Below are 57671 nucleotides of genomic sequence, written 5' to 3'. Positions count from 1 at the left end.
CTTTTTTGCTTGCATCTTTGTTAACACAAGAAAATAATGAAAGCACTGCCAGTAGCATTAAAATGTTTCTCATAAACTGGATGTATTAATTTGGTTATTACTTGTTTTAAATTTTATCCTCTTCCTGCCATTTTGATCAGCTTATGTGCGAGGTCTTTCCCTAAGTAACCATCAATTATAGCGTGTACGATATATAAAATCGGGGTCATTAAAATGGCCACAACAAATTTATAGGTATACCCTACTAAACCAATGGCAAAAACCTGTTGCCAGCTGTAATGGTATTGGGGATTTATATAAAATGCGATAAAAATGACCACAAAACTATCAATAAATTGAGAGACCAAAGTAGAACCTGTAGCGCGTAACCAAAGTGCCCGCTCCCCTGTTAATTTTTTGATCTTATGGAATATCAATACATCAACCATTTGCCCGATAATAAAGGCCGTAATCGATCCTACAATGATCCACATCCCTTGCCCGAATATCCCCGCAAATGCATTATTCATATTGAGGTCTTCCCCATTTATATTTTGATGCACCCAAAAATCGGCGGCATTTAAATGCATCGATCCCCAAACAACAAAAAAGGCAAATGCAATTAATATGGCGGTAAGGATAGACAAGAATCTAACTTGTTTAACACCAAAATATTCATTTATAATATCCGTCATGATGAAAATAATCGGCCAGGTTAATACTCCTGCCGACATTACAAACGACAGATTTGGAACTCCGAATAAGTTTATATCGAACTTTTTAAAGCCTAGCGTTTCTTCAACACTGAACAATTTAACTCCAATAAACTCTGATAATATAGCGTTTGCTACAAAAAAGCTACCCAGAATGAGTAGTAAACGGCTTTCTTTTGTCTTAAAAGTCATAGACTATAAATCTATAAATAAATAGCAGATTTAGCATAGCAATCATCACATTTTTAACACAGATAACACAAAGATTACGCAGCCACTCGCTTTAATCGTTCAATAATAAAATATGATTTTTACAATCGTTCGACGGTAAAAATAGGTTAACAAATTAAATCTCCCAATCTTTGCGCCATCAAAATGTGGTAATCTTCATGGCTAAAAAACGACACTTCTATCTCATACTCATTTTAGGTTCATTGGCAGCGCTTGGCCCTTTCTCTATCGACATGTACCTGCCTGGTTTTGTTGATATTGCAAAGGATTTAAGAAGTAATGAATCAACGGTAGCCCTATCACTATCAAGCTTTTTTATCGGGATTTCTGCCGGTCAGTTACTATATGGTCCACTGTTAGATAAATTTGGGAGAAAGAAACCGTTATATTTTGGTTTAGCGCTTTATATCCTAGCCTCTTTTCTTTGTTTGGCTGTAACTGATGTTAACCAACTAATTGTTTTACGTTTTGTGCAGGCCATTGGAAGTTGTGCCACTGCTGTAGCCTCTGTTGCCATGGTACGGGATCTGTTTTCGGTAGAAGAAAGCCCGAAAGTATTTGCTTCCTTAATGCTGGTGATCGCGGTTTCGCCTATGCTTGCCCCAACCGCGGGTGGCTACTTAATTTCGGCCCTGGGTTGGAAATATGTGTTTGTATTTTTAGGATTGATGGCCGTTTTAATGCTCCTGGCTACAATTTTCAAGCTACCGGAGAGTTATAAACCCGATCCGAATTACTCTTTAAAACCAAAGCCAATTTTAACCAATTTCTTTACCGTTTTAAAAGAGCCTCAATTTTATACCTACGCACTGATTAGTTCAATTACCTTTTCAGGTTTATTTGCCTATGTATCTTCGTCGCCACAGGTATTCATGAAGATTTATGAGGTAAGTAAAACAGGCTACGGCTGGATTTTCGCACTGCTTTCTGTATCATTTATTGGATCGAGTCAAATAAATAGCTTGATACTAAAATGGTTTACCAGCAAAAACATTGTAACCTATGCACTTATTGCACAATGTATTTTCAGTTTAATCTTTTTGGTTTTCGCCTTAAATAACTGGTTAAATTTATATTCTACCATAGGCTTTATCGCCTTATTTTTGGCCTGTTTAGGTTTAATTAACCCAAATGCAGCTGCCTTGTCACTTGCCCCATTTACCAAAAATGCGGGTAGTGCATCGGCCTTAATGGGTGCCTTACAAATGGGATTAGGCGCGCTGGCCTCGGTAATGGTAAGTTTATTTAGCGAACACTCGGTTGTACCTATGCCTTTGGTAATGACAGCAGCTGCGTTTATTGCATTATGCTGTTTGTTAATCGGCAGGAGGTTTATTACTACTGAAGTGGAAGCATCGACTGATGCTGCTGTTGTAGCGCACTAATATTTTACCACAAAGACACTAAGAACACAAAGACATAATCTCAATGCCCTCAGTGTGTTTGTGGCTAACTTATGGTACAAATAACTTGTAAATCAAATAGCAAACAATTGTACCCACTGCTGCGATGATGAAGCCGCTTAATCGTTTCTTTTTGATAAAACAGATTAAGATAATTCCTGAGATAGACACCAACGTCATCAGCACTGCTGAAATATCGATAATCCACGACCAAGTCTTACCAGAATCTCTTCCTTTGTGCAAGTCATTAATCACAGCCACAGCGCCAAACCTGGTTGTGGTTAATTCATATTTACCCGTTTCGCGGTCTATAAAAGAATCGGCAAGGTAGCCAGGACCATTAAAGGTTAAACTCAATTCTCTGTCATCTATCCGAAAATCGCTCAATGCACCTTTAACCTCATGTTTACCCCTAAAAAACTCAACAATTTGTAACTTATTGATCTTATTCGTATCAGGTTGGTTTACCCATTTTAAGTTTACTGACCCAGAATCTTTAGTAACCACTTCTTTACCGGAAGTAAACCAATCTGCATGATTTAAGGTTAAACCCGATACTGCAAAGAATAGCAGAATCGTAAAACTCACCATCGATAAATAAATGTGCAGCCAGCGTGATAAACCAGCTAGACGCTTTTTACCCTTACCTTTTCCATTATCTTTTTTAACCTGCCTTTTTCCCAGGCCGCTAGGCGCAGCTGTTATCTTATTTTTTTGCGGTTCCGATTTTTCTGTAGTCAAGAGATGCTGATGTTAGTTCTGTATTTGGTGTTAATTCTACTTTTTGTGCTGAGCCCGTAAATTTCATTTCCTTAGCAATTACCTGGTAAGTTCCATGCTCGCGGGCAACTTCAATAAAAACAGTGTAAGTACCTGCTTTTACCAATTTCCCACTGTCGTCTTTTCCGTCCCATGATAAGCTATATTTACCAGGACCACGTGTTGCAGAACTCGTTGAGCTCAATTTTCCTTCTGCTCCTTTTTTAAATTCATCGCCATTGGTACGGTTCCAGGATTTTAAATCTGGTAGCCAACGTGGTTTATTATACCAAATGGCCAGATTACGTACAGGCGTTTTAGCTGCATCTACAATCCATACTGCCACAAAAGGGCGACGGACACGTTTACCATCTGTAGATTCTATATTGGCAATTTCTAAGTTTACCACCAACTCATACTTAGTATTCCAAAGTTTATCAGCTTTGCTTGCTTTTTCTAAAACAGTAGCTGGCTTATTTAAAGCAAGCTCATAATTAGCCCATTCTTTACTTCTAATTTCTTTACCATCTTTAGTGACCAACAAATATGCGATATCATTTCTTTTTGCAGTTAATACTTCAATCTCAACCAGGGAAAGTACATTAAAAGAAGTAGCCAAAGCACCTGCTTCACTCGCATCAGGGCCAATAACCGTTGCACTGATTATTTCTGAAGCTGGCTTTCCAGTGCGTGGATCAATAATATGTGAATACCATTTGCCGTTTACATTAAAACCTCTGCGGTAATTACCGCTGGTTGCCACGGCCATATTCGACACTTTGATTGTTGTTAGCGCGGCATCGTTTTCAGCATCAGCTTTAGGGTTTGCTATTTCGATAGCTTCTGGCTGGTTTCCTTTAATTACCATATCGCCACCAATATTCACAACCACTTTTTCAATTCCCGGGCTCTGAAGCGCTTTCTCAGCAGCTTTATTAATGATATAACTTTTTGCAAAAGAATTTAATGCCAATGGTGCATCATTTAAACGTGTAACCGTTTTATCCTGTTCATTTAAGATGTAATGTTTTTGCTGAACCAAAACAACTGCGTGCTGTAATGCTTCAGCGGATGGTAGACGATCTTCGGCAGCTGCCTTTTTCCAAACATCACCTATTACTTTAGCTGATGCATCAAGAGCACCATTCGTTAACACTTTATAATTTTCAAACTGCTTTAAAACCTCAAATAATTCTGACGAAACTTTGGTAGTTTGTTTACCATTGTTCATCCATTTACTAAACTCACTGTTAGCTTTATAAGCGCTTAAAATATTATCCAGCCTATCTATTTCGTTTAATGCACGCGCTTCGGCTAAATCTGCGTCGGCCTGACTACTAGTTTTAAATTTTAATTCCAGCGATGTGCCCAAGACATTTTCGTAATTGGAAACAAATGTTCTTAAAGTTTTTTTAGGGCCAACAAATGCAGATGCACTTATTACCAGTAAAATGGCAGCGGTTAAGTGTTTAAACTTCATATTTAATGGATAATTGAGATTTTAGTTGCAAAGAAAGGGGTTTATCTGGAATAATTTTAAATAAGCAAAAATATATTTAAAATAATACAAAATTCCCTGGTCTAAAATTCGTTCATAACTGTCCTTACTGTGTTGCTTATTGACATTAATTAATGCGGGAGTTTAATGATGCTGAAAATCATGCACAACTGCAATCGCCCGGCCAAGTAGCAGGGGCTTTTGATATGGGTTTTTACGGTTTAAGCTTTTTTTTCCTATTTTCGCTTATAAGATGCTTAATATACAATCTAAACTACCTGGCGTAAGTACCACCATTTTTTCGGTGATGAGTAAACTTGCAGCAGAACACAATGCCATTAATCTTTCTCAGGGATTTCCAGACTATGCCTGCGACCCAAAATTAGTTGAATTGGTGAATAAAGCCATGCAAGATGGTTTTAATCAATATGCACCAATGCCTGGTTCTACTTTTTTAAAAGAAACCATTGCAGAGAAAGTAGAAAAACTATATAACATAAAATATAATCCTGAAACAGAAATTACGGTTACAGCAGGTGGAACGCAAGCTATTTTTACAGCATTGGCCACCATTATCAATGCAGGTGATGAAGTTATCATTTTCGAGCCAGCTTACGATAGCTATGCACCTACCATTAAACTTTTAGGAGGCCTGGTTAAAACCTACGAGCTTGCCCCGCCGAGTTATGCAATTGACTGGGATATGGTTAAGAAATTATTTACAGCCAAAACCAGAATGATCATCTTAAATACACCACAAAACCCAACGGGTAGTATTTTATCTTCAGATGATATGAAATCGCTTATTAAACTGATTACAGGCACCGATGTTTTAATCTTGAGCGACGAAGTTTATGAACATTTAATTTATGATGAACAAAAACATCAAAGTGTAATGCTTTATCCTGAATTAAAGCAAAGAAGTTTCATTGTAGCCTCGTTTGGTAAGCTCTTACATGCTACTGGCTGGAAACTGGGTTATTGTTTAGCGCCAGAGAAATTAACCAAAGAATTTAGAAAGGTACACCAATTTAATGTTTTCAGCGTTAATAGTCCCATGCAGCAAGCTATTGCCGATTATATTAAAGAACCAAAAAATTATACTGAAATAGGCACATTCTTTCAACAGAAAAGAGATTATTTTAGAGGCCTTTTGGCCGAAAGCCGTTTTAAGCTTTTACCTTGCAACGGTTCGTATTTTCAATGCGCAAGCTACAGCAGTATCAGCGATGAAAAAGACACCGATTTTAGCATGAGGCTGATAAAGGAATTTGGTGTAGCCACCATTCCGGTTTCTGCATTTTACCAAAAAGCTACCGATCATAAAATTATCAGGTTCTGCTTTGCTAAAGAAAACGCTACACTTGCCTTAGCGGCAGAGAAATTAAAAAACGTTTAACCAGACTAAACCTACATAAAATGGAAGCACCTGTTTACACTCAAATAGAAAATCTGAAAGTAACTGTCTTTCAGGCCTATCTTTTTTGGGAAAACATTGAGAAAAACCTTTTGAATCTGGCACTTAGATTATCGATGGGTGTAAGGGAGAAAACTGATATTATCATTTTACCCGAAATGTTTAACACAGGTTTTAGTATGAATTCTGAAGCCTTAGCCGAAGAAATGGGTGGAAAAACAATGCAGTGGATGGAAAAAATGGCACATCAGTACAATTGCGTAGTTACAGGAAGCATCATTATAAAAGAAAACAATCAATATTTTAACCGTTTGATCTGGATGGAACCAGATGGCAAAAACCAGCATTACGATAAACGCCATCTGTTTGGCATGGGGGATGAAGATCACCATTTTAGTCCAGGTAAAGAAAAACTCATTGTCGAACTCAAAGGATGGAAAATCAGATTGGCCATTTGTTACGATTTGCGCTTTCCGGTTTGGTTACGTAATGTAGATCAGGAATATGATATCTTACTCTTAGTTGCCAACTGGCCTGATAAACGATCTGCACATTGGAAGGCATTAATTCCGGCCAGGGCAATAGAAAATCAAAGTTATGTGATTGCTGTAAACCGTGTTGGGCATGATGGAAACCAGATTTATCACAGCGGATTATCAATGTGCCTTGATCCATATGGCAATACCGTTTATTATAAACCTGAAGACGAAGATTTATATACATTCAGTATCAACTACGAAGAACTGGTTAAAGTAAGAAGGCAATTTCCGTTTTTAAAGGATGCAGATAGATTCACTATCAATTAAACAATGACTAATATTTAGAATATTCAAATCACAAAGACCAAACGGGATTAATCTATTTAAAAACTCAAAAAAAACAATCAACCAGTTAACCAATTTCAACACTTAACCATCAAAATGTTTAACCGCCGCAAATTTATAAAAGCATCTGCCCTATCGGCCGGATTGCTGGCCATTGATAAAAGTAGTATCGCAAATGTAATTCCGCATGAAGAAACAAAAGCAAAAAAATTCCCGATTGTAATTTCTACCTGGGATTTTGGGATTGCAGCAAATGCTGATGCATGGAAGGTTTTATCAACGGGTGGACGTGCCTTAGATGCTGTAGAACAAGGCGTTTGGGTGCCGGAAGCTGATGAGAACAACCAATCTGTTGGATATGGTGGTTTACCTGACCGCGATGGCCACGTTACCCTCGATGCCTGCATTATGGACGAACTCGGTAACTGTGGCGCTGTTTTAGCACTCGAACATATTAAGCATCCTATCTCAGTAGCACGTAAAGTGATGGAAAAAACGCCACACGTAATGTTGGCTGGCGATGGTGCTTTGCAATTTGCATTAGAGCAGGGTTTTAAAAAGGAAAACTTGCTTACCCCTGCCAGTGAAAAGGCATGGAAAGAGTGGTTAAAAACAGCTCAATATGCGCCTGTAATGAATGTCGAAAATAAACTCTACCAGAAAGCTGCCCCGCAAAAACTCCCTGGAAACCAATACAACCACGATACTATCGGTATGCTCGCCATTGATGCTAAGGGAAACATTTCTGGCGCATGTACAACGAGTGGTATGGCCTATAAATTACATGGAAGGATTGGCGATAGTCCGATTATTGGGGCCGGTCTTTATGTTGACAATGAAGTTGGTGGTGCAACCTCAACTGGCGTAGGTGAAGAGGTAGTGAGAAACGTTGGATCTTTTTTGGTGGTAGAATTAATGCGCCAGGGTTATGCCCCCGAAGCCGCCTGCAAAGAAGCGGTAATGCGCATCATTAAAAAGAAGCCCGAAACAGCCAAAAACATACAGGTAGGATTTTTAGCCATCAACAAAAAAGGCGAGTATGGTGCCTATGCCATTCAGAAGGGTTTTAGTTATGCCGTTTGCAATGCAGAAAAACAAGACCTTTTAATCAATGGCAAAAGCTATTATTAATATGTTGAATTTTCCCAAACGATTAACAAAAATGAAACGGTAAATGGGATTATTATCTAAAATTTTCGGAAAGAAAAATGTTGCCGAGCGCGAGGGTGAGCCAGATATGGTTTATGTGCCGAGCGAAGATGAACGCATGAACTGGGCGATCGAAAAAGCCAATTTAACTCTTTGGTATTTTGAAGAAAGTTTAAAAAACAAACAACCTTACCAAAACTATTTTTCTATTAAAGTACTCATTACTGATGGTGATGAAGGCGAACATATTTGGTTAACAGATCCACATTTTGACGATGAAGGGAACTTATTTGGTACCGTTGGAAACGAACCAGTAAATATTCATTCCGTAAAATTTAATCAAAAAATCGGCATAAAGCGCGATTTAATCTCTGATTGGATGATTATTGAAAACGGCAGGTTAATTGGCGGTTATACCATACGGGCCATTAGGGATGGCGTTGCAGAAAAAGAGAAAGCAGCATTTGACAACAGCATAGGTTTATATATTGATGAGGGCGTTGATCATTTTAAAGCCAATCTCGAAACACCGGAAGGTGCGATTCTGGCGATTGAAAAAGCCTACAACAATAAAGATATTGACGCTGCCATTGCCTGTAAAGATTTTTTTGAAGAAGCTAAATCCTTACTTTCTGTGATGAAAATGGAGATTGATCAGGATATCATCAACGAAACTGCCGAAGTGCTTAAACTATCTTTCATCAACAATATAGAAGAACATGGTTTTCCTGATTTTTCTACTATCCAAAATGCTTTTCCAGAACGTAAAAAAGTTGACGAAACCCATTGGGTAATTACAGAGGTATGCTGGTATCCAGATGGAGGAAAATCAGTGCAGTTGCTTAACACCTACAGATCGCCAAAGGGATGGGTGGTTTTAGGACCAGCAGGACCACAGGAATAATATAAATTAACTAAATTAAGTATAATGAGTGAAGTGGCAATTGGTTGCTTAGAAGTTTGCGCTAATTCTTATCAATCGGCATTGGCTGCGCAAAATGGCGGAGCAAAGAGAGTGGAGCTTTGTGATAACCTGGCAGAAGGTGGTACTACACCAAGTTATGCACAAATTGCCCTGGCTAAGAAAAACCTATCCATCGAAGTTTGGCCAATTATCCGTCCGCGCGGAGGCGATTTTCTATATTCCGAAATCGAGTTAGAGTTAATGAAAGAAGATATAAAAATCTGCAGATCATTAAATTGTGAAGGTATAGTTACCGGAATACTTAAATCTGATGGCACTATCGACAAAGAAAGGTGCGCTGAACTAATTGAACTGGCCAAACCTATGGAGGTGGCTTTCCACAGGGCATTTGATATGAGTAACGATATGGATCAGGCATTGCAAGATTTAATCGCGCTCAACATAAAAAGGGTGCTTACCTCTGGAGGTGCTTCTTCTGCGATTCTGGGAGCAGAAAAACTAGCACAGCTTGTAAAAAAAGCCAATGGCCGGATTACCATCATGCCTGGTGCAGGTATAAATGAAAACAATATCAAAAACCTTATTAATCAAACCGGTGCCACGCAATTTCATGCTTCAGCAAAGGAATTTGTGCCAAGTAAAATGGAATTCAGAAATACGGAAACCAAAATGGGCAGTATTGAGGACGAATATCGATACGAACTCACCGCCGAAATAAAAGTTAAGGCTTTAGTTGATTGTATAAACAATGCTATAAATAATTAATTCTAATTGTCATTTCGACCACAGTGTTCCAAAGGAACTCCTTCGGAGGAGAAATCTTTGAACTACACAGAAACGTAAAATAGTCCTCTTTTGCAACGAGGATTAGTGAAATGCGCATTTGTAATGCGAAAAGACAGTTTAAATGCGATAAAATCGCCCTTCCCCTCATAGCAAAGAAGGATGATAGGCAAAAAAAAAATTCATAGTTAGCTTCGTAGGAAAGGATTGGGCACATTTTAGGCAAGCCTCTGTTCCATAAACCCGGTAAAAGCGGCAGCCTCCGATCCTTTATCGGAGCTATAGCAAATAACGGGACTGCTGTTCCCGAAGCATTACTGAGCGCTCATTTTCTAAAAAAACCTAATCGTAAAATACGTATGTTATATTTTTATTCTTATTCGCATTATACTATAAATTGTTAAAATCATTTTTAGCATCCAATACTTTGAACTGCGCTTACTTTTTATTATCCATTTTATCTAGTTGCTCCTATTTCAGTATGTAAACCCAGGGACAAAAACTGTATACATTCAATTAATATTCAAGTAATTAGTTATATTTAATCAAACCAATAAACTAATTATCATGAAAAAATTATCATCCCTGATTATGGCTACCTTACTTTTTGCAGCATGTGAAAATAAGGAAGCTAAAACTACTGATATGGCAGTAGCTGCAGACAGTACAAAGTATCCGTATACCATTAAACAGGTACAAAACTGGGAAATGAACCCCGATACCAAAAATGCAGTAACTGCAATGACACTTATTAAAACATTCGAAAATCTAGATACAGCCCGTATGAGCAAGGTGCTTGCAGACAGTGTGGCCTTAGATCTGGATGGTTACAAATTTAAAGGGACAAAATCTCAGCTCATGAAAGAATTACAGGGCGAATTCGACAAAATGAAAGGTTTTAAAATCGACATGCAAGACATGGAATCTGTAGTGAACAAAGATAAAAGCGAAGAATGGGTAAGCCTATGGTACAGCCAGGTTTCAACAACAAAAGAAGGTAAAACCGATACAGTGGCTTTATTTAACGATATTCAATTGAAAAATGGAAAGGTGGTGAGATTATCTGAATATGTTCAGCACCCAATGAAGAGATAGCTAAAAAAAGAAGCTGTATTATAAATATAGATTGTCATCCTGAGCCTGTCGAAGGACTACATTAAATAACCTTGGCAGCGTTTTTCGGCAAGCTCTCCGTAGGAGTCGTTTGGACAACATGACAAAACCTAAAGAGAAATTAGTTTTATGATACAGCCTATTTTTATCTATAGTTTCTTAATCTCCACTTCCTGGAACATAGTGCAAGCCTGGTGTAAGGTAATGAAGCAAAATAACCCTCGAATAGCGGTAATTAATTGGAGATAACAGTAAAACACCCGTTAAGATTAAACTTACATAATACCACAGGTTTTCATAAACTAAAGGCAAGCCTAAAACATAAGATGCTACTCCAATGGTAATAATTTCTGCAACATTCATGGCGTAACTTACAAACATCGCTACGTAGAAAAATCCTGGTTCACGCTCAAATTTTAAGTTGCAATGCGGACAGGTAATATTTGTTTTTTGTAATCTGAAAGAATAAGCACTTCCAGTAAAGATATCTCCTTTGCGGCAGCGTGGGCATTTACATTGTAAAAACGCTTGAAATTTAGATAACTCAGCCATAATCTTCTAATTTGATAGTACAAAGGTAAGGCTAAAATTAAAAACTAATTTATGATCTACGTCATGTTTGAGGGATAATTTATAGCACAAAAATCAATATAAATGACGTAAATAATTGATTATGTTTTTGGCCTACAGCTCATGCTTTCCTCGGCTCATCGGCTGAAAATTTATTCATTTGTATTATAGTTTTCAACTGCATTCATGAGGGCTTCGCCGTTTTCTTTAGCAGTTAGTGGGTTGGATGTCTCGGTGGAGCCCGAAAAATTTGTTAGGCCGGATTTAAGTAGAACGGTGATACGGTGCTATGGCCTAGTCGGACCGATATAAGAAATTTACATAAAACAATCATACATAAGTGATTACAAAATAACATAAATGACAGGCATTAGTATATTGGTTCACTGGTCATTTGTTTATTAGTTCCCAATAAAATGCTAAACCTTTACTATTTTCCCTTTAATGATTTTAATCAGGCCTTTTTCGGCTAGTATTTTAGTCCCACGAATAACTGTTTCTACCCTTAAACCGGTCATATCGGCTAATTCTTGCCGCGTTACCTTTAAATTTTCACCTAAAGCAATATCGTTAAGAAGGTAATTGATAATTGTTAACAATCGATGCTCAGCCTTTTCGCTCGCCAATTCTTCCAGCATCATCGATTTATAGAAAAGGCGGTTACTTAAAGTACGGATAAGGTCCGTGCTAAAATCGGGTTCGTTTTTGATCAAAGCAAAGAAATCTTCTTTATTTACAGCAATAATCTGCGAATCTTTATTAGTGATGGTAAAAGCTAAATAAGGTCTGTCGGTTAATAATGCAGGTTCGCCAAAATACTGGCCCGTTTTAAAAACCCCTTGAATAAATTCCTTTCCTTCATCGCTAACGGTAACCATTCTTACCTCGCCCAATTTGATAAAATACACATAGCGCGGCTGCATGCCGGGCTCGTAAATAACCGAATCTTTCGGGTAGCTTTTGAGTTTTAAACCTTTATCAATCAATTTTTGGAAGTTCATCATTGCTTATAGTAGTTTAATCTGCTCAAACAGTCGTCATTCCCGCGCAGACGGGGATCTTAAAGCCTGTTGCATTGCGATTATTCATAAGTTTCCCTTGTAATGACAAGAATTATGAAAACTACCCTAAGGTTTCTTTCATTAAACGGGTGTAAAACTCTTTCAGTGTAATACCCATTGCTGCTACCTGTTGTGGGATAAAACTGGTTGCTGTTTGCCCAGGAATGGTATTGATTTCGATAAAATAAAATTTACCCGTCCCTTCTTCCAAGAAATAATCAACGCGTACCACTCCTCTGCAATTTAGTTTCTTATATACATCCTTTACCACCTGTTGTACACGACTCACCTCTTCTTCATTCATTCTGCCTGGTGTAATTTCTTCAGTTGCGCCTGGAGTATATTTTGCTTCGAAATCAAAAAATTCATTTACTGGAATCACTTCTGTGGTTGGCAAAACAATAATTTTTCCTTCAGCTCCAAAAATGCCAATCGAAAACTCTCTACCACTAACAAACTCCTCTATTAAAATCTGATCATCTTCTTTAAAAGCCTTTTCTAAAGCGCTTTCCAGATCATCGGCATGTTTTACCTTACTCATGCCAATGCTGCTGCCCCCACTATTTGGTTTAACAAAATAAGGCAATCTTAAATCTTGCTTAATTTGATTTAGATTATAGTTGCCACCTTTAAATATCTGAACTGATTTTGCGGTGTATAGGTTATCAATGCCCTCTACAACTGCTTTGGTATAACCTTTATTCATCGTAATTGACGAAGTTAGTGCATCGCAGGCGGTGTAACGGATACCCAACATATCGAAATAGCCCTGTAATTTTCCATCCTCGCCAGGAGAACCATGTATGGCAATAAAAACACCGTCGAACTTAATTTTTCTTCCTTCAAGCGTTAAGGAAAAATCATTTTTATCAATTTCGATTTTAACAGAATCTGCAGGCTCATAAAACCAGCCCTTTTCGTTCACCATAATCTTATACACATCATATAAATCAGGGTCGATATTTTGAGCAATAGTGGCTGCGCTTTTCACCGAAACAACCCATTCGCCTGTGGTACCGCCTGTTAACAATGCTATCGTTTTCTTCATGTTAAAAATCCTTTTATAAATAGAAATTGAATATAAATATATCCTCAAAAATATAAATATCTTTGTGCTTTAGTAATATTGAAGGAGAGAATTTATTGAATGGTTGAATGAGGAAATGGATTCTATAATTCAATCAATCATTAAAATAGTTACATTTGAGCTTGTACGCATAACCCAAATTAAGATTCATGTCTAAATTTATAGATTATTTAAAAACCAAATCGTTTAGAAACAATATTTTAGCTGCAATAGTAACCGTTATTGTGCTTCTATTGGTCGCTTTTTTTAGTTTAAGATATTACACCAAACACGGACAAGGCCTAAATGTACCTATGGTAAAAGGCTTATCTTTTGAGCAGGCAGTTAAGAAACTCGAAGATGCCGGATTAAAATATGAAGTAGATTCTGTTTTTATTATGGATCAACCTGCAGGAATTGTAATTGATCAGGATCCTGATCCCAATACTTTTGTTAAAGATAACCGGACCATTTACTTAACCATTAATGCAGGTAAAATACCGAATACAAAATTCCCTGATATAGCGTTTAAGACCTTAAGAGAAGCACAGGCTATAATAGAGAGTTCGAGATTAAAACTCGGAGATACCACCTATAAGCCAGATGTAAGCCGCGATGTGGTTTTAGAAGCTTCTTTCGGCGGTCAGCCAATAGCTGCCGGGCAGATTGTACCTGTTGGCTCGAGGATTAACCTGGTATTGGGCGATGGTCGCGGAAACGAAGAAGTAGATATTCCACAACTAACGGGATTAACCATGGATGAAGCTAAATTTAGTTTGAGGGGCTCGAACTTAACTTTAGGTACCATTATTTACGATGGCCCTATTACCGATAGTGCTGCTGCTATTATTATTAAACAAGACCCTATGCTGGTTGATTCGTTAACCAAAGTGGCTATAGGTACAAAGATTAACATTACCCTATCTAACAAACAACAATAAACACGTATCATATTTACAGATGACTGAAGTAGAAAAAAAGAACATGAGTACAGGCAAAAAAGTGGCAATAGTGATTGCGCTTGTTGTTATTTTAATTGCCGGTTACTTTGCATTAAATATTTACAGGCTTTACTTTGCCCCTAACGTTACCGAAAATCAAAAATATTTATATATCAAAACCGGAAGCAGCTACGATGATTTGATCGCAGAGATTAAAAAGAAAGATCTGGTAAAAAGTATCTCTTCTTTTACTGCAGCTGCCGGAAAAATGAATTTACCTGCGAGTGTTAAACCCGGACGTTACCGTTTAACCAAGGGCATGACTAACCGCACTTTAATTAACTTAATTAAAGCTGGAAATCAAGATCCGGTTAAATTGAAATTCCATAACATCCGCAAGAAAGAAAACTTTGCTGCATATTTGGCCAGCAACCTGGAAGCCGATTCGTTAAGCTTTATCAATGTATTGGATTCTACTGCATTAATTAGCAAATATGGTTTTAATCAGGATAATGTGTATGCCATGTTTATCCCGAATACTTACGAAATGTACTGGAATATTTCGCCGGTTGATTTCTTTGAGCGCATGCACAAGGAATATGATAAATTCTGGACAGCCGACCGCAAGCAAAAAGCAGCAAGTTTAAACCTTACTCCTACACAGATATATACCCTGGCTTCTATTGTTGATGCAGAGGCGCTTTACGACAAAGAAATGCCCATTATAGCAGGTTTGTATTTAAACCGTTTAAATAAAGGCATATTGTTACAGGCCGATCCAACGGTGATTTTTGCAAACAACGATTTTACGGTTAAAAGAGTAACCGGAAAATTATTACAGGTACAATCGCTTTACAACACTTATAAATACGCTGGTTTGCCTCCAGGGCCGATTATGATGCCAAGCATTAATGCGATTGATGCTGTACTAAACCACGACAATAACAGTTACATTTACATGTGTGCCAAAGAAGATTTTTCTGGCTATCATAATTTTGCTGAAAATAAAGCGCAGCACGAAATCAATGCCAAGAAATACCGTGAGGCTTTAAACAAAAGAAACATATTTAAATAATGTATAGCCACAGTACAAAAATCAGGGTCCGGTATGGCGAAACTGATCAGATGGGCTATATGTATTATGGTAATTATGCACAGTATTACGAAGTAGGCCGGGTAGAAATGTTACGCAGTTTAGGTATGAGCTATAGCTCGATGGAAGCTGATGGAATTATGATGCCTGTTTTAGAATTAAAGTGCAAATATATTAAACCCGCCCTTTACGATCAGGAAATTACGGTAAAAACAATCATCAAAACTTTACCGGGCATCAGGATCTTTTTCGAGTACGAGTTGTACAACGAAAAAGAAGAGCTGATCAACATTGGCGCAACTACGCTGGTTTTTGTCGATATGAAGAAAAATAAACCGACAAACCCACCCGAAAATTTTATGGAAAAACTATCGGTATTTTTTAATTAACAAATACAATGGAATGGTTACATAGGCAATTATTACATCTTAAACTATATTCTAGATTTATCGAATGGACGAAGGGCTGTGTTTTGCCTGGTTTTAGCCCACTTCCATTGTACACTGTAGCTACATTTTTCTTTCGTGAAATTGGCAAAGATGCTTTGGTAAACAAGTCATCATCTTTAGCTTATAGTTTCATGCTGGCTATCTTTCCTGGCATTATCTTCTTATTTACGTTAATTCCTTTTATTCCAATAAAAGGCTTCCAGGATCAACTGTTAAATTTAATACAGCTTGTACTGCCACACAACGCTTTTGATGCCTTTGAAACCACATTGAAAGACATTATTAAAAACCAGAACAGGGGCTTATTATCTTTCGGTTTTTTATCGGCCATATTTTTTGCCACCAATGGGGTTAAAAACTTAATGAAGGCTTTTAATAAATCATCATTGATTATCGAAACCAGGGGCTGGTTAAAACAACGCTTAATTGCACTGGTATTAACTACGATTATTTGTTTTTCCATTATCATCTGCATCAGCGCCATGACTCTGGGAGAAGTTTTACTGAATAAGATCACAAACGAACTCCACATTAAAGGTAGTTTCCTAGCCTTTGCGGTACAGTTTACCCAGTGGGCACTACTGGCTATTTTATATTTTTTAACGGTATCTATCTTATATCGATACGGGCCAGCACATTCTAAAAAATGGCGTTTTTTTAGTGCAGGTTCCTGGTTGGCTACCATTTTAGCTTTCCTTACCATTTGGGGCTTTTCTTTTTACATTAACCATTTTGCGTCATATAACAAAGTGTACGGCTCTATCGGAACATTAATTGTAGTGATGATCTGGCTTTACCTCAATTCTTTGATTTTATTGATCGGTTTTGAACTAAATGCCAGCGTTGACGTAAGCAAAAGAAGCGTGAAGATTATCCGTCCTACCTTTAATTTGTTCAAAAAATCAGAGCCAATTGAAGAAAATATACAGAAGAAATAATTTTTTCTCCCTCTGTGTTAAGTAATTATCAAGTTTATATAAAAAAAAAGCATTCATAGTTTGCAGATTTAACCGGAGTTCGTACTTTTGCCTCCGGAAAGCTGGCAGAGTGGTCGAATGCGGCAGTCTTGAAAACTGTTGACTGTAACAGGTCCGGGGGTTCGAATCCCTCGCTTTCCGCCGAAAAATCAAAGCCTGAAATCGTAAGATTTCAGGCTTTTTTCGTTTATCAAAACATCCACCCCATTTTAACAATATCAGCTACCGCAATTAACCCCTAATTAAGTCGCATTAACCCCCACTTGCTTTAACTTTTTACTACCATCTTTGTTAAGACAGTGGAGCAGCAACCAATAAAAACGGGCGAACCGAAAAGCCAGATGAGTAGGATCAGAAAAAATCTATTTTATGTCTAACAACCAAGTTTCATTACACAGAGTAATTAAGGCATCTCCTGAAAAGTTATATCGTGCATTCATCGAGCCTGTAGCGCTTGCTTCCTGGATGCCACCTTACGGTTATCTGGGTACGGTACACCAAATGGATGTTAAAGTGGGTGGTACTTTTAAAATGTCATTCCAGAATTTCACTACGGGCAATAGCAATTCCTTCGGTGGTGAGTACCTGGAGGTTAAGCCGAATGAGCTGCTGAAGTTCACAGATAAATTTGATGATCCTAACATGCCAGGAACCATCGTAAATACGATCAGATTAAAAAAGACTTCAGTAGGTACAGAACTGGAAATTTTACAGGAAAACATACCAGCAGCCATACCTGCCGAAATGTGTTACCTGGGTTGGCAGGAATCGTTAGAAAAACTGATTAAATTGGTAGAGCCAGAAATACCTGAGGGTTAACTGGTTTTTATTTGGCAGCTTAGAAAATGGGGCGCCATTGCGGGGAGGAACAAAAGCCTATCCCGACTTTCGGGGAGCAACCTTTCCTGGTGCGATAAGATTGCTTCATCCGATAAAAAATCGGCCTCGCAATGACGATCCATCTATACCGATCATCTCATCTCCTTTTTTAAGAGGCATAGATATGCTTATATTACACCAAGTTAACCTTCGATAAATCAGCACCTAAACCTTTGAGTGAAGCATAAGTGAGTTTATCCATTGTTGCCCCATCAAAGCAAATGGTTTTAATGGCCCGGTAATATTTATTCGTAAGGGCAAAGGTAGAGCGGAAGGACACGTTTTTAAGTGTTGCGCCTTTAAATGTAGTTTCGTTAAGTGCAGCGTTGTGAAACAGCACCCCGGTAAAAGTCTGCCCATCCAAACTGAGTCCACGCAGATCGGAATAGTCAAAGTCTACCCCCTCAAACACGCAGTTTTCAAAAACTGTTTTCCTCAAATCGGTCTTGCTCAGTTTTACCTCAGTTAGCTTGGTATTACTGATCTTTGCCCCAGCCAGCTCTAAAGCATAGAATTTTGTACGCACCAAAACGGCCTGATCAAAATTAGTGGCTGTAAGATCAGTGGCCGACAGGCTGCAATCGGTGAGGTTTGCCCTTTGGAAAATGGCTTCACGTGCATCGCTACCCAGAAACGAACTGCCCGTCAGGTCGGCACCAGTAAAATCTGATCCATGTAAATTACTCCCGTTAAATTTCAGCTTATGCGCAATAACACCAGCGAAATCAGTCTTAGCCAGATCGTTCCCGCTAAAATTGGTCAGCAGCTGTGGCTGATGTGAATCTGTTAAACCGTTTACCACTGGTATTGTCTCTTCAACGGCACTGATTGCGTTTGGAGAAGAGAGGTTTTCTGAAAAATAATTGAGGTCTACATCCAGAATCTTGGCGAGTTGGTTTAAGGTAATAATGTCTGGCATTGATTCTCCCCGCTCCCATTTTCCAACGGCCTGTGGGCTTACAAATACATGTCCGGCGAGCGCAGCCTGAGACATGTTTATTTTTTTTCGTGCTCCGGCAATTTTGTTGCCGATCATTTTTGCATCCATATGTACTGTCTTTTTTTAATCTTTCGACATTGCAAATGTAGCCGACCAGTTAGCTAAATTCAGCAAATCAGCCGATCGTTATAGTTGTAAATACGCTACTTATTGTTGCTTTTTAGCAACTGTTAGTTGTATTTAAGCCACAAGCGCATTTCGAAAAGCTAATAAAGCAATATCAGTTTATATTTGCCTTACAGAAATCATAAAAATTGTATACTAATATAAAGAAAAAATGAAAGCTATAGGATTTAAAACCTCACTCCCCATTTCGGTAGAAGACAGTTTTATCGAATTTGAAACAGCTATCCTGCAACCAAGCGGACGTGATATATTGGTTAAGACAAGCGCGATCAGTGTAAATCCGGTTGATTATAAGATACGCCAGAATAGTGCGAAAGATATGATATTGGAAACGCCAAAGGTGATTGGCTGGGATGCTACCGGAACGGTAGAAGCTGTTGGAGAAGCAGTTACTTTTTTTAAACCTGGCGATGCGGTTTATTATGCTGGTGATCTTACACGAAGTGGCAGTAATGCCGAATATCAATTGATAGATGAACGTATTGTAGGTTTAAAGCCAAGTACACTCAGCAATGCCGAAGCTGCTGCTATGCCCTTAACCGCACTTACCGCATGGGAATCGTTATACGATCGTATCCGCATCAGCGAACAAAAAGATAAAGGGAAAAGTATACTCATTATTGGAGGTGCCGGTGGTGTAGGTTCAATTGCCATACAGCTTGCAAAAAAAATAAGCGGGCTAAAGGTAATTACCACGGCTTCGCGTACTGAAACTAAAGAATGGTGCCTGGCCATGGGAGCCGATTTAGTAGTAAACCATAAGAACCTGGTTGAAGAAATACGTGCAGCAGGTTATCAGGAAGTAGACTTTATACTGGATTTTGTTGATCTGAATGCGTATTGGGATGCAATAGCAGAACTCATAAAACCACAAGGGCATATTGTTTCCATTACCGGCTCTGCAACGCCTATTGCGCTGAATAAGTTAAAAAATAAAAGTGTTACTTTTTCGTGGGAACTGATGTATACGCGTTCGATGTACCAAACCGATGATATGGAAGAGCAACATCATATTTTAAATAAACTTGCCGAACTTTTTGATAATGGCACACTTAAAACCACGTTAAACACCACATTGAAAGGATTTACAGCAGAAAACCTAAAAGAAGCTCACCGCCTATTGGAAAGCGGAAAAACGATTGGTAAGGTTGTAATCGAATATTAATCAGTTAATGGTAATATGGAATAGTATGTTGCCATATTACCATAATGCAACAACCCCAAAACAAGAAAAGGCCACTCCTTTCGGAGCAACCTTCCCGTATTTTTGATCGATAAAATAAATTGGGCGGGTTTATTTTTTCCCGCTCATATCCAGAAAAATGGATCTAATGCCTTCTAGCAGCTCTTTTCTTTCGCTTGCCAGCACCAATGGGAACCATTCGTCGGTGTGTAATTCTACAACATGCTCATGAATCAGGTAATGCCTGCCAGATCTAACCCTTCGGCGGTTACCGGGAATGATTGTTCCAGATAACATTTTGATTATAATTTTCGTAATCATCCTAATGTATTTCGGAGAATCCTCATATTTACAGTCAATAAAAAGGATCCACAATCCGTTCATCGTATTGTATTGTATACTTGCTTTCATTTATGAAGCTTATTAAAGATGATTACTAAGGAATACCCGTTTTTATAAACTAAAGCCCCAGGCGATTCTGAAGCCTACAAAGTTGTTCGTATGGTCACAGTGATAGAATTTGCCATTGCTTTCGTAGCGTAATCCGGCATCGATGTAATTATTGTTATGCAGATAAAATATCATTCCCGCCTGCGGTGCATATACAAATACCGCTTTTTTGCCTTCAACACAGTTTGTTTTATTTAAAAGAACGGAAAAACCTATTTCCGATTGGAGATAAAGGTTACTTCTGTAAAAATATTTTAAGCCTGCTTTAACCGGAACAAGCTGTAAATCATCAACCAACCGTGAATAATTGGCTGATACAAAAATGTTGTTGAACCCTGTATTTACCGTGGCATATAAAATGCTTTCGGTAATGGGAAATTCTGCCTGAACGGAAACCCCAAGGGGTGCTTCGTATTTTTTGGCTAAATAACCAGTCGCCAAACCTGTTTCGATACCAACTGAGTACCGAATACCTGTACCACCATAAACCTGCGATTGTGCTTTGGCGCCTTGAAAAATAAACAATGGTAACAGTAGAGTTAATGCGTTAATTGTTTTCATGATTTCGAAATTTTAGTGAATAGAAATCCATCACCATAAGTGTGTTTATGGCGAATTATTTAGAGAGATACTATAAAAAAGGAGAGTTCACCCAGATGGTAAACCCTAAGAAGATATGAGTTTAAAACAAATAAAATACCAGTAATGGCTTAAGAAATAGACCGATTGTTATTTCTTGGCATAGTATGATGTGCAACCGTTTCTGAAACACCCTTTTCTATGTTGTTATTGCTTAATATTTCGTTGTATTTTTCAAGTAATTTGATGTATTTATTCATCCAGAAATATACAGAATTCGCATCACCCTTGGGTTGATCCCCTGTGTGTGCATCAAAAGCTTCATGGATATAGTTACTGTTTTTAGCAAAAGTTTCGGGTAACTCAACAGAAAAATCGTGACCAATTACGGTACCCACTTTCCAAATAATTTCGGGATTTAGACTTTTCTGGTCAAACCAATTGTAAATAGTTCTTCTACTTACATTTAATTTCCGGGATAATTCACTTATCCCCATTCTGTCTCTGCGCACAACACGCTCAAGAACCTGGCCTACATTTAAACTCATAGCAGTTAATTTAATTTAAAATAAAACATTTAAATTCGATCAACAATCTGGGACGACTATTACTATTTATGCAATTTAATAATTATTTCGCGAACAAAAGTAAAATAATTTTAATAGGGTAATTTTACGGTAATCAATTGGCAACCAACAGGTCTAATTCTTCAAATCTTGAATTATTACTGATATAATCGGGTATAATTTCTTTCATTTTCTTCACCATATTCAAATCGTTGCCATCGTTATTCAGTACAATCAGGTCTTTAATAATTTGGTTAACGTACAAATAATTATAAGCTACTTTTTGCGATATTTTAATTTTTGGATGATGGGTAGGTATAATTTCTTCATCAATAAGCAAAAGCTCTTCATACAGCTTCTCTCCGGGCCTTAAACCTGTAAACACAATATCGACATCAACATAGGGCGTTAAGCCTGCTAATTTGATCATATTTACAGCTAAATCGACAATCTTAACAGGTTTACCCATATCAAAAAGATATATCTCACCTCCTTTACCCATTGCTCCGGCTTCCATTACCAATTGAACGGCTTCCGGAATAGTCATAAAATAGCGGGTAATTTCCGGATCGGTTACTGTAATTGGCCCTCTCTTTTCTATCTGGCTTTTAAATCGTGGAATAACAGAGCCATTTGAACCCAAAACATTTCCGAAACGGGTTGTTACAAAGCGGGTGCGTGAAGCTTGTGTAGTAATTTCGCCAGTTGAAATAATTTCAGGACTGTTTAGCGCCTGAATATAAATTTCGGCCAAACGTTTAGATGCCCCCATTACATTGGTTGGCTTAACAGCTTTATCCGTAGAGATCATTACAAATTTCTCTACACCAAATTCCATTGATATATCGGCCATGTTTTTAGTGCCCAGCACATTGGTTAAAATTGCTTCTGCTGGGTTATTCTCCATCATGGGCACATGTTTGTAAGCCGCAGCATGGAAAACAATTTCAGGTTTGTAGAGTTCGAATAATGTTCTTATCCGGTTTAAATTCTGCACATTGGCCATAAATATCTTCACGTTCGCATCCTGGAAGTTATCTTCCAGTTCGAGTTTTAAATCGTGGAGCGGCGTTTCTGCCTGGTCGCATAGAATTACAGATTTAGGGTTGTACTGTAAGGCCTGCCGAACAATTTCCGATCCGATGGAACCCGCAGCACCTGTAACCAAAATACATTTACCGCTTAAATCTTTCAGGATATTCTTTTTATTGAGCTTAATCGGTTCACGTTCCAGCAAGTCCTCAATTTTCAGATCACGTAATTGGTGCGAATCTAACTTGCCGTACAACCATTTATCTGATGGTGGCACCATAATTACTTTAATACCCTCATTAACACAGATATCGATAATTTTCTTTTTGTTTAAAGTGTTTAATGCATCTTCTGCAAAAAGTATCTTTTTTATATTGTGTTTTTCTTTTAATAATTCTACTGAGCAAGAATGGTATACCTTTTTCTGCTCAAGATATTTATCTACGCGATCTCTGTTATCATCAATAAAACCAATGATGTTCAGGTTTGAATCTTCATTCTGTTCTATTGCTTTTTTGATCAGGATCGCCTTTTTTTCCGATCCATAGATGAGAATACTCTCTTTGGTCTCTGATTTGAGTTCTTTAAAAAAGAAAAACACGCCCTTTACCAAAATACGCATGAGAATAAGCAGCGATGAGGAGATGAAAAAGTTTAATATCAATGCTTTATCCATCTGATGCCAAAGTAGTTGAAACCGCTGCGAAAGTATTTTGTTTACGCAGACAAAGAGCAAACTGGTTACAAATACCGCTAGAAAAACCCTTAGGATATCTTCGGTATTGGAATACCGAATAATTCCAGTGTGTATTCTTAAAGAAATGAAAACACCTGCAGCAATGAAGCAATAAAGCGCTACATAAATGGCATTGCCCGAGTTAAAAACGTCGGTGTAGTTTAATGTATTGGTTAATACAATTGATATAAACAATGTCCATACAACAATCATTTGATCGATCAATAAAATTAACCATCTTGAGTGTGCTTTATCTGGAAAGAAGAACTTTTTCATAATTGAGAATCATTAAATATGTTATATAATGTTTATTGTGGTATCATTCTGTAAAGCGGAAAAAAATCCGCATCGGCGTGTACTTGGTTGCCCGATTTTTCTACTAACTGATTGTAAACAGCTTTATTGGCGATAAAACGCCAACTGTAATAATCTAAAACCATATTCGAAAAACCCATTTTCCATTCAAAGAGCGAATCTTCTCTATAACCAAGTCCGCCACCTAAATGGTAGTATTTCATCTTCCATTTTCGACCTAACTCACTAATTTCATCGACCAAAAACTTAGCAGGAGAATTTTTAAGATAAATGGCGTTTGTGGCAATTAAGTGACCCTGAATAATACCTTTGGTGCACATAATAATACTGCCACAAACTATATCTTCATTTGAATAAACCAAGATTAGCTTACAATCAAATTCTGTTGAGTTAACAAGCTTAGTAAAGTATTCTTCAGTAAAAAGATAGAAATCTGTAGCACTGATGCGGTTCATATTAGATTGATAAAGTTTTGTGAACGCGGCAATATCCTTTTGTGAAGTAGCTTCTACAGCAATATAACCTAACCTTCTACACTTCTTTATGCTATCTCTTGTTGTTTGCCTATAGTGCTTCCGCTGCTCTTCTATACTTTGTTGTAAGTTAATGGCAACTGTTTTTCCATTTTCATATATGCTATCAGTTTTTTGTAATAGTATTTTTTGATCAAAAAAAGGATGGAGCCTGGAGAAAACAGAAACGTAGCTGCCTTTATATAAGAATGCTGAAAAAGCACTTAGAAAATTTCCTTTCAAACTGTCGCTCATATCGGTAAATTTCAGGTTAGAAACAGGACCTGAATAGCCATAAACGCAATGCAGATCGTAATATGGCGTATCCTGGATTGCACGTTCCAATAAAGGCATAGCGATAAAACTATTGCCTTCGCAATACACAAATAAAATAGGCCTTCCGTTAGTTGCCATAGCATGGTATTGCCAGGTATGATAAAAATCATAGTCGGCAGCCAGGCTGATATACTTTATCCAATCATCCTTTTGTGCTAAAGTTAATTGCAAAGTAGTGCCTGCAGCATTATTTTCAATCGGCATATCCATTTATTAAAAAGAAATAATAATTAATTATGAAGCAATTACAGGACTACGATAGAGCGGAAAAAAATCAACAGTTGAAAAAGGATCAAGTGATCGTTCGTTTAAAAGTGTATTGTATAATTCGTTATTGGCAATATATCGCCAACTATTAAATTCGAAACATAAGCTAGAGAAACCCATCTTCCAGCCAAAAAGGTTGTCTTCCTTAAAATTAACACCTCCACCCAGGTTAAAATATTTATACCCCAATTGTCTACCGATTACAGTAATTTCATCGGTTAACAACTTAGCTGGAGATTCGAACAGATGGGTGGTTTTGGTGGCCAAAAGGTGTACCTGCATAATTTCCTTTGTACAAACTACAATGGCACCTGATATGGCTATTCCATCTTTATACACCAAAAAAAGTTTGCTATCAAATTCGTCAGAAGAAAGTAGCGCAACGAAATAGGCAATATTAAAAAGATAATGGTCTTTTGCGCCAATCCGAATCATATTTTCGGTATATATTTCAGAAAATATGTTCGCATCATTTATATCGGTAGAAATTCTGACTTCATAATCCCGCTTCCGCAAGCGTCTGATTTTTTCCTTTACACTTTTCCGGTAACCTGCCCGTTGACTCTCAATGGTTGTGGTCAAATCGATTGCTACTGTTTTCCCATTGGCATATACCCCAGAAAATTTCTCCATTAACCTCTCCTGATTAAAAAATGGATGCAATCTGGAAAAAACGGTTACATTTTGACCGGTTTCAAGAAACGCTATGAATGTATTTTTAAAGCGTTCCATAAAATCATCGTCCAAAGAATTGAAGTCTATGTTTGAAATGGGGCCTGTATATCCATAAACCGATGTAAAGTCAAAAAAATCGGAACCAGGGATATTTCTCTTCAAAAGCGGAAAGGCAATGTAATTTTCGCCTTCCTCATACACGAATAATATTGGCAAACCACTTTTATCTAAAGAGTGATAATACCACGTGTGATAAAAATCATAATGCAAAGCACGCTTTACATAAGCAGACCATTCTTGTTTATCATCAATTGTAATAATTTTTCTCATTTTTGAGCTATTAAATTAGGGGTAGATTTAATGTAAACAGGTCAGTTTGCGGTAAGTAAAACAGAAGAGTTGATAACCATTTTTATATAATTAGCCTGTTGCGAAACACGTTGAAAACCTATTTTTTTATAAATAGAATAAGCAGCCAGATTATCTGAATGTACTTCTAAAAAAATGTGTTTAAGATTAAGGTTATAAAAGGCATATTTCAACAAGATTAAAGAGGCGTTATAACCTATACCCTTTCCCCAGTATTTCTTTTCTCCAATAAAGAGGTGAAATTCTGCACGCTCGTTTTCAATATCGAGCAGCTGAATATTACCAATATATTCGTTCGTATTTTTTACACAGATGGCAAAGCGTTTTTCGTTGGCCAGATTTAGTTTATTTAAAAGCCATTGTTTTTCAATTTCGGCCGTAATGGGATTTTTTAACACAAATTTTGTGTACGACCATACTTCAGGATCGTTTCTCCACTTGTACGACACATCAGCATCTTTTAATGCTAGTGGTCTTAAGTAAATCTGGGTATTCATATGAGCGGTTTTAAAGCTTTAACAATTATTTTCATATCGGCTATGCCGTAGCGGTGATCGATAGGCAATGAAACAAGGTGCTTAGCTAAAAAGTATTCATAACTATCTACATGCGCCCATTCGTAAACATTAGGCCAATAAGTGGCTACAAATATTTTTTGATTGATGAGTTGCTGTTTTACAGATGGATCTTCAACCAAAAGCGGGTAAACCATCGGCACATCTTCTCCTGAAAAATTTAGTCTCAAGATATTTTCCTGCCCCAGGTGCTCATCCAGGTAAGCAAAGTTTTTTCTTCTGATATCGGCGCACTTATCGTAATTGATGCTGGAAAGAATGGTTTTTGTTAATACAGACATCTTTTTGATTTCGTTATTGCACAACTGCATGTTGTTTTCTATGTAATCGGCATACCCTTCTTCAATATTGATATCGATACTTTTAATGAGGTGAGCGAACCGATCTGTTGATTGATCCTGTTTTAAATTTAACCCTAATGTTGTAGAGATATTTAGATAAGCACCATCGGGTACACCGAAAAACTTGCGACATGAATAGAAGGTATCGCAATTGTTTACCGGCTTAGAAAAAAATGCTTGGGCATTATCTATGATCAGGTTCTTGATCTCTTTGGCTAATTTTTTAACGGTTTCCGTTTTAAGTCCGAAGTAATTGGTATAAAGCAGGCAGCAACGTTCGCCTATTTCAAAATCTATAACCGGGTCTAAATCTTCGTCTATATGGTAAAAGTGATAAGGTATGTTTAGTTTTCTGAGCGGTTCTAACAAAACCTCGCAGGTATAATATGGTAGATATATGGTGGTGTACTTTTTTATCCTTAAAACATACTCCAGTGCATTTCTGCCCGTATTAAGTGCAATTAAATCAGGATAATAAAGCTCCCCTTTTGATAATTCTAGCGGAATATAGCCGCCAATAGTTTTGGGTGAGTGTGTTTCTGTTTCCATCGTTGTATTCTCTACCCTTGATCTGTTTTATACATCCTGCTTTCTACAGGTCGGTAATATTCCTGTAAACTGGCTGGTACCCTTGCATTGTAACCAATAATCTGCCTTAAATCGCTATCTATTTTTTCGCCAAATTCATATCCCAAAAATCTGGGATAATCGAATTGTTGTTTAATATAGGGTTTGGTGAAACCTAAGGTAAGGGCTCTACGCTGTTTGCGGGTGAAATTAATCCCCCCTGCATGCCATATATTGGAATCGAATAATATAATGCTACCCTTTTTGGCAATAGCTTGTTTTGCAAAAGCTTTAAAGTATTTCTCTTCGGGTTTAATATCCAATTTATGAGAACCCGACAAAAAGTGTGTGGCGCCATTAAATATGGTAAAATCATCAAGCACAATAATCATCTGAATCATAAACTTAGATTCAGACGAAAATGTACGTACATCGCGATGGATATCCTGAATATAAGACTTGTTCTTTTTGGTGTTAATCACTCCATTTATCCCATTAAGAATATAGTTTCCGCCTAAAAAATCACGGATTTCTCTGTGGCAGTACAGCTTGCTCAAAAGCTCAAGTGCGAAATTATCTTTCTCAAGCAAATGATGTAATGTTCCCTCCATATTTTCTTCAATTCCATTTAAAACCTGTATTTCTCTTCTTAAGAGATAAGAAGTTTCGAAACCTGTGGTTATTTCTGAAATTAATTTCTGATTGATTGCCTTTTCATATACAACCCATCCATACTCATCAATAGCTTCTCTAAAGTCGGCTAAAGTGGCTCGTTTATAAATAAATGTATTGTTCACAATTTTAGGTTTAGTTTATTTATTTGGTTAGTTATTGATGTATAAAGGGTGGTTAAGCCTGTAAACGCATAATCTTAAAGAGTTCTGCATTTACGATGTTCACATCAAATTTTGTTTTTGCAAATTCATGTCCTTTGTTGCCAAAAGCAATAATATCATCACTGTTATTAATAAAATATTCCATTTTATTGGCTAGTGCACCGGCATCTTTAACCGGAACAAGAAATCCATTGGCCTCCTTTGGGTCGCTATTAACGGTTTCACGGCATCCAACAGAGTCGCAGGTGATAACAGCCCTGCCTATGGCCATTCCTTCCAGTACACAGCGCGGAACGCCTTCTCCATAATAAGAAGGGAGCACCATTACCGAAGAGCGCTCAATATCGGGCCGCACATCATCAACCTGCCCCATGTATTGAATGGTATCTCCAGTGGCAATTTTTTGATATAGATCGGGTGCAATGGCGTCAATATTCGGATCATATGATCCAATGAGTTTAAAAACGGCTTGTGGAAACTGCTGTTTGATTAATTTAGCGGCATCGTAATATTCTTTGATACCTTTTGCATTGATGAGCCTTGATACCATTAAAAAAGTTATGGGCGAGGTACTTGGTTTGGAATAGTGATAGTGACTCAAATCTACACCCGATCCGTTTACCACATAAACCTGATGCTTTTTATTTAGGATCTTCAGATCGATTAAACGTTGAGAATCGTCTTTGTTCTGAAAAATAATATTTAAATGTGGATTGGGCTTCAGACTAAGCTTTAATAAAAGCCTGGTTATTTTAACAATTAGTTTATTACTGGAAGAATTATCGGTAAAGTTATAACCCAAACCGGTAAGCATGGGTGCAATTAACTTAACCTTACATATTTTAGCTAAAAAAGAGCCATAAATAACAGGCTTAAATGTATAAGGAAAAAAAATATCAGGTTTTATTTGCCTGATGAGTTTATACAGCGAAAAGATAAACCTTAAATCGGATAAAATGGAAACGTTACTACCATCTAATTTACTTTCGTAGGTAATTACATTTAATTCTTTTAACCGATTTCGAACCGATTCTTGTTCAATCTTCGGTGTAAACACATAAACCTGGTTATGTTGCTGCATCTTTTCGATTAGCTTCCCTCTAAAATCGAGCAGAGATCTGGAAGAGTCGCAAACGATAAAAATCTTTTTCCTAGTTATATTCATCATGTCAAAATTTTAATTTAAACTGCAAAGCCACCTATCCAGGTGGCTTACTGCAGAAAAAATATGAAGGTTTTGGTTTACCTACTTGGCACCAGCATTTGCCGTTACAATAGCAGGTACACTCGCTGCATCGTTAAGAAATGATTTGTATTCATACTCTGGAACCCAGGTAGAAACTGCCGTCGTTATATTGTTTGCACCACATTTATCGTAAATGTTGGTGGTAATGCCGCTAAAATATCCTTCCGGATCACTTGCCACCTTTGTAGTTAGTGGTTTAACACAATTCGAGAAATACTCATTATCTGTTCTCACTATACCACCTGCTCTTGTACCTATCGAGTAACCAGAGTTGTTAAGGTGATAGTTATTAAACATGTGTACACTGCCATAGTTCATTGATGGTTCTCTCTCCGTAATGTTGTACCACATGTTATGGTGCATGGTTACGTGCAGTTTACCCTTATCAGCTTCGTGACCTGCGATACCACCGCTAATTAATACTGATAGGTTGGTATCGTGAAATTTACTCCAGGAAACAGTTACATAATCAGATTCTCTGGTTATGGTAATATCTTTACCCCAATAATCCCAACCGCGTGAACGGTCTGTAGAAAAGTCGCAATGATCTACCCAGACATGATGAGCAGCATCTTTAATCTGCACGGCAGCTTGTTCTACGTAATTTTTAAAAGTAATGTTCTGGATGATAATGTTGCTTACGGTATAAATAAATAAATTAACCCCCTCAATAACAGCACCAGATCTGCCAATAATAGATTTATTTGATTTTACGTATACAATATCCTTACCAGCGCCTTTAATGGTGCCACTCACATAAACAGTACGGGTAACGTTATCACCAACAGCTGCTTTTAATTGGGCAAGTGTGGTTACCGTAGTTTCAACACCACCCTGGCCACCAGTTGTTTTACCATTTACCAAAGCATAACCTACCAAGGCTGCATTGATAGTTGTATTTGTAGGAGGAGGAGTTACTGTTTCTGCTGGAGGTAACGCAGCACTTGTACCGCCCATTACATAAGTATAAGAGCGGCCATTAGTTCTTGGGTCGGTATTGTCAGATGCTGAAAATATTACCGTAGTACCCCAATGGCTAAATCTCCCTTTGCCTAAAGTCCTGATATCATCGTGAATACTATGGGCAGGGCCAATTTCTACTCCGTTTTCAAATAATCTTAAAATTGATTGTTCTTTTGACGTAGAATTATCGCCACCAGAAATGGATTGCGAAATTTTATATGCATAACCTCCTTCAGATTTTACTCCTGAAAGGCTTAATTTACCAGTACTGCCACTGGTAGCAGCTAATACAGATGATGAATCGCCTGAAAACAATTCGGTACTGTCAGCCAAGGCATCATCCGCCTTTACACTTTTTTTACAATTACTAAAAAAAATAATTGTACTTAATATTAAACCAATTAAACTCACTTTTTTAAACAATTTTGTCATTCTCTGCATTTTTATCTTTTTTAAATTTACAACTTAACGCTATATGCGATAAATGAGTACATTTAATAAAATGCAGTTAAAAGACTGATAATTAAATAATAGGCATAATATTCGATATTATTTATACTGTAAACCAATTGCTTACAGATAGTAAAATGACAGTTTAATAATTCAGCTTAATAAAAGTTATTATACGTCTAGTTTACACAACCATGACAAACTAAATTGTAACAGTAGCTGTTTTAGGAACCAACTGTAACTTTGGGTGATAAAATGTTGTAAACCAGTTCACAAAATTCTTCACACCTTTGTGCACAGAAACAGATGGTTCATAATTTAATAAGTTTTTTAAATCATCAATATCTGCTGATGTTTCTGCCACATCGCCATCTTGCATGGGCATAAATATTTTTTGCGCGGTTAATCCGGTTTCTTTTTCAATTTCTTCAACAAAATCTAACAGGTTAACCGGTGCTCCTCTTCCAATATTAAACACGGCGAAAGGTGCTGTTGATGTAGCTGGATCGGGGTTTTGGTTATTCCAGTTTGGATTTGCCTGTGCTGGTTGATCAAAGACCCTTACAATGCCTTCGATAATATCATCTACATAGGTAAAATCTCTTTTCATTTCCCCGTTATTAAAAACTTCAATGGGCTTGCCTTCTAAAATTGCTTTTGTAAATAAGAACAAGGCCATGTCTGGGCGGCCCCATGGACCGTAAACTGTAAAGAAACGTAAGCCAGTAGTTGGTAAATTAAATAAATGGCTATAAGCATGTGCCATTAATTCATTGCTCTTTTTAGAAGCCGCATATAATGAAACCGGATGATCTACATTATCGTGAGCAGAAAACGGCATTTTTTTATTTAATCCATAAACACTCGAAGAGCTGGCATATAATAAATGGCCAACTTTAAAATGGCGGCTACACTCCAGGATATTTAAAAAACCTTTAATGTTTGCTTCTATGTAGGCATCTGGATTGGTTAAACTGTATCTTACACCTGCCTGCGCGGCTAGATTGCAAACCGCATCGAAGTGATAGGTTTTAAAACAATTTTCTAAACTTTCTTTATCGCAGATATCCAACTTGATAAAAGTGTAATTTTCATATCTATCACTTACCTGAGGAACACCATAAACCAAATCAGTATGGTTAATGCCAGTTTGAGCCAAGCGGGCGTGTTTTAGGTTTACATCATAATAATCATTGATGTTATCTATACCAACAACAACATCCCCTCTTTCCAATAAGCGTTTTGCCAAATGGAAACCAATAAATCCGGCTGTACCGGTAATTAAAATTTTCATAAAATTTAAGTTTGAGAAACAGTTAAGAATGGCCTCGAAAAAGGCTTGATTGTTTGTTTTTAGGATACAGCAAAGCATCCCATTATAAATGCGGTAATGGTTGGTTTAAATTTTGGACTAACTTTGGTGCTTCAAAGCGTTTAAAATAGATTGAGCGAATATTTCTGGCCTTCGGCTATACAAATACTGCATCGCAATTTCAGAACTTTGGTGTTGGTTTTGCTTTAATTTTCTGCCCATCGCTTCGGCAAGGGCTTCTACATTGTTTACTTCAACTTTGGCAATAGCAGGAATTTCGCTGATACCCCCTGCGCAAAGTGTAGATACTACTGCGTTATTTACCGACATCATTTCTAACAGCACATTCGGGAAACCTTCTTTTATAGATGATACCACGCAAAGTTTAGCTTGTTTAAAATAAGGAGCCGGATTATCTATCTGTCCTTTTAGAAAAACGGAATCGCTTAAATTATTCTCCTGAATAATATTGATTAATGATGCTCTTTCTTTTCCCTCCCCCAGTACGAGCAATTTTAATTTGGGGTGCTCATGCTGAATTAGTTTAAAAGCTTTGATCAAAACCGAAAATCCCTTTTCAGGGATCAACCTCCCTGCTGAGCAGATAAAATCTAGTTTGGCATCGCCATTAATTAAAGGCTGACCAGATTTAGCAATGATCTTATTGAAATCGATGGGATTGGGTTGAACCAATACATTCTGTTTCGATAAAAATCTATTGTGATCGAGCAGCTGTATTTTCATTAACGCGGTTTGGCAAACCACTAAATCTACAGCAGGATAACCCATGCGGTAAATGACCTTATAAATGCGTTTTTTAATTCCGGTAAAACGGGTAAAAACAGATGTGCATTCGCGTACAATTAATTTCGATCTGAGGTAACCAATCCGTTTTAAAAAGCCTAAAAAAGCATTTAGGTACGGATGCGTGCTCATTAACACATCATCCTCTCTATATTTTCGGAGTAGTGGTATCAGTTTTACAAAACCCCAAAAAATTGCTTTTTTAGACAAGTATCTTTTGGAAATGCCTTCAGAAATTTTAAGTCCTGTAAAAGCATGTTTCTTTAAAAAGTACATTTCGCCGTTAACGGCAGTTGCCATCATCAGCAGCACATTTTCAGCACCGTTGGGGGCATCGGTTAACGAAATGAAAATCATTCTTTGTGCTGGTGTGTTCATTTCGAAAGGTGAATTATCTTTTTTTAAAATTTCGAACAATTTTTTTTAGTGGCATCATCAAGCTCAATACTTTCCGCTTGCCATCTATTACAATAATGTTATTGGCGAAACTGATGTTGTGGAGTCCTTTGCTGTAAGGTTTATCTGGTAATAATTCGAATTTGTTGGCAGTTTTATATTCTTTTTCGTTAAGTGTTTCAATTTCGTTAATGATAATTGAGCCTCCGTAACGGTTAATGGGGTTTTGTGTTGGTCGATACAGCAATTTGTCAACTTTAAATAAACTCCCTGCAGCCCTGCAAAATTCTTTTTCTGCAGGAATTGGGTTCTGATAATGCCCAGTGTATTGGCCATCTAAAGTTTTTGAATGATAAATGTACAGGTGATCGTGATCTCCGGATACACTGGTAAAAAGCCAGTATTTATTTTCATGATAAATAATAGAACTATCTACAAAAGCTTTTCCGCTAACCAGCACTTTTATTTTGGTTAACTGGTTTGGATGCTCCTGATCTACCTGATAAAGTGTTATTTCTTTTGCTTCTGATGTTTCCGGAATGCAGTATAAACAACCATTCTCTTCAATAAGATAGGGATAAGATAAATGGATTGCATCTGGCTTAATGCCCTGCACTTTCTTCTTGTTTTTGAAGTCGAATCCATCAATCATCATAATCTCACCCTTCCCTTTCCAAAAATCCAGTTCTTCGTAATAAATCCTTGGTGCATTATTTACACTCACCACGAAAGGATCAGCTGCATAATCGACGGTATCTTCTTGTAACCAGTTTATAGCTGCGCCAAGCTTTTTGGAACTAATCAGCTCTTCAGGCGTTTGATAAACAAAACCAATGTTCCATTTATCGGCTGTGAATATTTTATTAAAGAGGTTAACTGTTGCATTCATCTTATTATGCTACTAATGAAACTTTATTTTCCGTCGATTTATTTTTAATTAACCATTGAGAGAGCACCAGCAATTTCCATATCTGTGGATACCTGTTCCACTTTCCGGTCATATGCTCATTAATAATCTCTTGTGTTCTTTTCAAATGAATGCCAGGGATGTTTTTCAGGTTTTCGACTGATAGGTTATCCATCACATAATCTTTTAATTCATTCCTGAACCAGTGTTGAAATGGCATGGTAAAGCCAGCTTTTGGCCGATCGAACATGTGCGCAGGAACACGATCGAACAATAAATCCTTTAATATCCTTTTTTGGTTTCCGTTGGTATATTTAAATGCTGTGGGCAAGCTTCTCGAAAACTCCATTACCCGATAATCCATTAAAGGAGCGCGCGATTCAAGCGAAAAGGCCATCGATGCGCGGTCTACCTTCGTATTGATATCTCCATTTAGATAGGTTTTAATATCAAAATCAGAAATACGTTCTAACAAAGGTTTAGCTGGATTAGTTAAAATATGCATCAATGGGTTGTACTTGGCCAGATCGGGCTGTTTTACCCACGAGTTTTCCATGTTGCCAAACATCTTTACATATAATTTTTCTATATCTTCCATAGAAATGCCCATGGCAATCAGTTTATGGCGATAACTTGGCGATTGGTTAATTAAGCCTGCCAATGCTTTTCTAACACCGTGAGGCGCATAAAACAGACTGTTTACCTGTTTAATCCACTTGTAACGGTGATAACCTAAAAAAGCTTCGTCGCCGGCATCACCACTTAGCGCAACAGTTACATGTTTCCTGGTATTTTTACTAAGTAACATGGTGGGTATAGCGCTCGAATCGGCAAAAGGTTCATCATAAAAATGATTAAAGTTTTCAATTAACTCAATGCCATCATTGTAATTACATTCAATCGTATAATGGTCGGTTCCTAAGTGTTTAGCAACCTGATTGGCGTAAGCACTTTCATCGAAACCTTTCTCGTTAAATTTTATAGAGAATGTTTTAACATGGTCGATTTCTTTTGTGGCCAAAGCTGCAATTAACGATGAATCTATACCACCAGATAAAAATACACCCAATGGTACATCAGCATTCATCCTGATTTTAACCGCATCTGCCAAAATGAGTGCTAAAGCTTCTTTAGCTTCTTCATAACTACCTTCAAATTTGTTCTTCCAACCATAATCCAAAGTCCAGTATTCGGTAATTTTAAGCTTATGAGATTTAAGATCGTATTTAAAATAGCTGGCTGCAGGCAATTGTTTAACCTCTGCATAAATAGACTGAGGCTCTGGCACATAACCCCAAATTAAATATTGACTAATGGCTTCTTCGTTAACACTTAGATTCCTCTCTATATTGATTTGTGAGGGTTGACTTGCAAATTCGAACGACAGATGATCATGTGCATAATAAAAAGGTTTTTTACCAAAGCGGTCTCTGGCTCCAAACAGTTCGTTCTTATGGGTATCATAAATTACAAAAGCAAACATCCCGTTAAAACGGGTTAAGCAATTGGCTCCATATTCCAAATATGCTGCGCATATTACTTCAGTATCAGAGCTTGTGTTAAACTGGTAGTTTTTCCGTTCCAGATCTTTTCTAATGTCTTTGTAATTGTATATTTCTCCATTAAAAACAATATGGAGGTGCATATACGAAAACGGTTGGTTGGAGCGGGCATCCAGATCGATAATGGCCAATCTGTTGTGTGCAAAAATAACCTGATCGTAACGTTGAACGCCTGTATAATCTGGCCCCCGAAAACTGATTCTTGCCATTTTCTCACGGATAGTTCCGTTGGAGTAAGGTATGGTTGTGCCGTATATTCCACACATAGCGATAATATTTAGATTGTTAACTGATTAATTCTTCATATTCAGCGCTGATTTTATCCAGCGCACATTTCTGATATACATTTCTTCTAATCTCAGCCGGGTTCCATTGGCCTTGCGTGCAGGCCTGGATAATTCGCCGCCTAAAGCCTGCCAAATCATCCTGTTCTAAAACAAAACCGTTAAAGCCATCGATAATTAATCCTGGGATTCCGCTCACCTTAAAGGTTACAACTGGCAAGCCTATGGTAAGCGCTTCTAAAACCACATTTGGGAAACCTTCGGTATAAGAACTCAGCACCATTAAATCGTACTGAACCATTACTTCGTGGATGTTTTTAATTTCCCCTAAAATTTTAAGTCTGTGATCGAGCCGAAGGTTCTTAATTTTGGCGTTAATCTGCTCCTTTAGAACGCCTGTTCCCACAAAATCGAGGTGATAATTTTCGGGCAAATGCGCCATAATATCGACCAGCCTTTCTAAGCCTTTTTCTAGTGCAAAACGTGCAACAACCAATAATTTATAAATTTTATCAGGCGTTTTAATCACTTTTAACTTATTGGTTTTCAATACCGGATTGGCAATCACCTTTATAATTTCTTGATTAACATTATAAGTATCAATCAATGATTTTTTCATTTCTTCTGATTGGCAAACGATCTGTTTGTAACCCCTGTAACTTGCACTGGCAAAAAGTTCGTAAAACCTCGACTTAAATCCTTCAAACAACCTTTGTTCGTGCGGAATATTGGAAGCCCTTGCAATAAGCATCGGGATTTTTAAAAACCGTCCTACCAGTGAGACTAAAATATTGATGTGATCTGTAGTGGAAAAAACCGCATAAGGTTCTTCTTTTTTTAGCAAGTTATAAAGCGCAAAAAAAGATTTAGATGCTTTTTTGGTTTTTAAATCGATAAAACGGACACCTTCCAGATCCATCGAGAAACAATTCACAGTCGAATCTAAAATCACAATGGTCACATCAAACTTATCTTTGTTAAATCCCTGAGCCAAATTCCAGAACACCCGTTCTGAGCCGCCTGAAGTTAACGAACTGAGTACAAAGAAAACTTTCTTTTTAAGCTTAACTTCTTCTTTAATAGTTTTTTGAGGCGTGTACATATTGTTTTAGTTGATGACAATTCTGTTAATCGTTAACCAAATGATTTTGAAATCGGTAAGGATATCGTTCTGTTTGATATACCTCATATTTTGTTTTATTTTCGCAGGAATAATGCGTTCGATGTAATACGTTTCAGGATTTTCGGCATGTTTGAGGAGCTCATTTTCGTTACAAAATTCAACTGAAGCCCAATCAGTAATACCAGGCTTAACTGATAAAACATAACGTTGTTCTTCGCTATAGAGATTTACGTATTTTCTGACTTCTGGTCTTGGTCCAACAAAGCTCATCTGCCCTTTTAAAACATTCAATAGTTGGGGCAGTTCATCTAACTTGTATTTCCTTAACCAATACCCTATCCTGGTAATGCGGTTATCTCTGTTCCCGATGGTGAGTAAACTGTTGTTACTCTGTGTTACATACATGGTTCGAAACTTTGCCAAATGAAAATCCTTCATATTCCGTCCAACCCTGATCTGTTTAAAGATGATAGGCCCCTTAGAATCGAGTTTAACCAAAATCGCAATTAGGATTAAAAGTGGGCTAAAAAGGATTAGGCATAAGCTTGCGAGCACCACATCGAACACTCTTTTTTTATTCTTTTTCATGATGCTACTGCCATTTGTTTATGTACAATAAAAGTTTCTTCTATAGTTTTAATGCGGTTATTCAATTGTATATTAACACAGCTGATCACCGAATTGATAATGAACTCTACCTCTGTTTCCGTTAATTGTGGGTAGATTGGAAGTGAAATTTCGTTTGCATAGTTCTGATAGGCCATTGGGTAATCTTCAATTTTATAGCCCAGGTTTTTGAATAGGGTAAGCATTGGCATTGGAATGAAGTGAACATTGCTTGCAATACCCAACGATGCCAGGTCATCAATAACCTGATCTCTTTGCTCTTCAGTTAAGCCCTTAACCCGCATGGGAAAGAGATGATAGCACGATTCTCTCTGTATACTCACCAAAGGTGGGGCAATAAACCAATCCTCGTGCTGAAAGCCGTCGCAATATTGAAGGGCAATTTTTTTCCTTTGCGGCAAAAGTTCGTGATTATACTTTCTGATCTGCGCAAGACCAATAGCAGCACATATATCTGGCATATTGATTTTTAATCCCTGGAATAAAATATCGTAACGCCAGCCTCCGCCTCTCGATTTGGAAAGTGCATCTTTATTTTGTCCATTAAGCGTATACATTTTCAAGTAACTGTATTCTGCTTCTGAATCAAACGGATATGGAAGATTTAAGCATATTGCACCACCTTCTGCAGTGGTAATATTTTTAACTGCATGAAAAGAAAATATAGTCACATCACATTCTTGAGCAGCTGGTTTATCATTAAATAAACTTCCAATCGAATGGGCTGCATCAGAAATTAACAAGATTCTTTTTAGTAGTGATTGTTTTTCGGATTCGTACCTAAACTTTCTCTGCACTTTTGGATCGGTAATAAGCTCTTTTAAAGCTGTATAATCACATGGCCAACCTGCAATATCTACTGCAATTATGGCTTTTGTTTTAGTCGTAATTGCAGCCTTTACCTTATCCGGATCGATGTTAAAATCATCCAGTATATCAACCATAACGGGCATGGCGCCACAATGAAGAACCGCTAAAGCTGTAGCACTGTAAGTATAAGCTGGGATAATAACTTCATCTCCTGCTTTAACGCCAAACCACTTTAACATTAAAATAGCGCCAGATGTCCACGAGTTTACACAGACCACTTCTTTTGTTCCTGTGATACTTTTAATTTCTTGCTCAAGGGCTTTCACTTTAGGCCCAGTGGTGATCCACTTATTATTAAGGGTATCTAATACCTGATCAACCACAGATTGATCGATAAACGGTGGTGAAAATGGAATGTTCATATTCGTCAATTTAATTGTGAGAATTTAATAACCTGCAGCTGCTAGTTGTATTCAACCAGAATGGGATCTTCCGTTTTGATTTTGGAAAGTTGTAAAATGGCAAAGTAGAGGAACAAGGTAGGACCACTTGTAGCCAGAAGCCATTCGTTATGAAAAAATGAGTTGATGGATATAGCCAGAAAAGAACAGCTTAAACAGACGAGGAGCGCATTTTTCTTATCTTTGATATGTAAAAAGGCATAAAAGATAATCTTCCCTATTTTTCGATATAACAAAACAAGTAAAATAAAGCCCAGCAGAGGACCCAAATAAGTAATAAACATTAAATAGGCATTATGAGAGGTAATTACGATAGGTCCCTTTTTATAAACAAAATTATGCTGTACTACATCATTCCAAGTTTTTCCGTAAAACAATAATCCAAAAGGATACTCGGTTATAATCTGGATGTTTTCTCCCATTAAATCGCCGCGTTCTTCTTTACCTTTCGCATTTTCAGTGCTTTTATTTAAAATATTCTGTTGCTTTTTACCTTCAGAAAATTGTTCAATTGAACTTTGTGCGATAAAAAATATGGCGCAAAACGCACCGAATATTAAAATTGATTTGGCTTTATAATAGCTTAAGAAAAATAATCCGGTTACAACTGCAAAAGCTACCAAAACTGATCTTTGCATACCGAAGAAAATAAGAGAGAGCGATAATCCAAATAAGAGAAGGTTAATTAGCCAGCTTCTTTTGAATAGTACGGCGTTAATAACTAGAAATGGTGTTAAAGCAGCCATTTGGTAGCCGAAAGTAAAAATAGTGGTCGATATACCTGCTGGTGCCTGCAATACGTCTTCCTGCACCAAAAGCGAACGAATGGCCGCCATATTGTACTGGTGATCAATAAACATGATGATTCCAGAAAGCAACAATAAACCAAAGAAAAATCCGACTGCGATGTTCATCCGTTTTAAATTCGTACCGATAACGTAGTTGAACAATAAAGCAAAACAGGCCGCAACAATTAATAGGGCAAAAAAACTGGTAACATCTGCCTGACCTATGAGGTAAAAAAATAGTGCAGCGATAAAGAAAACAAATAATTCTCTGCCATACAGAAAGCCTGTTTCTTCTGTGCGGTAGAAATAGATTAACGGCGCCAGGAAAACTATTGGTGCCGGAATCCTGAAAACTCCAGTCATGAAGATGTTGAATGTTGTTGCATAAACATAGGCAAACAACAAAAAGAGAAACATTATTTTTTTAATCATGACATGATGAGTTGCTCCCAATTGGCAGAAATGCGCTCAATAGAATTTGTTTCGTTGATCGATTTTGCTTTTGCTGAAAATTTATTTTTTAAATTACTGTTATTAAGTATTTTATCAATAGATAATGAAAGTCCTACTACATCTTCTTTAGCAACCAGAAGTCCGTTAATTCCATGTTTGATAATTTCTGAAGGACCAAACTCACAGTCCATTGCCACACAGGCACAGCCCATTCCCATTGCTTCAACTAGTGCATTAGGATAACCTTCGCTCCTGGAAGAAAGCACAAAAACCTCAGCCTGTGCATAATAATCCTGCAGGTTAGATTTAAAACCAATTAGCTTTACTTTATCTTTTAGATTTAAATTGGCTATCCGTTTTTCGAGACTTGCTCTATCCGGCCCTTCTCCTGAGATTAAAAGATCAACATCAGGTAATTCCAGTTTACTATAGGCATCGATAAGGTTGTCGAAACCTTTTTCGTAACATAATCTTCCAACAGAGAGTATAAATCGTTTGTTGTGAACAGCGTCTGTATTTAAATGTGAAAACTGATGGATAGGATTGTGGATGGTTTTAAAATTGTGCAGGGTTTCGAACTGTTTAATTCTTTTAAACCCTTTAAACATCTCAAATGCAGGCAGTACAATGGCTTTTGATTTTCTATAAATATGAAATACAATCCACTGCAACAATTTATTGTATTGATGTAAGGTATAAACCGGTGCTGTTCTTTCAGAAACCAGGTAGGGCAAACCTAAAATCACACAACATAAACCAGCCCAAATGTTTGCAGATGTCATAAAACAAATGGTACAAACTGGCTTTTCTTTTTTTAATACAGAGAGTAACCGGTAAAAAGTTAAATAAGCATAACTGAGTCTATTGAAAAAATTTTGATGATCTTTCCGCTCAACCAGATTTATGATTTTAACTTTTTTATTTATTTCATACCTAACTTCTGCTGTGTTAAGACAAATCATTGTAACACTGCAATCTTTACCGCTAAAATGGTTAGCCAGATTGCTAATTACACGCTCAGCACCACCGCCTTCTAAACTGTTGATTACGAAGCATAATTTAGTAGCCATTTCGAATTAGTTTATAATCGTTTTAATGGTCTGGAAAGCATTTCTGAATGTTTTATATTTCACTTCGAAGAAGAAATATTTCTTAAAGTAGAAGTACAAAAGCTTAGCTTTCTGCAAACCGGTATAAGTAAAAATCTTAATAATGATATAGAAATCGCTTAGTTGCATTTTCTTTAAAGGAACATAAGATACCGGACTCCATACACCACCAGCATGACGCCTGTAACAGCTCATTACTTCTGGCAAAACGTATACTTTTTTACCTGTTACCCAGGTGCAATAAAGTTTCAATAACTTATCGCAGGCATTACATTTTAAAAGCCAGTCGTTTTTATAAAGATTTCTAATGGCATCAATATTTCGATAAACAATAGTTGCAGTACATGTTTCGGCCTGTTTATTTACAATCAAGTCGTTAAAGCTATACTCTAAAGGAACAGGGCTAAAATTCATGTAAATCAATTCAGTATCATCAAAATTAATTTCACGGGTATAGTGGCAGCACATTACATAATCAGGATTATTTTCCAAAAAATTCACCTGTTTCTGCAGTTTATATGGGTCTAACCAATAGTCATCACCATCGCATGTGGCTACGTATTTACCTTTAGTTTCTAGCGCAACCCGAATTACGTTTTGGGTAGCACCGATATTCTTTGGCGCTTTTAAACGTTTAATTTTATCAGGATGTTTGGCAACATATTCATCAATAATCTCTGTGGTTCCATCAGTAGAACAATCATCGCCAATGATAATTTCTGTATTAAAATTGCATTTCTGCATCAGAAATCCATCCAGCGCTTTCGCAATAAATTTACTGTGGTTATAAGTGATGCAAAAAATGCTAACCATTATACCTGTATCGTCTTGTTTCATAATAGAAGCTGCTATTAATTGCCATTAACTGCCATGCCTATACTGCCATTAACCATGGTACCATAATCGGCGAGTTTAAGCACTTGTTTTTTGCGGTAGTTATGAGTTCTCAAAATAATCCTGACCACTAAATCCTGATCGGCACTGGTTAAGGTGTGGTAAAGTGGCAAACACATAATGCGTTTAGAAATAGAATCGCAGATCGGCATATGTACCTTATCGATATAGGGCAAAGCCGATAATGATGGATAAAAGTATCGTCTGCAATACACCTGAACCAGTTCTAACTGTTTCATGCAATCGAGCATAATTTCTTCAGATCTGAATATTACGGGATAATATGCATAATTAAATTCCGTATTGGCCTGGATAACCTGAAACTGGGCCTCAATTTTATTCAGGCGCATTTCGTAATGCTGTGATAGCTCTTTGCGTTTACTTAAAATCTGATCGATATGTTTTAGGTTACAAAGCCCCATTGCAGCATGAAATTCGGAATTTTTAGCATTGGTTCCGATCTCTGAAAAGGTATCTACCCCGCTATAACCGAAATTACGCATCAGCGCCATTCTCTTTAAAGTTTCAGGATTTTGAGTGAAAACAGCCCCACCTTCAATGGTATGAAATAGTTTAGTGGCATGGAAGCTGGTTGTACTTACATCGCCATAAGCGAATATCGATTTACCTTTATATTTCGTACCAAAACAATGGGCGGCATCATAAATTACCTTTAATCCATGTTTTTTTGCAATACGGTCTATCGCTTCAATATCACAAGGATTTCCAAAAACATGAGTAGCTAAAATTGCCGAGGTATTAGGTGTAATGGCTGCTTCAATTTTATTGGGATCTATGTTAAGGGTATCTTCATCTATATCAACAAAAACAGGTTTGCAACCTTGCCAAACAATACTGCTGGTGGTAGCCACGAAAGAAAACGGTGTGGTAATAATTTCACCTTTCACTTCTAGGGCCTGTATAGCCAGCTGTAATGCAATAGTACCATTGGTTACATATAACAAATGTGGTAGAGCTAAGTATTGCTGTAACTTTAACTCTAACTCATTTACTAAGGGACCATTATTGGTGAGCCACTGTCTGGCCCAAATGCTACTTACATAGCTTTTAAATTCTGCCTGTTTTGGCAAAAAGGGTTTAGTTACAGGTATCATTGTTTGAGGATTAATTGTTTAAAATCAACGAGTGCAGCCAGTTTGATGCTGCTACTTATGCCGAGGTAAAAACTGCCATAGATTATGCTTATGCCAATAATTCGAAAAATATTATTGATATTGTAATGTACTAAGCACCAAGTATCAAGGCAATAACATGCTACACCTAATAGGCTAGATAACATTAAAATAGGTGTAATATCTTTAAGCTGTTCTTTAAGTGGATAATTGATTAATTTGCCACTATATGTTGAATTGATATAATAGGCAAAAACGGTAAAGAAGAGCTGAAAATACAGCAGCCCCATGATACCAAATGGAATTACACAGATAATTCCGATTACACTAAGCACCTTTTTTATAATTTCTAATCTTAAAAACTGCCCGCTCTGGCCCTTAACTTTTAAAATGTTCAGGTTGTATGCATGTAACGGATATAGAATACCCGCAATACATAAAATCTGAAAATAAGGTACAGAAGGAAGCCATTTATCGGTTAAAAGCAAGGAGATTAAAGGTTGAGCAATAAGTGCTAAAAAAATCAGTATGGGTGCGTTCCAGAATAACACCTGCTGCATTAACCTTCGGTAAACCATTTTAAGCTTTACATCATCATTGCTGATGTTCGAAAACATCGGATAGGTTACTTTACTAATTGCTGTAGAAATAATCCCAATGGGCAACTGGCTTAAACTATCTGCCCTGGCATAAAACCCCAATTGCGATGCAGCGTAAAAGCGACCTATAATTACGGTGTATAAATTTTGATAAATGGTATCCAGCAAGCCAGAAAGCGTCATCTTATAGCCAAAATGAAAGTGCTTCTTAAAGCTTTTTTTATTAAAAATCAGTCGTGGCCGCCAATCTGAGTAAAACCAATGTAATGCGGTAGAAATACTTGCACTAAGCAAACTCATCCAAACCAAACTCCAGGTTCCATAACCGTTTTTTGCCAGGTAAATACCTAAACAACCGCCCAATATTACTGCAGGTATCTGAAGCACTGTTTGCAGTTTAAATTTCATTTCCTTAGTTAATAAAGTACTCTGAATACTGAAAAAGGCATTAATTAAAAAAGTTACCCCGTAAACCCTAACAATATTGGTAAGCAAGGGCTGTCTGTAAAAACCAGCAATCAGCGGTGCTGAAAAGAACAAAACACCATATACAATGATGCTTCCGAACAGGTTAAAAAAAAATATAGTAGAAAAATCCTTTTGCCCTGCAGTTCTTGTCCGGATGAGTGACGATGTTAAGCCGCTATCCATCAGCGAATTACCAACAGCAATAAAAATAGAGAGCATTGCAATTAAGCCGAATTCTGCAGGACTTAATAAGCGGGCCAATATGACGGTAACGAACAGGTTTATGAATTTAACACTAAACTGCTGTCCAATCGACCATATAATGCCCGATCGCGCTTTATATGTTAAACCCATGATCTTACAATCGAACCGTTTCTATTGATTGTGGCAATACGGCTTTTATATCGTACACCACACATTCCGGTTTACGCAACGCTGTGATATTTAAATTATTAAAAGCCTCGTGCGCTACTGCCAGTATAATTCCATCGTACTTTCTGGTTTTTGATGAACCATTTTCGCAGATAATACCATAGTTATGCTTAGCCTGGTCGGCATTTGCCCAGGGATCGTGAATGGTTACTTTAACTTTGTATTCTTCTAACCGCCTTACAATATCAATTACTTTAGTATTGCGTACATCAGGACAGTTTTCTTTAAAGGTAAAGCCAAGCACCAGCACTTCTGCACCAACAATGTGGATGTTTTTAGCGATCATTTTTTTGATGACCTGATCAGCCACATATTTACCCATTCCGTCGTTTACACGTCGTCCGGCTAAAATAATTTCAGGGTGATAACCAGCTTCCTGTGCTTTTTGAGCCAAATAATAAGGATCTACACCAATACAATGTCCGCCAACCAAACCTGGTTTAAAATTCAGGAAATTCCATTTGGTTCCGGCTGCTGCTAAAACCTCAGCAGTATCGATACCGATCTGGTTAAAAATCATGGCTAGTTCGTTTACAAAAGCAATATTGATATCGCGCTGGGCATTTTCAATTACTTTAGCAGCTTCGGCCACTTTAATAGACGAAGCTTTATAAGTTCCTGCAGTAATTACCGAACGGTACAGTGCATCTATTTTTTCGGCAGCTTCGGGAGTAGAACCTGAGGTGATTTTTAAGATATTGGCAACGGTATGTTGTTTATCCCCAGGATTAATACGCTCTGGCGAATAACCAGCAAAAAAATCTTTATTGAAAACCAAACCAGATCCTTTTTCTAAAATGGGTACACATTCGTCTTCAGTTACACCAGGATATACAGTTGATTCATAAACCACTATATCTCCTTTCTTTAAAACTTTAGCCACAACTGCACTCGCTTTAATTAAAGGTGTTAAATCTGGTCTGTTGTTTTTATCAACAGGCGTTGGTACTGTAACAATGTAAACCGACGAGCTGCGTAATTTTTCGATTTCATTGGTACAGTACAGGCCTTTTAAAGTTGTGCATTCGAAAGTTAAAACCTCATTCAATTCAGATTCATTAACTTCCAATGTATTGTCGTATCCAGCTTTTAACTCTGCTATCCTGCTCTGGTTAATATCAAAGCCAAATACCTTATATTTTTTTGCAAACTCTACTGCCAACGGTAAGCCAACGTAGCCAAGGCCAATTACCGTCATTTTCAGGTTATCTTCAGCGTTATACATAATGTTGATGCGTATTTACAGTTAATATTAAGTTGCTTATTGGCACTCTGGTAACTAAAGCACAGTCTAAATGATCGAACGACATTAAAACATGCTTACCTTGAATCTGGATCACCTCTCCTTCATGATTATGGAAGAGACCATTACTGATCCGAACACGGTCTCCTTTGGAAACACCGGTTAAACTCACCACATCTACATCATTGTAGGTATCCATAATGTGTTTCAACTTTTCAATCTCACTATTCCGAACTACTGCAGGCTTGCCCATGTAATTAATAAAGTTTAAAACGCCGAGTGTATACCTGATTTTGTAACCTTCACGCTCATCTATTTTCACAAACACATATCCGGTAAAAAGCGGAAGACTAACTATTTTCTTTCTATCGGCCCATTGATTTTCTACATTACGCACAGGGCAAAAAGATTCGAAACCTTGCTCTTGCAGCAAACGGTCAACTTTTTTCTCCCAACGCGGGCGGGTATAAATCACAAACCATTTTTTTGCGAACGAGGGCTTGATGTTAATTGTAGATTCCATTTTTTGATAAGGTTATAATTTTATTTTTTAGGTAATTTGATACAGCTTCGCTATATCACTTACATGACTATTATTGGTTAATTGTTTAAATTGTAGGAACAGGTTAATTGTAATTAGTATTTCCGATTAACCAATTAACCGCTTTACACAGTTAACCTATTTAAACTCTATTCTAAATTTATTTGCTCACCGGATACAGCTTCGCTATATCACTTACATGACAATTTTATTTTCAAATCTTATTTTGCTTTTTGGGCAAATGGGCAATCTAATTAAGAGTTGTTTACAAGCTGTTAATGCCTTAATCGATGCTCAGTTTAAGCATCTCGGCCTTATTGTTTGTAAACAATTAAATCGTTTGGGGACGTTTATTTGGTAAAGGGTACTAGTATTCTCTTTTAAAACGAGGTAGATTTAGTTTGCCATGGCATACCCATAACCACCATAGCTGTATTTTTGACTTTTCTCTCTTTTGGCATCGTTAAAAACAACCATCGGATTTTTAAGCTTATTGTTATCACAAATGTCTTTCAATATGGCGAGCTGGTATTTATTGGTGTAATTATACCGTACCAGGTAAATGCTTACATCGGCATATTCGGCCAAACTAAAAGCATCGGCCACCTGGCCAACCGGCGAAGTATCGATAATGATGTAATCGAACCTCTCTTTCAGTTCATCAAACAATAGATCCATCTTAGGGCTCATCATTACTTCTGCAGGGTTTTCAGACGATTGACCGCATCCAATAACCCAAATATTATCAGAAACGTTCGTTGGCTTAATAATATCTTCTAAAAACACAGATTCACCAATTAAATAGTCGGTTAAACCAGTAGTTTGTTTTAAACCAACTTTATTCAAGAGGTCCGGTTTCCTTAGATCGAACTCCAGTACTACAACTTTTTTATCAAGCATGCCTAATGTAGTAGCCAAATTTACGCTAAAGAAGGTTTTACCCTCTCCTTTCATACTAGAGGTAACCAACATTACCTTATTTTCAATATTGTTAGACATCAGTCCTAAATTCATTCTGATGTACCTAAACAACTCTGATATGGTAGAACGGTTGTCTTTTTGAAAAACGATAGTACTTTTATCCAGATTATGAGAAAGTTCGCCAAGCATTTTGGCGCCAGTTAACTCAATAGCGCTGGCATCTTGTACCTTATTGTTAAAAAATCCTTTGGCATAAATTACTCCCGCCGGTATAAAAAAGCCAAAAATGAATCCACACAGGTATAAAAGTGGTTGTTTTGGACTATTAGGAATAGTGTTGTAAGCTGGTTTATCTACCACCTGTGAGGTTGGAACGGTTGCAGAAAGCGATAAAGCAGTTTCCTCTCTTTTTTGCAGTAAATATTTATATAAACCCGATTTTACGCTTTGTTCACGGCTTCTTTCTAATAAGCCACGCTCAATAGTAGGTACAGATTTAATTTTATTATCGAATTGAGAGTAGTTGGCGCTCAGGTTGTTTCTTTCAATAACGAAACCCTGTTTAATACTAGATAAGTTTTCTAAGATATTAGTTTTTAAGGTTGCTATCTGTTCGTTAAGGTTTAGTACCAAAGGATTTTCTGCATTAGCGGTACGTAACATCCTATTTCTTTCCAATTGAAGATCGTTAAATTTTGAAATTAATGAATTCAGAATCGGGTCTTTTAAGCCCATTGCACTTGGGGCAAGGTTATACTGACTTTGTTTGCCTCTGAAATAATTTTCGATTGAACGTAATAACCTCAGTTGCACTGATGATGTTTCCAATAGCTGATTATACTCTCCTGAGCGTGCAGCATTCATCTGCGCATCCATATTAACATCGGTAACACGGTTTTGTTGTTTGTAGTTTTCCACATCCTCTTCAGTACCTGTAAGATCTGCAACCAGGTATTTTAGGCGGTTATCGATAAATTTAATGGTATTACGGGCAATGGTATTTTTATTATTAACGTTATTGATGTTGTAAGTTTCGATCAGATCGTTAAGAATATCAATTCCCCGCTGAGGAACCACATCGTTCAAACTAATGGTAATGGTATTGGCATCTTTAACAACCGGAACTATTTTTAATGAAACCAGGTTATAAGCCTCGGTCATTTTATATAAGTTTTTAAACTGAAGTCTAATTTTACCAAATTCGGTTTTATATGCTGGTCCCTTATCTATTTTAATTGCGTAGTTTTTAGTATTAATGGTATCGCCATACTTTACAATATTTGTTTTTAGGCTATCCTGAATGATGTAAGAGATTTCATCCAGATAAGAAACGTTAATTTTTCTTCCGTAAGCACCATTTTTTAAACTGATAGCGGTAACTACAAGTGGGGATGTTTTGCCATAAAGCTCTTTTTCTCTAATCCCCTCTTTTTTAAAGTAAGTCGTTTCTAGATTTAGTTTTTTCAATACTTTAAAAATCAAATCTCTCGACCGTAAGATCTCAATTTCATTATCAACCGTTTTAACCGTTTGAAACATATTAAGATCACTAAAAGCGGTACTATTAGACATTGCTGCACCATTTTTATCATCAGAGATTAAAAGCGTGCTGCTCACTTTATATTTTGGTGGAGTAATGTATAAAAAAGCATATACAGAAGCCATAGAAATAATGATACTGATTAAGAAATAGTGCCAGTTTCTGGCAAATCTTGTCATAGTTTCCGCAAAATCTTTTGCGCCACCATTTGTACTTTGTTTAAGCATGATATAATGTTTTAAGAGACGTTTATCGACGAAGAACAGCTGTGATTAATACTGCAACTGCTGATATAGAAGCAATTACCACTGGCATAATGCGTGTATTGGGACTGTATTCAATCGCTTTTGATTTATCAGGCTCTACATATACCACGTCATTTTGTTTCAGATAAAAGAATGGAGAGTCCATCACATCCTGATTGTTCAGGTTAAGTCTTTTCATCACCCTTTGACCATCTTGTTGCCTGATTACTAAAATATTCTCTCTTTTGCCATAAACGGTCATATCGCCCGCCATTCCCAGTGCTTCTAAGAGGTTAATATTATCTCCCTGTACGGTAAAGGTGGATGGTCGGTTTACCTCACCAATTACCGTTACTTTAAAATTGACCAACTGAACATCAACTACCGGTTTTTTAACATATTTATCCAATTCTTTCGATATGGTAGCCTGTGCCTGCTCTATACTTAAGCCTTCCAGCCGAACGCTACCTACAACTGGTAGGTTAATCATTCCATCTTTACTTACCCGGTAACCTTCTACTTTATAATTGTTTTCAGAATTCGAATTTCGGGTGTTTACAGCAAATAAAACATTCGATTCTTGATTTAAGCTGTTTATGCTTACGCTCAAAAGGTCGTTTTGCTGAATTTTAACTTCCTGACCTTGAAGCTTGACTTCGCTGGTTTGTTTAGCCAGGTTACTAAAGTATACAAGATCTCTTCTGGGAGCGCATCCGGTGATAATACTTATATATATTGCGATAAATAATATTACTTTCTTCATAGCTTAAGTAATGTTTAGTTTTTTGTTTCGATTTATTAAGAACTAAGCTATGCAATTAAGTGTCAATGTTTTATAGACAGATTAGGGTTGTATTTAAATTGTATAAAATATGACCAGCATGCACAGTATTTTAAATACTGTGCTCATAAATTGCACATCATTTGTAAATTTTACAACGCGTAACTTGTATAATATTTTACTAGTATTTTTACTCAAAAAAGCCTGTCTTTTGGCAAGATCTTAATCGGTAGAACTCAAAAAACATCAGAAAATGTTTTAACATTTAAAAAAGCTATTTAATACTACAATTTATAAGGGGCATAAAATGAATTTTATAAAATTTTAAAGAAAACTGCCAATTTCCAAACCTAGATTTACTGCTTAACCAAATATTTTTCCCTAACCGGGCCGTGATCAAGTTATGCTTCGCACATTTCTGTGCAAGCTATTTTACAACACATTGTTAATTGCTTAAAAATTACATTCTGCGTAACGCGATTAAGCTTTCCTTAATAGCGGTATGTATGGCGATTGATCGAGATAAAGCGATTAAGGTAAAGCCATCTCCCTTTAAAACTGGGCAAAAAGAAAAAAATAAAGTAACTGTGCATGCTGTGAACAGAAATTAGCATAATGTGTACAGTATGCTTTCAAAGGATTTAAAAGCCTGTTTTATGCATAAATTCGTTAGAAACCTAAAACAAGATTGAATTATGAAAGTTATTATTTATGGAACTGGAAAAATGGCTGAATTTATCTGCTATTCATTTATGAATGACAGCGATTATAATGTTGATGCATTTTGTGTTGATGATGCCTATGTATCCCCTACAGCAAATACACTATTGGGATTGCCCATATTAAGTTTCGCACAGGTACTTAAAAATTTCCCTCCAGAAACCCATAAAATGCACATTGCCATTGGTAGAAACAGTGCTAGGGAAAGTGTATATAAAAAGGTGAGTGAAACTGGTTATGCTTTTGCCAATTATATTTCTTCGAAAGCTAATGTATGGCCCGATTTGGTATTTGGCCACAACACTTTTATCGATCAATGTTGTGATATACAGCCTTTTGTTACCATAAGTAATAACTGCATGTTAATAGGCGCTAGGATTGGCCACCATTCTACTATAGGAAACAATGTTTTATTATCTGGTAATATATTAGCGGGGAATGTAACTATTGGAAATAATTCTTTTTTGGGTATAAACTCAGCAGTTAAGGAAGATATTATCATTGGAAGCCATAACATTATTGGTGCAGGTGTTTTTATAAACAAGAATACTGAAGATTATGCTATTGTTTCTAACGCTACCGTACCACAACGTGTAGGAGATTCTAAACGTTTTGTTATGTTCAACAAAGCGCAGGATGTTAAACAGCCTTAAGAAATGCGTTAAGCATAAAAAAGGGAAGCCATTTTTATGACTTCCCTTTTTTATTTAGCTTAAATGTAATTAAACTTTTGTTCTATTTTCTGTACTTCTTTTCAACTGTACATTAATGCGGTTTAAAACATCATAAATATCAAATGGTTTACTGATATAATCATCAGCAAATGCATCAATAGCTTTCTGTTCGCTATTATTCTGTGCAGACATTACAATAATTGGGATGTGTTTAGTAAAAATATCAGTTTTTAAATCTTCACAAATTTCTGCCCCGTTTCCATCCGGTAACATTACATCAAGTAAAAAAAGATCAGGCATTGCATCCTGGATATTTTTCTTTAACTCAGCAAATGATGATGAAAGCTGTAATTCGAAACCCTCATCTTTTAATAGAATTTCAATAACGTTTCTGATCTCCTGATCATCCTCTAAAATGTGTATTCGTTTTCTTTCCATGTTCAAATTATAATGTTTGGATTATACCGTTTGCGTGGAATGCGCTATACGATAGTAACAGTAACACCTAAACTCTCTAAATGTTTAACAATTTGTTCAGAAATTCCTTTATCGGTAATAATATGATCAATTTCTTCTAATCCACATATCTTTCCAAAGCCTCTTTTCCCAAATTTAGTAGAATCGGCAAGTACAATCGTTTTTTGTGATGCACCAATCATTTTGCGGTTTAAATGTGCTTCCATGGCGTTTGTAGTGGTTATTCCAAAATCAAGATCAATCCCATCAACACCTAGGAATAGTTTATTGAAATAAAAATCCTGCAAAACCTGTTCTGCATAAGCACCCATTACCGATGAAGAACTTTTCCTAAGCAATCCGCCCAATTGTATTACTTCAATACTAGGTTCGCGCATTAATTCGAGGGCTACATTTAATGCAGAAGTTACAACGGTTAAATTTGTTGCTGGCGCAATATTCTTGGCAAAATAAAGCACTGTAGTACCTGATGCAATAACGATAGAATCATTGTCATTTAACAATGCAGCAGCCGCAATACCTATTTTGTTCTTTTCTGTAGATTGTATTTTCTCTTTCTCGTTAACCGGACGGTCTACCGTATATGGATTGTTTACAGTAGCCCCACCGTGGGTCCTAAACAATAGGCTCTTATCTTCAAGTAGTTTTAAGTCCTTTCTTATTGTTACAGACGAAACTTTCAACTCCTTACATAAATCGACTACATTTATGTATTGATCACGTTGCAGGCGACTTAATATAAACTGGTGCCTCTCAGCCAAATTCATCATAGTATATTTAATTAGCGTGCTGCAAATTAGCAATAAAAACATTCTTTAAAATATTTTGCGCAAATATTTAATAAATTTTTAACACACATATTATATTATTTCGATTATGATTTCTTATAATTGCGTATTGTTTCGTTTTATTATTTTTATAAATCTAAATGGAAAGATTACACCCGCAACATCTAACAGAAAACATAAATTGGGACTTCATTATTATTGGCGGAGGTGCGACAGGTTTGGGCACCGCATTGGATGCTGCAAGCCGGGGCTTTAAAACTTTATTGGTAGAACAATCTGATTTTGCCAAAGGAACTTCTAGCCGGAGTACTAAACTGGTACATGGTGGCGTTCGCTACCTTGCACAGGGCGATATTGGTTTAGTTAAACATGCCTTAAAAGAACGTGGCTTATTACAACAAAACGCAAAGCATCTGGTAAACAAAGAAGAATTTCTGATTCCCTGTTACGATTGGTTCTCTGTTATAAAATATTTAACCGGACTTACCCTTTACGATTGGTTAGCAGGCAAATATAGCTTCGGCAAATCTAAGTTTTTCTCTAAAAAAGAAACCTTAACCATGATGTCTGGCATTAAAGAAAAGGGATTAAAAGGAAGTATCAGGTATTACGATGGAAAGTTTGATGACGCCCGTTTAGCGGTAAACATTGCACAAACCGCTATTGAAAACGGCGCCTCATTATTGAACTATACAAAGGTAACCGGCTTGTTAAAAAGTGGCGACGCAGTTACAGGCATTGAAACAGAAGACACCATAACCGGGATAACAGCTAAGTATATTGGCAAAATAGTAATTAATGCAACAGGTGTGTTTGTGGATGACATTCTGCAAATGAATAACCCGAATTCAAAAAAAATGGTACGCCCCAGCCAAGGTGTGCATGTGGTGCTAGACAAAAGCTTTTTAAATAGTGAATCGGCATTAATGATACCGAAAACCTCTGATGGACGTGTTTTGTTTGCCGTTCCATGGCACGAACATTTACTTGTGGGCACAACAGACACTCCGTTAAATGAACATAGTTTAGAACCCAGGGCATTAAAAGAAGAGGTAGATTTTATTATGAGTACAGCGGCGAGTTATTTTAACCGCAAACCCATGGAAAAAGACATTTTAAGCGTGTTCTCAGGTTTACGCCCCTTGGCCGCTCCAACCAACGGAGATGGAAATAGTACAAAAGAAATTAGCAGAGACCATAAACTTATTGTTTCTGCAAAGGGATTGATTACCATTACGGGTGGTAAATGGACCACATATCGCCGAATGGCAGAAGAAACGGTTGATTTAGCCATTACTCATGCTGGTTTAGAATCGAAAGCATGCGTAACCCAAAATTTAAGCATACATGGTAGTTTAACCACTGCTACAGATAGTCATTTGACTATCTATGGATCGGATCGCAGTAAAATTGAAGCTTTAATGGCACAAGATCCAAGTCTTGGCAATAAATTACATCCTGCATTCCCTTACACAGAAGCCGAAGTAATTTGGTCTGCGCGAAACGAAATGGCCGAAACAGTAGAAGATATTTTAAGCAGGAGATTAAGGATACTGTTTATTGATGCGCAAGCAGCCAAAGATATGGCACCCAGGGTAGCTTCACTCCTGGCCAAAGAATTATCTGCTGATAAAAACTGGGAAATTAAGCAAATCGAAACTTTTAATAAATTAGCCGATGGTTATATTTATCATTCAACACCTAAAATAACCGAATCGGCTTTAGCTAATAACCAAATTCCTAATTATGAGTAAATACATCTTGTCTATCGATCAGGGAACCACAAGTTCGAGAGCAATTATTTTTAATCACAATGGCGAAATTGTTGCCATTGCACAACGAGAATTCACACAGATTTATCCCAAAGCCGGCTGGGTAGAGCACGATCCAATGGAAATCTGGTCGACACAATTGGCGGTTGTAACAGAAGTGATTGTTAAAGCAGGCTTAACCGTAGGCGATATCGATTCTATTGGCATTACCAATCAGCGCGAAACTACCGTGGTTTGGGATAAAGAAACAGGACAACCGATTTACAATGCCATTGTTTGGCAAGACAGGCGCACGTCTACTTATTGCGATGAAATTAAAGCACAAGGGCTGGCCAATAAAATACAGGAAAAAACCGGGCTGATTATAGACTCTTATTTCTCGGCGACTAAGGCCAGGTGGATCTTAGAAAATGTTGCTGGGGCAAGGGAAAAAGCTGAAGCTGGAAAACTTGCTTTCGGAACCATCGACACCTGGTTAATCTGGAAATTAACAGCAGGCGAAAAACATGTAACCGATGTAACTAATGCATCACGAACGATGCTTTATAACATCCACACCTTAAGCTGGGATGACGAATTGCTTGAGCTTTTTTCGATACCAAAAGCCATGCTCCCTGAAGTAAAATCATCAAGCGAAGTTTATGGCGAAACCGCAGGACGTATATTGGCCGCAAAAATTCCTATTGCAGGGATAGCCGGCGATCAGCAATCTGCTTTATTCGGGCAAATGTGCACCGAAATCGGGATGGTAAAAAACACTTATGGCACTGGCTGTTTTATGCTGATGAATATCGGGTCGAAGCCAAAAATATCAGCCAATAATCTATTAACTACTATTGCCTGGCAGATTAATGGTGAGGTAAATTACGCTTTAGAAGGGAGTATTTTTATTGGTGGCGCTGTGGTACAGTGGCTTCGCGATGAAATGGGGCTCATCTCTAAATCAGCAGATGTAGAAACCTTAGCTAAAAAAGTAAAAGATACCGATGGGGTTTATGTTGTTCCTGCTTTTGCAGGCTTAGGTGCTCCACACTGGGACCAACATGCCCGTGGTACCATAACAGGATTAACCCGAGGTACAAACAAATCGCATATTGCAAGGGCAGCCTTAGAAAGTATTGCCTACCAAACCATGGATGTTTTGAAAGCTATGGAAGCAGATGCAGGCGTAAATATTGCCGAATTAAGGGTAGATGGTGGTGCTACAGCTAACGATTTATTGATGCAGTTTCAGGCCGATCTGTTAAACTGTAAAGTAATCAGGCCAGATGTAACCGAAGTTACCGCTATTGGTGCTGCATACCTGGCCGGATTAGCCACTGGTTTCTGGAAAAGTATAGATCAGATCCGCTCACAATGGAAAATCAACAAAACTTTTGTTGCTGAGGAGGGAATTGATAATACAGAAAGAATAAAGGGCTGGAATAGAGCAATAAAAGCAGCCAGGGTAAATTCAGAAGACTAACAAAGGGCCGTCGTCACCCTGAATTTAGTTCAGGGTCTTCTATTCCGGAATAAGTATTAATCTATTTCTGAATAGTGAATTAATTATGAATCGCTTAAAATTTTTACGATGAATGTATATCTCGCAGAATTTATTGGTACTGCACTACTGATCCTTTTAGGAAATGGTGTAGTGGCTAATGTAGTACTTAAAGGTACTAAAGGCAACAATAGTGGTTGGATTGTAATTACAACCGCTTGGGCACTTGCCGTATTTATAGGGGTTGTTGTTGCCGGGCCGTACAGTGGGGCGCACTTAAATCCAGCTGTAACCCTCGGACTTGCCATCGGGAAGGGCTTCAGCTGGGCATTGGTGCCATTTTATATTATTGCACAATTGGCTGGCGCAATGACAGGGTCTTTCCTGGTTTGGCTTATTTACAAAGATCATTTCGATGCCACGGATGATCAAGGTTTAAAGGCTGCTCCTTTTGCAACCGCTCCAGCCATCAGAAATATGTCGTCAAATCTGATATCAGAAATTATTGGCACTTTCGTTTTAATATTTGTGATCTTTTATTTTACTGATGCCAGTATGGGTACTAAAGAGACGGTTACTCCTATTGGATTAGGCTCCATGGGCGCCATCCCGGTAGCATTTTTAGTATGGGTAATTGGTTTGGCTTTAGGTGGAACAACCGGATATGCTATTAATCCGGCAAGAGATTTGGGACCCCGGATTATTCACTTTTTAATCCCAATGAAAGGAAAAGGAAGTAGCGACTGGACTTATGCCTGGGTACCTATTGTTGGCCCGATAATCGGCTCGGTATTAGCTGCTTTGTCCTTTTTGTTGATTAGTAAATAACGACATTTGAGTTGTCAACTTTTAATAGCTTCTGCGCTAGAAAGTTGACAACTCTCTTTCCTGATTGTAGTTGTGTAGTCAGATGTTACCATCTGACTATAAGCAAATCTAAATTCATTGACCAAAAACGGGAATTGAAGAATTTCAATTCTAAACCTTATTTAGTGTCAGATGTTACCATCTGACATCTTGAATTTGGCTATTTACTAGTCAAGAAAAAAAAGTAGCCGTAAATTTGGTTTTACGGTTATTTTTTTTGATTTTTATATCTAGTTATACAACTAGATATGGGATATCCAACCAAAGTACAGGTTATAAAAAGAAAGACAAGCGAGCAGTGGTATGTTAATTTCCCCTCAGCTGTCGCCCAGGCAATCGAGTTCAAGCAGGGCGAGGTTGTGGAGTGGATTATCGATGACAACCAGCGACTGATCCTTCAGAGAAGCGATGAGTCCGTTGAGGACCTTAAAAAAAAACTCCCCAAGAAACCCTGATCGGATGCTTCAGATCGATTTTCGAAGGCTGCCTGCCAGCCTTCAAGC

Annotated in this window: 55 protein-coding genes and 1 tRNA gene (1 of these 56 running past the window's edge); 19 read left to right on the top strand and 37 right to left on the bottom strand. The window is 37.2% G+C overall.

The features are described 5' to 3' along the window. Both EYS08_RS09665 and EYS08_RS09660 read right to left on the bottom strand, forming a co-directional pair. A protein-coding gene (locus EYS08_RS09665) for a hypothetical protein (protein WP_131029839.1) crosses the window boundary here: on the bottom strand, positions 1 to 73 show its start. It extends 377 nt beyond the left edge of the window; only the first 73 of its 450 coding nucleotides appear in the window; its start codon is at positions 71 to 73; its stop codon lies off the left edge, out of view. 40 nt (positions 74 to 113) lie between these two features. Then, on the bottom strand, positions 114 to 884 hold the full coding sequence (locus tag EYS08_RS09660) for a queuosine precursor transporter (protein WP_131029838.1): 771 nt from the start codon (positions 882 to 884) through the stop codon (positions 114 to 116). 197 nt (positions 885 to 1081) lie between these two features. On the opposite strand from EYS08_RS09660, the gene EYS08_RS09655 reads away from it, so the two are divergent. Then, positions 1082 to 2308 (top strand): multidrug effflux MFS transporter, encoded by a 1227-nt coding sequence (locus EYS08_RS09655; RefSeq protein WP_131029837.1) that lies wholly within the window; start codon positions 1082 to 1084, stop codon positions 2306 to 2308. Between the two features lie 69 nt (positions 2309 to 2377). Here the strand turns inward: EYS08_RS09655 and EYS08_RS09650 are convergent, their stop codons facing one another. Beyond that, on the bottom strand, positions 2378 to 3067 hold the full coding sequence (locus EYS08_RS09650) for a PepSY-associated TM helix domain-containing protein (protein WP_208745834.1): 690 nt from the start codon (positions 3065 to 3067) through the stop codon (positions 2378 to 2380). Continuing rightward, complete coding sequence (locus EYS08_RS09645) at positions 3033 to 4565, bottom strand: DUF2271 domain-containing protein (RefSeq protein ID WP_131029836.1); 1533 nt, start codon at positions 4563 to 4565, stop codon at positions 3033 to 3035. Before EYS08_RS09645 ends, EYS08_RS09650 begins: the two co-directional genes overlap by 35 nt. 271 nt (positions 4566 to 4836) lie before the next feature. On the opposite strand from EYS08_RS09645, the gene EYS08_RS09640 reads away from it, so the two are divergent. The 6 genes from EYS08_RS09640 (at position 4837) to EYS08_RS09615 (ending at position 10776) form a co-directional block, all read left to right on the top strand. After that, complete coding sequence (locus EYS08_RS09640) at positions 4837 to 5982, top strand: methionine aminotransferase (RefSeq protein WP_131029835.1); 1146 nt, start codon at positions 4837 to 4839, stop codon at positions 5980 to 5982. Between the two features lie 20 nt (positions 5983 to 6002). Further along, on the top strand, positions 6003 to 6806 hold the full coding sequence (locus EYS08_RS09635) for an amidohydrolase (protein ID WP_208745833.1): 804 nt from the start codon (positions 6003 to 6005) through the stop codon (positions 6804 to 6806). Positions 6807 to 6920: 114 nt separating this feature from the next. Beyond that, positions 6921 to 7955: a N(4)-(beta-N-acetylglucosaminyl)-L-asparaginase gene (locus EYS08_RS09630; protein ID WP_131029834.1), complete on the top strand. Its 1035-nt coding sequence runs from the start codon at positions 6921 to 6923 to the stop codon at positions 7953 to 7955. A 43-nt stretch (positions 7956 to 7998) separates the two neighbouring features. After that, positions 7999 to 8877, top strand: a complete 879-nt coding sequence (locus EYS08_RS09625) for a YegJ family protein (protein ID WP_131029833.1) — start codon at positions 7999 to 8001, stop codon at positions 8875 to 8877. Positions 8878 to 8901: 24 nt separating this feature from the next. Then, positions 8902 to 9663 (top strand): copper homeostasis protein CutC, encoded by a 762-nt coding sequence (locus tag EYS08_RS09620; RefSeq protein ID WP_131029832.1) that lies wholly within the window; start codon positions 8902 to 8904, stop codon positions 9661 to 9663. 585 nt (positions 9664 to 10248) lie between these two features. Continuing rightward, entirely contained in the window at positions 10249 to 10776 is a 528-nt protein-coding gene (locus EYS08_RS09615; RefSeq protein ID WP_131029831.1) for a nuclear transport factor 2-like protein, read from the top strand. A 177-nt stretch (positions 10777 to 10953) separates the two neighbouring features. Here the strand turns inward: EYS08_RS09615 and EYS08_RS09610 are convergent, their stop codons facing one another. The 3 genes from EYS08_RS09610 to EYS08_RS09600 all read right to left on the bottom strand — a co-directional run bounded on the left by EYS08_RS09610 (position 10954) and on the right by EYS08_RS09600 (position 13473). Then, on the bottom strand, positions 10954 to 11346 hold the full coding sequence (locus EYS08_RS09610; RefSeq protein WP_131029830.1) for a DUF983 domain-containing protein: 393 nt from the start codon (positions 11344 to 11346) through the stop codon (positions 10954 to 10956). Positions 11347 to 11783: 437 nt separating this feature from the next. Next, entirely contained in the window at positions 11784 to 12368 is a 585-nt protein-coding gene (locus EYS08_RS09605) for a Crp/Fnr family transcriptional regulator (RefSeq protein WP_244215912.1), read from the bottom strand. 118 nt (positions 12369 to 12486) lie between these two features. Next, the gene (locus tag EYS08_RS09600) at positions 12487 to 13473 is read right to left on the bottom strand and encodes a D-alanine--D-alanine ligase (protein ID WP_131029829.1); all 987 of its coding nucleotides are present in this window, start codon (positions 13471 to 13473) and stop codon (positions 12487 to 12489) included. Between the two features lie 188 nt (positions 13474 to 13661). On the opposite strand from EYS08_RS09600, the gene EYS08_RS09595 reads away from it, so the two are divergent. The 6 genes from EYS08_RS09595 to EYS08_RS09570 all read left to right on the top strand — a co-directional run bounded on the left by EYS08_RS09595 (position 13662) and on the right by EYS08_RS09570 (position 17770). Continuing rightward, positions 13662 to 14432, top strand: coding sequence for a PASTA domain-containing protein (locus tag EYS08_RS09595; protein ID WP_131029828.1), 771 nt, complete (start codon positions 13662 to 13664; stop codon positions 14430 to 14432). A gap of 19 nt (positions 14433 to 14451) precedes the next feature. Further along, positions 14452 to 15507 carry an endolytic transglycosylase MltG gene (gene mltG, locus EYS08_RS09590; protein WP_131029827.1) on the top strand — a complete coding sequence of 352 codons (1056 nt, stop codon included), beginning with the start codon at positions 14452 to 14454 and terminating at the stop codon, positions 15505 to 15507. After that, positions 15507 to 15914: an acyl-CoA thioesterase gene (locus tag EYS08_RS09585; RefSeq protein ID WP_057934757.1), complete on the top strand. Its 408-nt coding sequence runs from the start codon at positions 15507 to 15509 to the stop codon at positions 15912 to 15914. Before mltG ends, EYS08_RS09585 begins: the two co-directional genes overlap by 1 nt. Before the next feature lie 8 nt (positions 15915 to 15922). Continuing rightward, positions 15923 to 16912 carry a YihY/virulence factor BrkB family protein gene (locus tag EYS08_RS09580; RefSeq protein ID WP_131029826.1) on the top strand — a complete coding sequence of 330 codons (990 nt, stop codon included), beginning with the start codon at positions 15923 to 15925 and terminating at the stop codon, positions 16910 to 16912. Between the two features lie 95 nt (positions 16913 to 17007). Continuing rightward, positions 17008 to 17092, top strand: a tRNA-Ser gene (locus tag EYS08_RS09575). A gap of 228 nt (positions 17093 to 17320) precedes the next feature. Further along, positions 17321 to 17770, top strand: coding sequence for an SRPBCC family protein (locus tag EYS08_RS09570; protein WP_131029825.1), 450 nt, complete (start codon positions 17321 to 17323; stop codon positions 17768 to 17770). Between the two features lie 193 nt (positions 17771 to 17963). Here the strand turns inward: EYS08_RS09570 and EYS08_RS09565 are convergent, their stop codons facing one another. Further along, positions 17964 to 18878 carry a pentapeptide repeat-containing protein gene (locus tag EYS08_RS09565; RefSeq protein WP_131029824.1) on the bottom strand — a complete coding sequence of 305 codons (915 nt, stop codon included), beginning with the start codon at positions 18876 to 18878 and terminating at the stop codon, positions 17964 to 17966. A 229-nt stretch (positions 18879 to 19107) separates the two neighbouring features. Between EYS08_RS09565 and EYS08_RS09560 the strand changes: the two genes are divergently transcribed. Continuing rightward, positions 19108 to 20121 carry a zinc-binding alcohol dehydrogenase family protein gene (locus tag EYS08_RS09560; RefSeq protein WP_131029823.1) on the top strand — a complete coding sequence of 338 codons (1014 nt, stop codon included), beginning with the start codon at positions 19108 to 19110 and terminating at the stop codon, positions 20119 to 20121. A gap of 129 nt (positions 20122 to 20250) precedes the next feature. On the opposite strand, the gene EYS08_RS09555 is transcribed toward EYS08_RS09560, so the two are convergent. From EYS08_RS09555 to EYS08_RS09425, 27 genes are all read right to left on the bottom strand, one after another. Further along, the gene (locus EYS08_RS09555; RefSeq protein WP_131029822.1) at positions 20251 to 20550 is read right to left on the bottom strand and encodes a hypothetical protein; all 300 of its coding nucleotides are present in this window, start codon (positions 20548 to 20550) and stop codon (positions 20251 to 20253) included. Between the two features lie 42 nt (positions 20551 to 20592). Continuing rightward, positions 20593 to 21150, bottom strand: coding sequence for a hypothetical protein (locus EYS08_RS09550; protein WP_131029821.1), 558 nt, complete (start codon positions 21148 to 21150; stop codon positions 20593 to 20595). 149 nt (positions 21151 to 21299) lie between these two features. Next, on the bottom strand, positions 21300 to 21716 hold the full coding sequence (locus EYS08_RS09545; protein WP_131029820.1) for a helix-turn-helix domain-containing protein: 417 nt from the start codon (positions 21714 to 21716) through the stop codon (positions 21300 to 21302). A 133-nt stretch (positions 21717 to 21849) separates the two neighbouring features. Beyond that, positions 21850 to 23778, bottom strand: a complete 1929-nt coding sequence (locus EYS08_RS09540; protein ID WP_131029819.1) for a polysaccharide biosynthesis protein — start codon at positions 23776 to 23778, stop codon at positions 21850 to 21852. A gap of 32 nt (positions 23779 to 23810) precedes the next feature. After that, positions 23811 to 24869, bottom strand: a complete 1059-nt coding sequence (locus EYS08_RS09535; RefSeq protein ID WP_244215911.1) for a GNAT family N-acetyltransferase — start codon at positions 24867 to 24869, stop codon at positions 23811 to 23813. Between the two features lie 30 nt (positions 24870 to 24899). Continuing rightward, a complete protein-coding gene (locus EYS08_RS09530) occupies positions 24900 to 25937 on the bottom strand; it encodes a GNAT family N-acetyltransferase (protein WP_131029817.1) in 1038 nt (345 codons plus the stop codon). Positions 25938 to 25978: 41 nt separating this feature from the next. Next, on the bottom strand, positions 25979 to 26473 hold the full coding sequence (locus EYS08_RS09525; protein WP_131029816.1) for a GNAT family N-acetyltransferase: 495 nt from the start codon (positions 26471 to 26473) through the stop codon (positions 25979 to 25981). Next, a complete protein-coding gene (locus EYS08_RS09520; RefSeq protein WP_131029815.1) occupies positions 26470 to 27441 on the bottom strand; it encodes a hypothetical protein in 972 nt (323 codons plus the stop codon). Before EYS08_RS09520 ends, EYS08_RS09525 begins: the two co-directional genes overlap by 4 nt. Positions 27442 to 27452: 11 nt before the next feature. Beyond that, positions 27453 to 28256, bottom strand: a complete 804-nt coding sequence (locus EYS08_RS09515; protein WP_131029814.1) for a phytanoyl-CoA dioxygenase family protein — start codon at positions 28254 to 28256, stop codon at positions 27453 to 27455. Between the two features lie 52 nt (positions 28257 to 28308). Then, on the bottom strand, positions 28309 to 29463 hold the full coding sequence (locus EYS08_RS09510; protein ID WP_244215910.1) for a glycosyltransferase family 4 protein: 1155 nt from the start codon (positions 29461 to 29463) through the stop codon (positions 28309 to 28311). 78 nt (positions 29464 to 29541) lie between these two features. Beyond that, positions 29542 to 30936, bottom strand: a complete 1395-nt coding sequence (locus EYS08_RS09505; RefSeq protein WP_165456415.1) for a pectate lyase family protein — start codon at positions 30934 to 30936, stop codon at positions 29542 to 29544. Positions 30937 to 31156: 220 nt separating this feature from the next. Next, a complete protein-coding gene (locus EYS08_RS09500; protein WP_131029812.1) occupies positions 31157 to 32248 on the bottom strand; it encodes an NAD-dependent epimerase in 1092 nt (363 codons plus the stop codon). A 117-nt stretch (positions 32249 to 32365) separates the two neighbouring features. Beyond that, on the bottom strand, positions 32366 to 33487 hold the full coding sequence (locus EYS08_RS09495; protein WP_131029811.1) for a glycosyltransferase: 1122 nt from the start codon (positions 33485 to 33487) through the stop codon (positions 32366 to 32368). Continuing rightward, positions 33462 to 34355 (bottom strand): glucosamine inositolphosphorylceramide transferase family protein, encoded by an 894-nt coding sequence (locus EYS08_RS09490; RefSeq protein ID WP_131029810.1) that lies wholly within the window; start codon positions 34353 to 34355, stop codon positions 33462 to 33464. Before EYS08_RS09490 ends, EYS08_RS09495 begins: the two co-directional genes overlap by 26 nt. Positions 34356 to 34359: 4 nt before the next feature. After that, positions 34360 to 36201, bottom strand: coding sequence for an asparagine synthase (glutamine-hydrolyzing) (asnB, locus tag EYS08_RS09485; protein ID WP_131029809.1), 1842 nt, complete (start codon positions 36199 to 36201; stop codon positions 34360 to 34362). A gap of 19 nt (positions 36202 to 36220) precedes the next feature. Beyond that, entirely contained in the window at positions 36221 to 37321 is a 1101-nt protein-coding gene (locus tag EYS08_RS09480) for a glycosyltransferase (RefSeq protein WP_131029808.1), read from the bottom strand. A 6-nt stretch (positions 37322 to 37327) separates the two neighbouring features. Then, on the bottom strand, positions 37328 to 37930 hold the full coding sequence (locus EYS08_RS09475; RefSeq protein WP_131029807.1) for a sugar transferase: 603 nt from the start codon (positions 37928 to 37930) through the stop codon (positions 37328 to 37330). Beyond that, positions 37927 to 39201: a DegT/DnrJ/EryC1/StrS family aminotransferase gene (locus EYS08_RS09470; protein ID WP_131029806.1), complete on the bottom strand. Its 1275-nt coding sequence runs from the start codon at positions 39199 to 39201 to the stop codon at positions 37927 to 37929. The genes EYS08_RS09475 and EYS08_RS09470 overlap by 4 nt, the downstream gene beginning before the upstream one ends. 41 nt (positions 39202 to 39242) lie before the next feature. Next, complete coding sequence (locus tag EYS08_RS09465) at positions 39243 to 40460, bottom strand: O-antigen ligase family protein (protein WP_131029805.1); 1218 nt, start codon at positions 40458 to 40460, stop codon at positions 39243 to 39245. Continuing rightward, positions 40457 to 41551 carry a glycosyltransferase family 4 protein gene (locus EYS08_RS09460; protein ID WP_131029804.1) on the bottom strand — a complete coding sequence of 365 codons (1095 nt, stop codon included), beginning with the start codon at positions 41549 to 41551 and terminating at the stop codon, positions 40457 to 40459. Before EYS08_RS09460 ends, EYS08_RS09465 begins: the two co-directional genes overlap by 4 nt. Before the next feature lie 6 nt (positions 41552 to 41557). Continuing rightward, positions 41558 to 42427 (bottom strand): glycosyltransferase, encoded by an 870-nt coding sequence (locus EYS08_RS09455; protein ID WP_131029803.1) that lies wholly within the window; start codon positions 42425 to 42427, stop codon positions 41558 to 41560. Between the two features lie 14 nt (positions 42428 to 42441). Continuing rightward, positions 42442 to 43599: a DegT/DnrJ/EryC1/StrS family aminotransferase gene (locus EYS08_RS09450; RefSeq protein WP_131029802.1), complete on the bottom strand. Its 1158-nt coding sequence runs from the start codon at positions 43597 to 43599 to the stop codon at positions 42442 to 42444. Further along, a complete protein-coding gene (locus EYS08_RS09445; RefSeq protein WP_131029801.1) occupies positions 43596 to 45038 on the bottom strand; it encodes a lipopolysaccharide biosynthesis protein in 1443 nt (480 codons plus the stop codon). Before EYS08_RS09445 ends, EYS08_RS09450 begins: the two co-directional genes overlap by 4 nt. A 4-nt stretch (positions 45039 to 45042) precedes the next feature. After that, a complete protein-coding gene (locus tag EYS08_RS09440) occupies positions 45043 to 46341 on the bottom strand; it encodes a nucleotide sugar dehydrogenase (RefSeq protein ID WP_131029800.1) in 1299 nt (432 codons plus the stop codon). Beyond that, the gene (locus EYS08_RS09435; protein WP_131029799.1) at positions 46334 to 46882 is read right to left on the bottom strand and encodes a UpxY family transcription antiterminator; all 549 of its coding nucleotides are present in this window, start codon (positions 46880 to 46882) and stop codon (positions 46334 to 46336) included. Before EYS08_RS09435 ends, EYS08_RS09440 begins: the two co-directional genes overlap by 8 nt. 414 nt (positions 46883 to 47296) lie before the next feature. Further along, the gene (locus EYS08_RS09430) at positions 47297 to 49588 is read right to left on the bottom strand and encodes a GumC family protein (RefSeq protein ID WP_131029798.1); all 2292 of its coding nucleotides are present in this window, start codon (positions 49586 to 49588) and stop codon (positions 47297 to 47299) included. 22 nt (positions 49589 to 49610) lie between these two features. Beyond that, positions 49611 to 50369, bottom strand: a complete 759-nt coding sequence (locus tag EYS08_RS09425; protein WP_131029797.1) for a polysaccharide biosynthesis/export family protein — start codon at positions 50367 to 50369, stop codon at positions 49611 to 49613. Positions 50370 to 51082: 713 nt separating this feature from the next. On the opposite strand from EYS08_RS09425, the gene EYS08_RS09420 reads away from it, so the two are divergent. Then, positions 51083 to 51760, top strand: coding sequence for an acetyltransferase (locus EYS08_RS09420; protein WP_131029796.1), 678 nt, complete (start codon positions 51083 to 51085; stop codon positions 51758 to 51760). A gap of 69 nt (positions 51761 to 51829) precedes the next feature. On the opposite strand, the gene EYS08_RS09415 is transcribed toward EYS08_RS09420, so the two are convergent. Further along, positions 51830 to 52219, bottom strand: a complete 390-nt coding sequence (locus tag EYS08_RS09415) for a response regulator transcription factor (protein ID WP_131029795.1) — start codon at positions 52217 to 52219, stop codon at positions 51830 to 51832. Positions 52220 to 52263: 44 nt separating this feature from the next. Then, on the bottom strand, positions 52264 to 53028 hold the full coding sequence (locus EYS08_RS09410; RefSeq protein ID WP_131029794.1) for a DeoR/GlpR family DNA-binding transcription regulator: 765 nt from the start codon (positions 53026 to 53028) through the stop codon (positions 52264 to 52266). A gap of 158 nt (positions 53029 to 53186) precedes the next feature. Between EYS08_RS09410 and EYS08_RS09405 the strand changes: the two genes are divergently transcribed. The 4 genes from EYS08_RS09405 (at position 53187) to EYS08_RS09390 (ending at position 57623) form a co-directional block, all read left to right on the top strand. After that, on the top strand, positions 53187 to 54800 hold the full coding sequence (locus EYS08_RS09405; protein ID WP_131029793.1) for a glycerol-3-phosphate dehydrogenase/oxidase: 1614 nt from the start codon (positions 53187 to 53189) through the stop codon (positions 54798 to 54800). Next, entirely contained in the window at positions 54793 to 56283 is a 1491-nt protein-coding gene (gene glpK, locus EYS08_RS09400; RefSeq protein WP_131029792.1) for a glycerol kinase GlpK, read from the top strand. Before EYS08_RS09405 ends, glpK begins: the two co-directional genes overlap by 8 nt. 108 nt (positions 56284 to 56391) lie before the next feature. Beyond that, entirely contained in the window at positions 56392 to 57129 is a 738-nt protein-coding gene (locus EYS08_RS09395) for an MIP/aquaporin family protein (RefSeq protein WP_131029791.1), read from the top strand. A gap of 287 nt (positions 57130 to 57416) precedes the next feature. Then, positions 57417 to 57623, top strand: a complete 207-nt coding sequence (locus tag EYS08_RS09390) for a hypothetical protein (protein WP_066759258.1) — start codon at positions 57417 to 57419, stop codon at positions 57621 to 57623. Positions 57624 to 57671: the final 48 nt, after the last annotated feature.

The sequence above is a fragment of the Pedobacter kyonggii genome, from assembly GCF_004310665.1.
GTDB classification, from domain to species: Bacteria; Bacteroidota; Bacteroidia; order Sphingobacteriales; family Sphingobacteriaceae; genus Pedobacter; species Pedobacter kyonggii.
The sequence above is the reverse complement of the archived record's forward strand: the minus strand, read 5'-3'. Positions and strand labels throughout refer to the sequence as shown.

What these genes read in the sequence shown, in the direction of transcription:
- EYS08_RS09660 (WP_131029838.1), bottom strand. Translation starts at nt 884, where the DNA reads ATGACTTTTAAGACAAAAGAAAGCCGTTTACTACTCATTCTGGGTAGC.
- EYS08_RS09655 (WP_131029837.1), top strand. Translation starts at nt 1,082, where the DNA reads ATGGCTAAAAAACGACACTTCTATCTCATACTCATTTTAGGTTCATTG.
- EYS08_RS09645 (WP_131029836.1), bottom strand. Translation starts at nt 4,565, where the DNA reads ATGAAGTTTAAACACTTAACCGCTGCCATTTTACTGGTAATAAGTGCA.
- EYS08_RS09640 (WP_131029835.1), top strand. Translation starts at nt 4,837, where the DNA reads ATGCTTAATATACAATCTAAACTACCTGGCGTAAGTACCACCATTTTT.
- EYS08_RS09635 (WP_208745833.1), top strand. Translation starts at nt 6,003, where the DNA reads ATGGAAGCACCTGTTTACACTCAAATAGAAAATCTGAAAGTAACTGTC.
- EYS08_RS09630 (WP_131029834.1), top strand. Translation starts at nt 6,921, where the DNA reads ATGTTTAACCGCCGCAAATTTATAAAAGCATCTGCCCTATCGGCCGGA.
- EYS08_RS09625 (WP_131029833.1), top strand. Translation starts at nt 7,999, where the DNA reads ATGGGATTATTATCTAAAATTTTCGGAAAGAAAAATGTTGCCGAGCGC.
- EYS08_RS09620 (WP_131029832.1), top strand. Translation starts at nt 8,902, where the DNA reads ATGAGTGAAGTGGCAATTGGTTGCTTAGAAGTTTGCGCTAATTCTTAT.
- EYS08_RS09615 (WP_131029831.1), top strand. Translation starts at nt 10,249, where the DNA reads ATGAAAAAATTATCATCCCTGATTATGGCTACCTTACTTTTTGCAGCA.
- EYS08_RS09610 (WP_131029830.1), bottom strand. Translation starts at nt 11,346, where the DNA reads ATGGCTGAGTTATCTAAATTTCAAGCGTTTTTACAATGTAAATGCCCA.
- EYS08_RS09605 (WP_244215912.1), bottom strand. Translation starts at nt 12,368, where the DNA reads ATGATGAACTTCCAAAAATTGATTGATAAAGGTTTAAAACTCAAAAGC.
- EYS08_RS09600 (WP_131029829.1), bottom strand. Translation starts at nt 13,473, where the DNA reads ATGAAGAAAACGATAGCATTGTTAACAGGCGGTACCACAGGCGAATGG.
- EYS08_RS09595 (WP_131029828.1), top strand. Translation starts at nt 13,662, where the DNA reads ATGTCTAAATTTATAGATTATTTAAAAACCAAATCGTTTAGAAACAAT.
- mltG (WP_131029827.1), top strand. Translation starts at nt 14,452, where the DNA reads ATGACTGAAGTAGAAAAAAAGAACATGAGTACAGGCAAAAAAGTGGCA.
- EYS08_RS09585 (WP_057934757.1), top strand. Translation starts at nt 15,507, where the DNA reads ATGTATAGCCACAGTACAAAAATCAGGGTCCGGTATGGCGAAACTGAT.
- EYS08_RS09580 (WP_131029826.1), top strand. Translation starts at nt 15,923, where the DNA reads ATGGAATGGTTACATAGGCAATTATTACATCTTAAACTATATTCTAGA.
- EYS08_RS09570 (WP_131029825.1), top strand. Translation starts at nt 17,321, where the DNA reads ATGTCTAACAACCAAGTTTCATTACACAGAGTAATTAAGGCATCTCCT.
- EYS08_RS09565 (WP_131029824.1), bottom strand. Translation starts at nt 18,878, where the DNA reads ATGGATGCAAAAATGATCGGCAACAAAATTGCCGGAGCACGAAAAAAA.
- EYS08_RS09560 (WP_131029823.1), top strand. Translation starts at nt 19,108, where the DNA reads ATGAAAGCTATAGGATTTAAAACCTCACTCCCCATTTCGGTAGAAGAC.
- EYS08_RS09555 (WP_131029822.1), bottom strand. Translation starts at nt 20,550, where the DNA reads ATGAAAGCAAGTATACAATACAATACGATGAACGGATTGTGGATCCTT.
- EYS08_RS09550 (WP_131029821.1), bottom strand. Translation starts at nt 21,150, where the DNA reads ATGAAAACAATTAACGCATTAACTCTACTGTTACCATTGTTTATTTTT.
- EYS08_RS09545 (WP_131029820.1), bottom strand. Translation starts at nt 21,716, where the DNA reads ATGAGTTTAAATGTAGGCCAGGTTCTTGAGCGTGTTGTGCGCAGAGAC.
- EYS08_RS09540 (WP_131029819.1), bottom strand. Translation starts at nt 23,778, where the DNA reads ATGAAAAAGTTCTTCTTTCCAGATAAAGCACACTCAAGATGGTTAATT.
- EYS08_RS09535 (WP_244215911.1), bottom strand. Translation starts at nt 24,869, where the DNA reads ATGCCGATTGAAAATAATGCTGCAGGCACTACTTTGCAATTAACTTTA.
- EYS08_RS09530 (WP_131029817.1), bottom strand. Translation starts at nt 25,937, where the DNA reads ATGAGAAAAATTATTACAATTGATGATAAACAAGAATGGTCTGCTTAT.
- EYS08_RS09525 (WP_131029816.1), bottom strand. Translation starts at nt 26,473, where the DNA reads ATGAATACCCAGATTTACTTAAGACCACTAGCATTAAAAGATGCTGAT.
- EYS08_RS09520 (WP_131029815.1), bottom strand. Translation starts at nt 27,441, where the DNA reads ATGGAAACAGAAACACACTCACCCAAAACTATTGGCGGCTATATTCCG.
- EYS08_RS09510 (WP_244215910.1), bottom strand. Translation starts at nt 29,463, where the DNA reads ATGATGAATATAACTAGGAAAAAGATTTTTATCGTTTGCGACTCTTCC.
- EYS08_RS09505 (WP_165456415.1), bottom strand. Translation starts at nt 30,936, where the DNA reads ATGACAAAATTGTTTAAAAAAGTGAGTTTAATTGGTTTAATATTAAGT.
- EYS08_RS09500 (WP_131029812.1), bottom strand. Translation starts at nt 32,248, where the DNA reads ATGAAAATTTTAATTACCGGTACAGCCGGATTTATTGGTTTCCATTTG.
- EYS08_RS09490 (WP_131029810.1), bottom strand. Translation starts at nt 34,355, where the DNA reads ATGAATGCAACAGTTAACCTCTTTAATAAAATATTCACAGCCGATAAA.
- asnB (WP_131029809.1), bottom strand. Translation starts at nt 36,201, where the DNA reads ATGTGTGGAATATACGGCACAACCATACCTTACTCCAACGGAACTATC.
- EYS08_RS09480 (WP_131029808.1), bottom strand. Translation starts at nt 37,321, where the DNA reads ATGTACACGCCTCAAAAAACTATTAAAGAAGAAGTTAAGCTTAAAAAG.
- EYS08_RS09475 (WP_131029807.1), bottom strand. Translation starts at nt 37,930, where the DNA reads ATGAAAAAGAATAAAAAAAGAGTGTTCGATGTGGTGCTCGCAAGCTTA.
- EYS08_RS09470 (WP_131029806.1), bottom strand. Translation starts at nt 39,201, where the DNA reads ATGAACATTCCATTTTCACCACCGTTTATCGATCAATCTGTGGTTGAT.
- EYS08_RS09465 (WP_131029805.1), bottom strand. Translation starts at nt 40,460, where the DNA reads ATGATTAAAAAAATAATGTTTCTCTTTTTGTTGTTTGCCTATGTTTAT.
- EYS08_RS09460 (WP_131029804.1), bottom strand. Translation starts at nt 41,551, where the DNA reads ATGGCTACTAAATTATGCTTCGTAATCAACAGTTTAGAAGGCGGTGGT.
- EYS08_RS09455 (WP_131029803.1), bottom strand. Translation starts at nt 42,427, where the DNA reads ATGAAACAAGACGATACAGGTATAATGGTTAGCATTTTTTGCATCACT.
- EYS08_RS09450 (WP_131029802.1), bottom strand. Translation starts at nt 43,599, where the DNA reads ATGATACCTGTAACTAAACCCTTTTTGCCAAAACAGGCAGAATTTAAA.
- EYS08_RS09445 (WP_131029801.1), bottom strand. Translation starts at nt 45,038, where the DNA reads ATGGGTTTAACATATAAAGCGCGATCGGGCATTATATGGTCGATTGGA.
- EYS08_RS09440 (WP_131029800.1), bottom strand. Translation starts at nt 46,341, where the DNA reads ATGTATAACGCTGAAGATAACCTGAAAATGACGGTAATTGGCCTTGGC.
- EYS08_RS09435 (WP_131029799.1), bottom strand. Translation starts at nt 46,882, where the DNA reads ATGGAATCTACAATTAACATCAAGCCCTCGTTCGCAAAAAAATGGTTT.
- EYS08_RS09430 (WP_131029798.1), bottom strand. Translation starts at nt 49,588, where the DNA reads ATGCTTAAACAAAGTACAAATGGTGGCGCAAAAGATTTTGCGGAAACT.
- EYS08_RS09425 (WP_131029797.1), bottom strand. Translation starts at nt 50,369, where the DNA reads ATGAAGAAAGTAATATTATTTATCGCAATATATATAAGTATTATCACC.
- EYS08_RS09420 (WP_131029796.1), top strand. Translation starts at nt 51,083, where the DNA reads ATGAAAGTTATTATTTATGGAACTGGAAAAATGGCTGAATTTATCTGC.
- EYS08_RS09415 (WP_131029795.1), bottom strand. Translation starts at nt 52,219, where the DNA reads ATGGAAAGAAAACGAATACACATTTTAGAGGATGATCAGGAGATCAGA.
- EYS08_RS09410 (WP_131029794.1), bottom strand. Translation starts at nt 53,028, where the DNA reads ATGATGAATTTGGCTGAGAGGCACCAGTTTATATTAAGTCGCCTGCAA.
- EYS08_RS09405 (WP_131029793.1), top strand. Translation starts at nt 53,187, where the DNA reads ATGGAAAGATTACACCCGCAACATCTAACAGAAAACATAAATTGGGAC.
- glpK (WP_131029792.1), top strand. Translation starts at nt 54,793, where the DNA reads ATGAGTAAATACATCTTGTCTATCGATCAGGGAACCACAAGTTCGAGA.
- EYS08_RS09395 (WP_131029791.1), top strand. Translation starts at nt 56,392, where the DNA reads ATGAATGTATATCTCGCAGAATTTATTGGTACTGCACTACTGATCCTT.
- EYS08_RS09390 (WP_066759258.1), top strand. Translation starts at nt 57,417, where the DNA reads ATGGGATATCCAACCAAAGTACAGGTTATAAAAAGAAAGACAAGCGAG.